55 protein-coding genes and 6 tRNA genes (2 of these 61 running past the window's edge) are annotated in these 57671 nt (G+C 33.4%); 41 read left to right on the top strand and 20 right to left on the bottom strand.

From position 1 onward, the window contains the following. Nucleotides 1-150, bottom strand: the 5' portion of a protein-coding gene (locus HGK31_RS08255) for a glycosyltransferase (RefSeq protein WP_191859300.1). It extends 579 nt beyond the left edge of the window; only the first 150 of its 729 coding nucleotides appear in the window; its start codon is at nucleotides 148-150; the stop codon falls past the left edge of the window. A 190-nt stretch (nucleotides 151-340) separates the two neighbouring features. Here HGK31_RS08255 and HGK31_RS08250 point away from each other — a divergent pair, with 190 nt between their 5' ends. The 4 genes from HGK31_RS08250 to HGK31_RS08235 all read left to right on the top strand — a co-directional run bounded on the left by HGK31_RS08250 (nucleotide 341) and on the right by HGK31_RS08235 (nucleotide 9388). Beyond that, on the top strand, nucleotides 341-3364 hold the full coding sequence (locus HGK31_RS08250) for a tetratricopeptide repeat protein (protein WP_191859299.1): 3024 nt from the start codon (nucleotides 341-343) through the stop codon (nucleotides 3362-3364). A gap of 57 nt (nucleotides 3365-3421) precedes the next feature. Continuing rightward, entirely contained in the window at nucleotides 3422-5146 is a 1725-nt protein-coding gene (locus HGK31_RS08245; RefSeq protein ID WP_191859298.1) for a porin family protein, read from the top strand. 161 nt (nucleotides 5147-5307) lie between these two features. Then, entirely contained in the window at nucleotides 5308-7587 is a 2280-nt protein-coding gene (locus HGK31_RS08240; RefSeq protein WP_191859297.1) for a T9SS type A sorting domain-containing protein, read from the top strand. Between the two features lie 160 nt (nucleotides 7588-7747). Next, a complete protein-coding gene (locus HGK31_RS08235; RefSeq protein WP_191859296.1) occupies nucleotides 7748-9388 on the top strand; it encodes an amidohydrolase in 1641 nt (546 codons plus the stop codon). On the opposite strand, the gene HGK31_RS08230 is transcribed toward HGK31_RS08235, so the two are convergent. Then, nucleotides 9385-10083 carry a class I SAM-dependent methyltransferase gene (locus HGK31_RS08230; protein WP_191859295.1) on the bottom strand — a complete coding sequence of 233 codons (699 nt, stop codon included), beginning with the start codon at nucleotides 10081-10083 and terminating at the stop codon, nucleotides 9385-9387. The two genes, HGK31_RS08235 and HGK31_RS08230, sit on opposite strands and share 4 nt — an antisense overlap. Before the next feature lie 65 nt (nucleotides 10084-10148). Between HGK31_RS08230 and HGK31_RS08225 the strand changes: the two genes are divergently transcribed. From HGK31_RS08225 to HGK31_RS08210, 4 genes are all read left to right on the top strand, one after another. Further along, on the top strand, nucleotides 10149-10643 hold the full coding sequence (locus HGK31_RS08225) for a YkgJ family cysteine cluster protein (protein ID WP_191859294.1): 495 nt from the start codon (nucleotides 10149-10151) through the stop codon (nucleotides 10641-10643). Nucleotides 10644-10678: 35 nt separating this feature from the next. Further along, a complete protein-coding gene (locus tag HGK31_RS08220; protein WP_191859293.1) occupies nucleotides 10679-11512 on the top strand; it encodes a sterol desaturase family protein in 834 nt (277 codons plus the stop codon). A gap of 60 nt (nucleotides 11513-11572) precedes the next feature. Beyond that, nucleotides 11573-12787 carry a hypothetical protein gene (locus HGK31_RS08215; RefSeq protein ID WP_191859292.1) on the top strand — a complete coding sequence of 405 codons (1215 nt, stop codon included), beginning with the start codon at nucleotides 11573-11575 and terminating at the stop codon, nucleotides 12785-12787. Nucleotides 12788-12930: 143 nt separating this feature from the next. Continuing rightward, on the top strand, nucleotides 12931-13335 hold the full coding sequence (locus HGK31_RS08210) for a hypothetical protein (RefSeq protein WP_191859291.1): 405 nt from the start codon (nucleotides 12931-12933) through the stop codon (nucleotides 13333-13335). A gap of 2 nt (nucleotides 13336-13337) precedes the next feature. Here HGK31_RS08210 and HGK31_RS08205 read toward each other — a convergent pair whose 3' ends face one another. Continuing rightward, nucleotides 13338-14615 (bottom strand): exo-beta-N-acetylmuramidase NamZ family protein, encoded by a 1278-nt coding sequence (locus tag HGK31_RS08205; RefSeq protein ID WP_191859290.1) that lies wholly within the window; start codon nucleotides 14613-14615, stop codon nucleotides 13338-13340. Here HGK31_RS08205 and HGK31_RS08200 point away from each other — a divergent pair, their 5' ends adjacent. Both HGK31_RS08200 and HGK31_RS08195 read left to right on the top strand, forming a co-directional pair. Further along, nucleotides 14616-15848, top strand: coding sequence for an ABC transporter permease (locus HGK31_RS08200; protein ID WP_191859289.1), 1233 nt, complete (start codon nucleotides 14616-14618; stop codon nucleotides 15846-15848). 104 nt (nucleotides 15849-15952) lie between these two features. Beyond that, nucleotides 15953-16933 (top strand): PLP-dependent cysteine synthase family protein, encoded by a 981-nt coding sequence (locus HGK31_RS08195; protein ID WP_191859288.1) that lies wholly within the window; start codon nucleotides 15953-15955, stop codon nucleotides 16931-16933. Nucleotides 16934-17092: 159 nt separating this feature from the next. Here the strand turns inward: HGK31_RS08195 and HGK31_RS08190 are convergent, their stop codons facing one another. From HGK31_RS08190 to HGK31_RS08180, 3 genes are all read right to left on the bottom strand, one after another. Beyond that, nucleotides 17093-17638: a hypothetical protein gene (locus HGK31_RS08190; protein ID WP_191859287.1), complete on the bottom strand. Its 546-nt coding sequence runs from the start codon at nucleotides 17636-17638 to the stop codon at nucleotides 17093-17095. A 101-nt stretch (nucleotides 17639-17739) separates the two neighbouring features. Continuing rightward, the gene (locus tag HGK31_RS08185; protein WP_191859286.1) at nucleotides 17740-18171 is read right to left on the bottom strand and encodes an N-acetyltransferase; all 432 of its coding nucleotides are present in this window, start codon (nucleotides 18169-18171) and stop codon (nucleotides 17740-17742) included. Then, the gene (locus HGK31_RS08180) at nucleotides 18171-18656 is read right to left on the bottom strand and encodes a CIA30 family protein (RefSeq protein WP_191859285.1); all 486 of its coding nucleotides are present in this window, start codon (nucleotides 18654-18656) and stop codon (nucleotides 18171-18173) included. The genes HGK31_RS08185 and HGK31_RS08180 overlap by 1 nt, the downstream gene beginning before the upstream one ends. 144 nt (nucleotides 18657-18800) lie before the next feature. On the opposite strand from HGK31_RS08180, the gene HGK31_RS08175 reads away from it, so the two are divergent. The 25 genes from HGK31_RS08175 to HGK31_RS08055 all read left to right on the top strand — a co-directional run bounded on the left by HGK31_RS08175 (nucleotide 18801) and on the right by HGK31_RS08055 (nucleotide 41977). Beyond that, nucleotides 18801-20072, top strand: coding sequence for a DUF2851 family protein (locus tag HGK31_RS08175; protein WP_191859284.1), 1272 nt, complete (start codon nucleotides 18801-18803; stop codon nucleotides 20070-20072). Between the two features lie 16 nt (nucleotides 20073-20088). Beyond that, a complete protein-coding gene (locus tag HGK31_RS08170) occupies nucleotides 20089-20316 on the top strand; it encodes a PspC domain-containing protein (protein WP_104734448.1) in 228 nt (75 codons plus the stop codon). A 3-nt stretch (nucleotides 20317-20319) separates the two neighbouring features. Beyond that, a complete protein-coding gene (locus tag HGK31_RS08165) occupies nucleotides 20320-21342 on the top strand; it encodes a potassium channel family protein (protein WP_191859283.1) in 1023 nt (340 codons plus the stop codon). A gap of 98 nt (nucleotides 21343-21440) precedes the next feature. Then, nucleotides 21441-23111, top strand: a complete 1671-nt coding sequence (locus tag HGK31_RS08160; protein WP_191859282.1) for an alanine/glycine:cation symporter family protein — start codon at nucleotides 21441-21443, stop codon at nucleotides 23109-23111. Between the two features lie 14 nt (nucleotides 23112-23125). Next, nucleotides 23126-24004 carry a ComEA family DNA-binding protein gene (locus tag HGK31_RS08155; RefSeq protein ID WP_191859281.1) on the top strand — a complete coding sequence of 293 codons (879 nt, stop codon included), beginning with the start codon at nucleotides 23126-23128 and terminating at the stop codon, nucleotides 24002-24004. Between the two features lie 19 nt (nucleotides 24005-24023). Then, complete coding sequence (locus HGK31_RS08150) at nucleotides 24024-25190, top strand: acyl-CoA dehydrogenase family protein (RefSeq protein ID WP_104734444.1); 1167 nt, start codon at nucleotides 24024-24026, stop codon at nucleotides 25188-25190. A 12-nt stretch (nucleotides 25191-25202) separates the two neighbouring features. Beyond that, complete coding sequence (locus HGK31_RS08145) at nucleotides 25203-26627, top strand: carboxypeptidase-like regulatory domain-containing protein (RefSeq protein WP_191859280.1); 1425 nt, start codon at nucleotides 25203-25205, stop codon at nucleotides 26625-26627. Between the two features lie 84 nt (nucleotides 26628-26711). Further along, on the top strand, nucleotides 26712-26906 hold the full coding sequence (gene rpsU / locus HGK31_RS08140; protein ID WP_104734442.1) for a 30S ribosomal protein S21: 195 nt from the start codon (nucleotides 26712-26714) through the stop codon (nucleotides 26904-26906). Nucleotides 26907-27025: 119 nt separating this feature from the next. Continuing rightward, nucleotides 27026-27916, top strand: a complete 891-nt coding sequence (locus HGK31_RS08135; RefSeq protein WP_191859279.1) for a tyrosine-type recombinase/integrase — start codon at nucleotides 27026-27028, stop codon at nucleotides 27914-27916. A gap of 37 nt (nucleotides 27917-27953) precedes the next feature. After that, nucleotides 27954-28256, top strand: a complete 303-nt coding sequence (gene hpf, locus HGK31_RS08130; protein WP_104734440.1) for a ribosome hibernation-promoting factor, HPF/YfiA family — start codon at nucleotides 27954-27956, stop codon at nucleotides 28254-28256. A 101-nt stretch (nucleotides 28257-28357) separates the two neighbouring features. After that, nucleotides 28358-28431, top strand: a tRNA-Thr gene (locus tag HGK31_RS08125). Nucleotides 28432-28465: 34 nt separating this feature from the next. Further along, nucleotides 28466-28548, top strand: a tRNA-Tyr gene (locus tag HGK31_RS08120). Between the two features lie 121 nt (nucleotides 28549-28669). Beyond that, nucleotides 28670-28742 (top strand) — tRNA-Gly (locus HGK31_RS08115). A 55-nt stretch (nucleotides 28743-28797) separates the two neighbouring features. Further along, a tRNA-Thr gene (locus HGK31_RS08110) sits at nucleotides 28798-28869 on the top strand. Nucleotides 28870-28927: 58 nt separating this feature from the next. Then, nucleotides 28928-30115 (top strand): elongation factor Tu, encoded by a 1188-nt coding sequence (tuf, locus tag HGK31_RS08105; RefSeq protein WP_104734439.1) that lies wholly within the window; start codon nucleotides 28928-28930, stop codon nucleotides 30113-30115. A gap of 61 nt (nucleotides 30116-30176) precedes the next feature. Continuing rightward, nucleotides 30177-30249: transfer RNA gene (locus HGK31_RS08100), tRNA-Trp, on the top strand. Nucleotides 30250-30368: 119 nt separating this feature from the next. Further along, nucleotides 30369-30566, top strand: a complete 198-nt coding sequence (secE, locus tag HGK31_RS08095) for a preprotein translocase subunit SecE (protein WP_104734438.1) — start codon at nucleotides 30369-30371, stop codon at nucleotides 30564-30566. Nucleotides 30567-30577: 11 nt separating this feature from the next. Further along, nucleotides 30578-31132 carry a transcription termination/antitermination protein NusG gene (nusG, locus tag HGK31_RS08090; RefSeq protein ID WP_104734437.1) on the top strand — a complete coding sequence of 185 codons (555 nt, stop codon included), beginning with the start codon at nucleotides 30578-30580 and terminating at the stop codon, nucleotides 31130-31132. Between the two features lie 72 nt (nucleotides 31133-31204). Then, entirely contained in the window at nucleotides 31205-31645 is a 441-nt protein-coding gene (gene rplK, locus HGK31_RS08085) for a 50S ribosomal protein L11 (protein ID WP_103051391.1), read from the top strand. 17 nt (nucleotides 31646-31662) lie between these two features. Continuing rightward, complete coding sequence (gene rplA, locus HGK31_RS08080) at nucleotides 31663-32352, top strand: 50S ribosomal protein L1 (protein ID WP_104734436.1); 690 nt, start codon at nucleotides 31663-31665, stop codon at nucleotides 32350-32352. 19 nt (nucleotides 32353-32371) lie between these two features. Further along, entirely contained in the window at nucleotides 32372-32893 is a 522-nt protein-coding gene (rplJ, locus tag HGK31_RS08075; RefSeq protein WP_104734435.1) for a 50S ribosomal protein L10, read from the top strand. Nucleotides 32894-32959: 66 nt separating this feature from the next. Further along, nucleotides 32960-33337: a 50S ribosomal protein L7/L12 gene (gene rplL, locus HGK31_RS08070; RefSeq protein WP_104734434.1), complete on the top strand. Its 378-nt coding sequence runs from the start codon at nucleotides 32960-32962 to the stop codon at nucleotides 33335-33337. A 127-nt stretch (nucleotides 33338-33464) separates the two neighbouring features. Beyond that, the gene (rpoB, locus tag HGK31_RS08065) at nucleotides 33465-37277 is read left to right on the top strand and encodes a DNA-directed RNA polymerase subunit beta (protein ID WP_104734433.1); all 3813 of its coding nucleotides are present in this window, start codon (nucleotides 33465-33467) and stop codon (nucleotides 37275-37277) included. A 29-nt stretch (nucleotides 37278-37306) separates the two neighbouring features. Continuing rightward, nucleotides 37307-41608 (top strand): DNA-directed RNA polymerase subunit beta', encoded by a 4302-nt coding sequence (gene rpoC / locus HGK31_RS08060; RefSeq protein ID WP_104734432.1) that lies wholly within the window; start codon nucleotides 37307-37309, stop codon nucleotides 41606-41608. Nucleotides 41609-41659: 51 nt separating this feature from the next. After that, nucleotides 41660-41977 carry a DUF3467 domain-containing protein gene (locus tag HGK31_RS08055; protein ID WP_104734431.1) on the top strand — a complete coding sequence of 106 codons (318 nt, stop codon included), beginning with the start codon at nucleotides 41660-41662 and terminating at the stop codon, nucleotides 41975-41977. A 297-nt stretch (nucleotides 41978-42274) separates the two neighbouring features. On the opposite strand, the gene HGK31_RS08050 is transcribed toward HGK31_RS08055, so the two are convergent. Further along, the gene (locus HGK31_RS08050; protein WP_104734430.1) at nucleotides 42275-42505 is read right to left on the bottom strand and encodes a (4Fe-4S)-binding protein; all 231 of its coding nucleotides are present in this window, start codon (nucleotides 42503-42505) and stop codon (nucleotides 42275-42277) included. A gap of 140 nt (nucleotides 42506-42645) precedes the next feature. Further along, a complete protein-coding gene (locus HGK31_RS08045) occupies nucleotides 42646-44235 on the bottom strand; it encodes a peptide chain release factor 3 (protein WP_191859278.1) in 1590 nt (529 codons plus the stop codon). Nucleotides 44236-44355: 120 nt separating this feature from the next. On the opposite strand from HGK31_RS08045, the gene idi reads away from it, so the two are divergent. The 5 genes from idi (at nucleotide 44356) to HGK31_RS08020 (ending at nucleotide 46687) form a co-directional block, all read left to right on the top strand. Continuing rightward, a complete protein-coding gene (idi, locus tag HGK31_RS08040) occupies nucleotides 44356-44895 on the top strand; it encodes an isopentenyl-diphosphate Delta-isomerase (RefSeq protein ID WP_104734428.1) in 540 nt (179 codons plus the stop codon). After that, nucleotides 44879-45289: a 6-pyruvoyl trahydropterin synthase family protein gene (locus HGK31_RS08035; RefSeq protein ID WP_191859277.1), complete on the top strand. Its 411-nt coding sequence runs from the start codon at nucleotides 44879-44881 to the stop codon at nucleotides 45287-45289. Before idi ends, HGK31_RS08035 begins: the two co-directional genes overlap by 17 nt. Further along, the gene (locus tag HGK31_RS08030; RefSeq protein WP_191859276.1) at nucleotides 45289-46260 is read left to right on the top strand and encodes a type I phosphomannose isomerase catalytic subunit; all 972 of its coding nucleotides are present in this window, start codon (nucleotides 45289-45291) and stop codon (nucleotides 46258-46260) included. Before HGK31_RS08035 ends, HGK31_RS08030 begins: the two co-directional genes overlap by 1 nt. 27 nt (nucleotides 46261-46287) lie before the next feature. Next, nucleotides 46288-46557: a hypothetical protein gene (locus tag HGK31_RS08025; RefSeq protein WP_104734425.1), complete on the top strand. Its 270-nt coding sequence runs from the start codon at nucleotides 46288-46290 to the stop codon at nucleotides 46555-46557. Nucleotides 46558-46613: 56 nt separating this feature from the next. Then, a tRNA-Thr gene (locus HGK31_RS08020) sits at nucleotides 46614-46687 on the top strand. Between the two features lie 389 nt (nucleotides 46688-47076). Here HGK31_RS08020 and HGK31_RS08015 read toward each other — a convergent pair. The 9 genes from HGK31_RS08015 to HGK31_RS07975 form a co-directional block, all read right to left on the bottom strand. After that, the gene (locus HGK31_RS08015; RefSeq protein WP_191859275.1) at nucleotides 47077-47778 is read right to left on the bottom strand and encodes a DUF4369 domain-containing protein; all 702 of its coding nucleotides are present in this window, start codon (nucleotides 47776-47778) and stop codon (nucleotides 47077-47079) included. A gap of 51 nt (nucleotides 47779-47829) precedes the next feature. After that, the gene (locus tag HGK31_RS08010) at nucleotides 47830-49140 is read right to left on the bottom strand and encodes a DUF819 family protein (protein ID WP_191859274.1); all 1311 of its coding nucleotides are present in this window, start codon (nucleotides 49138-49140) and stop codon (nucleotides 47830-47832) included. Nucleotides 49141-49195: 55 nt separating this feature from the next. Further along, nucleotides 49196-49381 (bottom strand): Arc family DNA-binding protein, encoded by a 186-nt coding sequence (locus HGK31_RS08005; RefSeq protein ID WP_191859273.1) that lies wholly within the window; start codon nucleotides 49379-49381, stop codon nucleotides 49196-49198. Between the two features lie 4 nt (nucleotides 49382-49385). Continuing rightward, nucleotides 49386-49895 (bottom strand): DUF1648 domain-containing protein, encoded by a 510-nt coding sequence (locus tag HGK31_RS08000; protein ID WP_191859272.1) that lies wholly within the window; start codon nucleotides 49893-49895, stop codon nucleotides 49386-49388. A 2-nt stretch (nucleotides 49896-49897) separates the two neighbouring features. Continuing rightward, nucleotides 49898-50056, bottom strand: a complete 159-nt coding sequence (locus HGK31_RS07995; protein WP_103051374.1) for a DUF4177 domain-containing protein — start codon at nucleotides 50054-50056, stop codon at nucleotides 49898-49900. Nucleotides 50057-50062: 6 nt separating this feature from the next. After that, nucleotides 50063-50248, bottom strand: coding sequence for a hypothetical protein (locus HGK31_RS07990; RefSeq protein ID WP_191859271.1), 186 nt, complete (start codon nucleotides 50246-50248; stop codon nucleotides 50063-50065). A gap of 1 nt (nucleotide 50249) precedes the next feature. After that, nucleotides 50250-51110: an SPFH domain-containing protein gene (locus HGK31_RS07985; RefSeq protein WP_104734420.1), complete on the bottom strand. Its 861-nt coding sequence runs from the start codon at nucleotides 51108-51110 to the stop codon at nucleotides 50250-50252. 234 nt (nucleotides 51111-51344) lie between these two features. Further along, nucleotides 51345-52271, bottom strand: coding sequence for an alpha/beta hydrolase (locus HGK31_RS07980; RefSeq protein WP_191859270.1), 927 nt, complete (start codon nucleotides 52269-52271; stop codon nucleotides 51345-51347). A gap of 363 nt (nucleotides 52272-52634) precedes the next feature. Continuing rightward, nucleotides 52635-53234 (bottom strand): alpha-ketoglutarate-dependent dioxygenase AlkB family protein, encoded by a 600-nt coding sequence (locus HGK31_RS07975; protein ID WP_191859269.1) that lies wholly within the window; start codon nucleotides 53232-53234, stop codon nucleotides 52635-52637. Between the two features lie 33 nt (nucleotides 53235-53267). On the opposite strand from HGK31_RS07975, the gene HGK31_RS07970 reads away from it, so the two are divergent. After that, nucleotides 53268-53942: a M15 family metallopeptidase gene (locus HGK31_RS07970; protein WP_191859268.1), complete on the top strand. Its 675-nt coding sequence runs from the start codon at nucleotides 53268-53270 to the stop codon at nucleotides 53940-53942. Nucleotides 53943-53960: 18 nt separating this feature from the next. Here the strand turns inward: HGK31_RS07970 and HGK31_RS07965 are convergent, their stop codons facing one another. The 3 genes from HGK31_RS07965 to htpG all read right to left on the bottom strand — a co-directional run. Further along, the gene (locus tag HGK31_RS07965; protein ID WP_191859267.1) at nucleotides 53961-54593 is read right to left on the bottom strand and encodes an outer membrane beta-barrel protein; all 633 of its coding nucleotides are present in this window, start codon (nucleotides 54591-54593) and stop codon (nucleotides 53961-53963) included. Nucleotides 54594-54743: 150 nt separating this feature from the next. Continuing rightward, on the bottom strand, nucleotides 54744-56402 hold the full coding sequence (locus tag HGK31_RS07960; protein ID WP_191859266.1) for a serine hydrolase: 1659 nt from the start codon (nucleotides 56400-56402) through the stop codon (nucleotides 54744-54746). A gap of 137 nt (nucleotides 56403-56539) precedes the next feature. Further along, on the bottom strand, nucleotides 56540-57671 hold the 3' portion of the coding sequence (gene htpG / locus HGK31_RS07955) for a molecular chaperone HtpG (RefSeq protein WP_191859265.1). Its footprint extends 779 nt past the window's final position; the window shows 1132 of its 1911 coding nt (coding positions 780-1911); the start codon falls outside the window, past its right edge — the gene reads right to left on this strand; the stop codon is at nucleotides 56540-56542.

Genomic DNA, 57671 nt, shown 5'->3' with positions numbered 1-57671 from the left:
TAAAATAGATTTAGTATTGTCAGAGCTTCCATCATTAATAAAGTAGAAACTCATATCAGCATTATGATTATTAAATGCTTCAAATTTAGCAATGTCAATTCTATTAGCTTCATTAAAACATGGAACAATAATTGCGCAAGAAGTATTCATATAAGCGGATCTGAAAGCTAACAGTTACTGTTTGTAAATGTATTGTTTTCTTTAAAATTACGGCAAGTTAGTTTGAGTAATTTTATATGAAGCTCCGATTTTTATAACTCTGTTTATAATTATAAGTTAATTCCAACGTTATGAAATATATATTGATTTATCTTTGATTTTGAATTAAAAGCAAGCATTCATGTTAAGAAGAATAGCCTTATTTTTTATAGTGGTTTTTGGAATATTTCAAATATCTGTGGCCCAGCAAACCGAAGCTTACACCAATGATTTGGTGGATTACCAAAAAGCACTTTCACTTTATAATAACAATCAGTATTTAGCCGCCCAAACACTTTTTAGAAATATAAAAAAAGATGCTGAAACGGATGCTTTAAAATCAGATTGTGATTATTTTATAGCCAATTGTGCAGTTAGACTCAATCAGCAAAATGCAGACAAATTGATCGAGGATTTTGTTGAAAATTATCCAACTAGCACCAAGCGTAATACGGCCTTTTTGGATGTAGCAGACTATTATTTCGTAAACGGAAAATATGCACACGCCAAAAAATGGTATGACAAAGTGGATGAAAATTCACTGGCTCGTAGTGAACGAGATAAATTCAGTTTTAACAATGGTTATGTAGCATTTACAACAGGTGATTATAAAACAGCCAAAAAGCATTTGTCCCGATTGGAAACTTCACAAAAGTATGGTTCTCAAGCAAAATATTATATGGGTTTTATGGCTTATCAAGACGATGATTACAATCAAGCCAATGAATACTTTGATCAGGTAAGCGATCAGGAGAAATACAAGGAAAAACTATCATACTATCAAGCCGATTTAAATTTCAAACTTGGAAAGTTTGAAGAAGCCATAAAGCTAGCTAAAGAACGCTTGCCAGATAGTGATCGGAATGAAGTGTCTGAACTCAATAAAATAATTGGAGAAAGTTATTTTAACCTTGAAAAATATGCTGAAGCCATTCCGTACCTTCAAGAATTCAAAGGCAGACGTGGTAAATGGAATAATACTGATTACTATCAATTGGGTTATGCTTATTACAAACAAGGTAATTATGAGGATGCTATTTCAGAATTCAATAAAATAATAGATGGCGATAATGGTGTAGCACAAAATGCCTACTACCATTTAGGTGAAAGCTATGTGAATCTCGATAAAAAACAAGAAGCACTCAATGCTTTTCGGAATGCATCCCAAATGGATTTCGATTTAAAAATTCAAGAAGATGCCTGGCTCAATTATGCTAAAATTAGTTATGAAATAGGAAATCCATATCAATCCGTTCCGCAAGTGCTGACAGATTATTTAGATAAATATCCAGATACAGCATACAAAGAAGAAATTGAAACGTTATTAATTGACTCTTATATCACATCTAAAAATTATAAAGAGGCTTTAGTTTTACTGGAAGGAAAGCGCAACTTTGAAAGCAAGGTAGCATTCCAAAAAGTAGCTTTTTATAGAGGATTGGAATTGTATAACGAAGGTAATTATCAAGAAGCAAGTAAATTGTTCGAGAAATCAATTAAAGAACCTAGAGACGATAATTATACGGCTCGAGCTACATTCTGGAAAGCTGAAACTGATTATAATTTAACCAATTATGAAGATGCCTTAATTGGATTTAAACAATTCAAGCAACAAGTAAGTTCTAGCGGAACACCTGAATATACCAACCTTGAGTACAATTTAGCCTATACGTATTTTAAGCAGAAAAATTATGATAAAGCAAGTGAGCATTTTAATTCATTTATTTCTAGTGTAAAAGATGATGATATTCGTCTTAATGATGCTTATTTAAGAATGGGAGATGCCCATTTTGTGTCAACTGAATATAATGAGGCCATTCAGGCTTACGACCAAGCCGTCAAGCTGAACAAGATAGATGCTGATTATGCCTATTTTCAAAAAACATTAAGCCAAGGCTATGCTGGAAATTCCAATCAAAAAATTTCAGGTTTGGAAACATTTATTGACAGATTTCCAAAATCTACTTTACGTGATGATGCTATATATGAGTTGGGAAACTCATATGTAAAAAAAGGCGAATCAGATAAAGCGATTAGGATGTATGATAAACTGAATTCAGAATATCGCATGAGTATTCTGGCACCAAAGGCCCAATTACGTCAAGGTTTGATTCATTATAATGCTAGAGAAAATGAACGTGCATTGACCAAGTTTAAGGCTGTTGCAACCAATTATCCAGGAACACCAGAAGCCAATCAGGCTGTTTCAACTGCACGTTTGATTTATATTGATTTAGGGCGTGTAAACGAATATGCGTCTTGGGTAAAGACCTTAGATTATGTAGAGGTAACAGATGCCGATTTGGATAATACAACTTTTGAATCTGCCGAGAAAAAATATATTGAAAATAAAACCGATGATGCCATACGTCAGTTTAATGGCTATTTAAATGACTTTCCTAGAGGTCTTCATGCCTTACAAGCACATTTTTATTTAGCACAATTGTATTTCAAAAAAGACTTGAAATCTAATGCGGCACCACATTATAAAGCAGTTGTTAATGCCTCTCAAAATGAATTTACCGAAGAAGCATTATCGCGACTTTCACAAATTTATTTAGAAAACAAAAATTGGAATGAAGCGATTCCTGTTCTAAAACGTCTAGAAAATGAAGCAAGTTTCCCGCAGAATGTCATTTTTGCACAATCAAATTTAATGAAAGCTAATTATCAATTAGAAAAATATAATGAAGCTATTTCTTATGCCGAAAAAGTATTGACTAATGTCAGTATAGATAATAAAATAAAGAGTGATGCACACGTCATTATTGCAAGATCATCTATAAAACAAGGCAATGAAACACGTGCCAAGACTGCTTACACAGAAGTTGAAAAAACAGCAACAGGTGAAACTGCTGCTGAAGCCTTGTATTACAATGCCTATTTCAAACACAAAGCAGGAAGTTTTGAAGCGTCCAATACAACGGTTCAGCAACTGGCAAAGGATTATTCAGGGTATAAATATTATAGTGCCAAAGGATTAATTGTTATGGCTAAAAATTATTATGCTTTAGGAGATGCCTTTCAAGCAACCTATATTTTGGAAAGCGTCATTGAAAATTTTCCTGATTTTGATGATGTTGTTGAAGAGGCACAAACGGAACTCAATAAACTAAAAACAGAGCAAGCCAAAACGAACGCATCAGTTCAAAGTGAGGAAGACTAAAATCTGAAGTTTAGAATTGTAAATAATCAAAAAATACATCAAACAAAAAACAAATCTATGCGCAAGCAAGTTTATCAAATCTTAATAATAACAATCGTTTTTTCTATTGGATCTACTTGGGCCCAAGAACGACCAAACGATACGCTTGATACGAATGTTATTAATGTGGTAAAACCATACGAACCATCTATTTCTGATGCGTTTAAGGTAAAAGAAGAACCGTCATTAGATGATGAGGTGACCACAACAAAAAAAGACATTCAGTATAATATTTTTTCATTCCCTGTTGCATCAACGTTCACACCAGCAAAAGGTAAAGCCGCAGTGGTTGACAAAGAAAAACCACCAAAAGTATATGATAACTATGCATCATTAGGGTTTGGTAATTACGTTAATATTTTAGGTGAATTATACTTGAATCATGCTATATCAAGAACAGAGAGTGTTGGAGGTTATATTAGCCACCATTCATCTCAAGGTGGCATTGATGGTGTATTTCTGGATGACAGTTTTTATGATACAAAATTGAATGTGAACTATGCTCAAAACTTACGAGATATGGCTTGGAATGTTGAGTTAGGTGGTTTGCACCAAAGTTATAATTGGTATGGTGTTCCAAAATCTATTTTTGAAAAATCAGATGTCGATAGATTACCAGTTTTACATGAATTTTATGGTGCACATGTGTCAGGTGATATTTCTTTTGAAGACTCTTATATTACATCTGGATCGGTGTTTTTTAGACGTTTTGGAGACGATAGAGGTTCTGGAGAAAATAGGTTTAAAGCAAAAGCAGCAGGCAATATTCCCATTTCAGATTTTGAAATTACAACCGAGTTAAAAATAGACTATTTAGGCGGTTCGTTTGATAGAAGTTATTATGTTGAAGACGAATTGAAATACGGAAATTTTAATGTTGGCTTATTGCCAACCTACCGATTGACACAAGATGATTTAACATTGGATTTGGGTGTGTCTTTTTATTATTTAAACGATACCGAAATGGGTGAAAATAAATTCTATATATATCCCAACTTATCGGCATCGTATAGAGTGGTAGATGAGATTCTTATAGCCTATGGAGGCATTCAAGGTGGTTTGCTTCAGAATAGTTATTATGATTTTGCTCAAGAAAACCCATTTGTATCACCAACACTTTTTATTGCTCCAACTGATCAGCAATACAATGCATTTATTGGACTTAAAGGTAAATTGTCCAATAGTATGGGCTATAATATAAAAGGTGCTTATGTAGCTGAAAACAATAAAGCCTTGTTTTTGAATAACGATGTTATTGCTATGGGTGAAAGTTATACCTATGGTAATTCATTTGGTGTGGTATATGATGATGTATCAACCTTTTCAATTGGTGGCGAATTAAGTGTTGACGTCAGTAGAAATTTCACCCTAGGAATTCAAGGCGAGTACTTTATTTATGATGTTAGTGACCAGCGTGAAGCTTGGAATTTACCTGACATTAAGGCGTCGTTGTTTATGGATTATCAAATCAATGAAAAATGGTTTGCTGGAGCCAATTTGTTCTACGTAGGCGAACGAAAAGATTATATATTTTATCCAAACCTTATTCAACCTTTTGAAGGTACAGTTACCTTAGATAGTTATTTTGATCTAAACGCACATGTTGGATATCATATTACTGACCGATTATCAGCCTATTTAAAAGGCAATAATTTAGCCAACCAAGATTATCAACGCTGGCAAAATTTCAACGTTCAAGGCATTCAATTGTTAGGTGGCGTAACTTATAAATTTGATTTTTAACTAATTCCTGCGAAGGCAGGAATCTCTTTGTCACGTCGAGAACGGTCTTTGAGGCAACTCGAAATGAAGTCGAGACCTCTTAAATACAAAAAACACTCATTCTTTGAGTGTTTTTTTGTTGCCATAAATATTAGTAATTTGCATTCCTAACGCTATTAATCATGAAGTATAATTACTTATTCCTAATTGCACTAATTTCGTTTACCTTTTCTCAAGCGCAAATTGTTAATATTCCAGATGCTAATTTTAAAAACGCCTTGGTGAATACCAACTGTGTAGATACAGATGGTGATTACACAGGAGATATAGACGCAGATACCAATAACGATGGAGAAATACAAGTTTCGGAAGCAGAAGCCGTATTGAGTTTAGATGTTTTAAACAGAAATATTGACTCACTAGAAGGTATTTCCTCTTTTGTAAATTTAGAAATGTTGAATTGTACGGCTAATTATCTGACAAATTTGGATGTTAGTGATTTAACCAATCTTACTGATTTGTTGTGCGGATCCAACTTATTAACCAATCTGAATATTACTGGTTTAACTAATATCGAATTTTTGAATTGTTCCAGAAATAGACTAACAACTTTAAATGTAACTGCGCTGACAAACCTTGATAGATTATTTTGTGATAATAACGATTTATCTACATTGAACTTAAGTGGATTAACAAATCTAACAGAATTAAATTGCTCTGTTAATTATTTGACAGCATTAGACTTAAGTAGTTTGGTTAATCTTGTTGATTTAGACTGTAGCAACGGTTTTGACTTTTTTTTTAATTCATTAGATTTAAGTGGGTTAGTAAGTCTCGAGAATTTAGACTGTACTGATCTTTATTTAGAATCATTAGATGTTAATGAGTCGCCAAATCTAACAGATTTAGATTGCTCTAATAATGAATTAACGAGTTTGTTCATGAAAAATGGCAGTCACATAGAGTATTTAGATATTTATAATAATCCAGATTTAGAATATATCTGTACTGATGATTTTGAAATTGACTATGTAAAGAATAGAGCTGAATTGTTTGGTTTAACGGACTGTGAAGTAAATTCCTATTGTTTCTTTGAGCCAGGAGGAAATTTTTATGTTATTGATGGACAAACCCATTTAGATTTTGCAATGGACGGCTGTGATGTGAGTGATGATGTTTATCCCAATCTAAAACTTAATGTAAATGATGGTGTTATAAATAGATATTTCATTCCTGGTAACGATGGAAGTCATTCTTTTCCTGTTTTGGAGGGAGAACACACTGTTACTCCTGTTTTAGAGAATCTAGATTATTTTACGGTTACACCAGAAAGTATGACTGTGAATTTTCCAACTGAAGCAAGTCCGTATAATCAAGATTTTTGTATTACACCAAATGGAGTATATAATGATTTGGAAGTTTTTATTATTCCATTAGAGCAGGCGAGACCTGGTTTTGATACAGATTACAAAGTGCTTTATAAAAATAAAGGGAATACAACGCTTTCAGGAACTGTGCTTTTTGATTATGACGAAAATAGGGATGCCATGACTTTTGTGTCTGCAACACCAGAAGCAGACAATGTTGCCGGTAACATAGTGACATGGAATTATAGTAATCTGCAACCTTTTGAGTCTCGGGAAGTGTTAGTTACTTTAAATATGAATACACCAACCGATACACCACCATTAAACGGAGGAGATGATATAGGTTATGTAGCTGATATTTACCCAAAAGACATAGACGAAACAGCTCATGATAATAATTTCCAAATAAAATTAACAGTAGTCAACTCATTTGATCCAAACGATAAAACCTGCTTGCAAGGTGAGACCATAACACCAGAAGAAGTGGGCGACTATGTGCACTATCTCATCCGCTTTGAAAACACAGGGACTGCTAGTGCAGTTAATATTGTTGTTAGGGATGAAATAGATACGGCAAAATACGATGTATCAACTTTACTACCATTGAATAGTAGCCATGACTTTATAACAGAAATAAAGGACGATAATATTGTTGAATTTATTTTTGAGGATATAAACCTACCGTTTGATGATGCCAACAATGATGGTTATGTACTGTTCAAAATAAAAACATTGGAAACTTTGGAATTAGGTGACACATTTTCAAACGACGCCGAAATCTATTTTGATTACAATGCGCCAATAATCACTAATGATGAATTAACAACCGTTGCCGAAAACCTGTCTGTTGAAGAGACTGAATTACAAAACTTAATAACCGTATATCCAAATCCAGCAGCAGATGTCATTATTTTGGAAAGTAAAACTAATTTGGAATCTATTATAGTTTATGATGTACATGGTAGGCAGGTACTTACGCAGTTGACATCAACAAACCAATTACGATTAAATGTAAGCAATCTTGTAAAGGGTATTTATTTTTTAAACTTAAAAACGGTTGATGGTGAACAAACTACAAAGTTTATAAAAAAGTAAATTCTTAATAATTTTGATGAGAGATAGAGTTTTTTAAACCTGATTCTGAATCTCATTTTAATATCAAGAAAAGATAATATATGGCTTTTAAAAAGAGATTGGACTATATTTAAACTCAATCAAAATAATTAATTTAGGGCAAATTTTATAATAACTAGTTATGAAAAAACTCATACTGTCTTTAATCTTTTTAAGTATTCTCTCCTGTGGAAAAGAAAAGCCACACGTTGATGCCATTGTCCTTAACGGAAACATTTACACGATTTTGGATGATTTTGACAAAGCTGAAGCCTTTGCCGTTAAGAATGGGAAATTCTTTGATATAGCATCTTCAAAAGTTCTTCAAGAAAAATATTCTGCAGACACTATAATAGACGCCAATGGCAAGACTATTTTGCCAGGTTTAATTGATGCTCATGCACATTTTTTAACACTAGGACAACTACAAAAGCAAGTAAATCTTATTGGTACCACTAGTTTTGATGATATGATAAAGCGTGTTTTAGATTTCCAAAAAGAACATAACATGCCCTTTATAAAGGGTAGAGGATGGGATCAAAATGATTGGGAAGATAAAAACATGCCTGATAAAACCATTTTAGATAAATTATTTCCTAATACACCTGTTGCTTTAACGCGTATTGACGGTCATGCCTCATTTTGTAATCAAGCAGCTCTAGATTTAGGGAATGTAACTGTAAACAGTTCTATTGAAGGAGGTGAAGTAGAAGTAAAAAATGATAAGCTAACAGGTATTCTTCTGGATAATGCCGAACAATTGGTCATGAACAATTGGCCTGCTTTTGAAAAGGAACAATTGATTGAGGCGCTTTTAGCTGCCCAAAAAATCTGTTTTGAAAACGGATTGACTAGTATTTCAGATGCTGGTCCAGATATATTTACCTCACCATGGATTGAAACCATAGAGTTGATAGACAGCCTCCAAAAATCTGGCGATTTAAAAATAAGACTTTATATGATGGTTCCTGGAATTGAAACTAATTTAGATTATTATTTAAACAAAGGAATTACAAAAACCGATAAGTTGAATGTACGATCATTTAAATTTTATGCCGATGGTGCGTTGGGTTCTCGAGGTGCTCTTTTAAGAGAACCTTATTCTGATAAACATAACACATATGGGTTACCAGTTATGTCATTGGAGCATATTGAAAATTCAGCCAAACGGATAGCGGATTCTGAATTTCAAATGAACACACATGCCATTGGTGATTCTGCTAATCATCAAGTTTTAGTGACTTATAAAAATGTCTTACAAGGAAATGTTGATAGACGCTGGCGAATAGAACACGCTCAAGTGGTGTCACCTGAAGATTTTAAATATTTCGATAATATCTTGCCGTCAGTGCAACCAACTCATGCTACCAGTGATATGTATTGGGCACAAGATCGAGTAGGGGAAGAACGTATTAAAGGAGCATATGCTTATAAAAAACTTTTAGAGCAATACGGGAAAGTAGCTCTGGGAACCGACTTTCCTGTGGAACAGGTCAGCCCGTTTTTAACATTTTATGCTGCTGTTGCTAGGCAAGATTTAAAACAGTTTCCAGAAGGTGGTTTTCAAACAGAAAATGGTTTGTCAAGAGCTGAAGCATTAAAGGGTATGACAATTTGGGCTGCTTATTCAAATTTTGAAGAGGATGAAAAAGGAAGTATTGAAGTTGGAAAGTTTGCTGATTTTATTATCATCGATCAAGATATTATGACCGTAGAAATTGAGAAGGTTCCTAAAGTTAAAGTTTTGCAAACTTATGTAAGTGGACAACCGCAACTGGATTAGTACAGTTTGGCTAAATAATCAAAATGTTCTCCATCCATAATTTTTTCGCATTTCAGACCCACACTTGTACAAGCTAAATGCAAAGTGTCAAAATCCAAATAGAGCCACTTCATGGGTATTTCGTCTTCGTCTTTATAACTCAAGTAATAATCCAATTCGCCATAATATGCTGCGTTGGTGTCAATCCATAAACCACCATCATCATCTTGATACATATATTGAATATCTGAAGAATCAATTAAAATTTGACCACCCTTTTTTAAGAGTGATTTTAAATATGTTAGGTATTTGCCAACTTGTTCAATTTCTTGAAAAATTCCAGTGCCATTCATCAAAAGTAAAATGGTGTCAAATTGTTCTGTTTCATCTAGTATATTAAGAAGTTCAACTTGTTTAACACCACGCTTTTTAGCAACTTCAATAGCACCTTTTGAAATGTCAATGGCTTTTACCTCTATACCTTTTTCTTGAAGATATAAACTGTGGGAGCCCGATCCACATCCTACATCAAGCGTTTTTCCATGACATAATTGTAATGCCTTTCGTTCAAGTTTTGGCATGTTTTTAAAACTTCGGAATAAATAGGGTAAGGGTAATTCATCTTCATCAGAAATGTTGGTTGATGTCATGATGTTTTCGGTATAATTACCGTTGTAATAATCTAATAATGCTTTCCCTAATAAATCTCGTTCCATGAAATTTGTTATGCTGAAGTTGATTCAGCATCTATTATTTAAAATTGTTATGCTATTTTTACACCATGCAAGACATTATTGACAATCTTCCAAAGCTGGCCAAAGATAAGCATAACGAAAACAAAGCCTTCTTTAAAAAGCTAAAAAAGAAACCGCCTAAACAATTGGATTATATCATGCAAGACCTGCATGATGAAGAATTTGAACGAACTGATTGTTTACAATGTGCCAATTGCTGTAAAACTACAGGACCTTTGTTTATCGAGAAAGATATACAGCGAATAGCTAAACATTTCAAAATGAAACCGCAGCAGTTTATTGAAACTTACTTACGTATTGATGAAGAAAATGATTATGTCTTACAGTCTGTACCTTGTACATTCTTGGGAGCTGATAATTATTGCAGTATTTACGACGTAAGGCCTAAAGCTTGTAAAGAATTCCCGCATACAGATAGAAAAAAGTTTCAACAAATTTCTAATCTCACTATGAAAAACATTGCTATTTGTCCTGCTGCATATAATATTGTTGAGGAAATGAAAAAGTACATAAAGCTATAAGCAGAACATTTTTTATATTTAAAGAAAAATAGAAATTGGAAACCTTAATCAATTATTTTGAAAATATTCCTTCACTGCATCGTAGTTTAATTCTTGTTGGAGGTATAACTTTTTTTTGGCTTTTAGAAGGCTCATTGCCTCTATTCAAATTCAAGTATAAAAAATGGCAACATGCATTGCCTAATTTGTTTTTCACGTTTACAACTGTTATTATCAATTTCGGATTAGCTTTTTTGCTCTTAAAAACATCTGATTGGGTGGCTGAAAATAATTTTGGAATTATCAATTGGTTGCCTGAAATGCCACTTTGGTTATATGTGTTATTAGGCGTTTTGTTATTAGATTTTTTTGGTGCTTATTTGGCTCACTATGTTGAGCATAAAGTAAAGCCTTTATGGATGGTGCATTTGGTTCATCATACCGATCATAATGTTGATACAACAACAGCCAACAGACATCATCCAATAGAAAGTGTAATTCGTTTCGCCTTTACCTTACTTGGAGTGTTTTTAGTTGGAACACCTATAGCAATTATCATGTTATATCAGTCTTTATCATTAGTTGCTACGCAATTTACTCATGCTAATATTAAAATGTCCAAGCGAGTTGATAAATGGTTGAGTTATATTATTGTTTCTCCAGATATGCACAAGGTGCACCACCACTATGTTTTGCCTTACACAGATTCTAATTATGGTAATATTTTTTCTATTTGGGACAGATTATTTGGCACCTATATGGAGCTAGATCGTGAGAAAATTGTTTATGGTGTAGATGTATTTCCTGATGAAATAGCCAATGGAAAAATAGGTGAGTTACTCAAACAACCTTTTCAAAAATATCAAAAACCAACGATTTACGATTCTTGATTTTTTTCTTTCATTTTTTATTCTATTTTTGACCTTATAACTAACAATAACCAAATTTTCATGAAACCAATAATTATCCTATTAGCTTTATTATGTTCAATGACCATTGTCGGTCAATCAAATTTTATCGATGGTCGTATTATCCTTAAAAATAACAATATAATTGAGGGGCAAATAAATTATCAAGAGTGGCGAAATACACCAGAGTCTATTAAATTTAAAAATGGTGAAAATATTACCTCATATACGCCAAGTGATTTATTAGGATTTGAGGTTGAAGAAGCAAAGTATGTCAGTCAGAATGTAAAACTAGATGTGACAGAACAAGTATTGAGAAAAATGCATTACAATGATGAGCCGCGATTTGAAAACAAGGCGATTTTTTTACATCTATTGTATGAAGGAAAAAGTAATCTGTATCATTATTATGATAGTAGATCACATTATTTCGTATTTAAGGACGGTGAATATATTGAGTTAATCAATAGGATATCACTTACAGAAAATAATGAAGACGTTCAAAATAATAAAAAGTACATTGGACAGCTATCTTATCTTTTTAGTGATTGTAATTCAGTGAATCCAAAAAGTAATCTTCAATATAAAGAAAATGATTTGGTGAAAATATTTAGAGATTATGATAATTGCTTTAGAGATGAAGACAATCAAGTTGAGGAGGTGTCAACAGGAAAAAAGCATAAATTATATGTAAAAGGTGCATTCTATTTTTCAAATTTTAAACTGGAATCTCCTGTTAGACTTTTAAATCAAATAGATGGAGGTAGTTTTACAATGCCAACTTTAGGAATTGCTTATGATATTGCTATCTCTAAAAACAGAAACAAGTGGTCACTACACAATGAATTGGTTTATTATAAAATTAATGAAGAGTTTGAAACTAATGAGGAATCAATTACATATGATGATGTAGCGTTTAATTTAGATTATAGTATAATCAACCTAAATACCCTAGTTAAACACCGATTTAAAACTAAAAATGATAATGTTTTACCGTTTGTATTGCTAGGTATTGGTTATAATTTTAATATTCAAAACAATAATAATTTATCTTATACAATAAGTTCTTCAGGGAACCGTAGAAGTGAAGAAATTGGTTCAATCGGCTACTTTTCTTTGTCCGCAGGATTAGGTGTAGATTATAAAAAGTTCATTTTTGAATTACGTTACACAGTCACTGATAAGATTATTTCCAATGATTACACAAAAAATAATATATCCAATTTTGGTTTTGTTCTAGGATATCATATTTTCTAAATTTTGTGTAGTATTTATTGAATTAAATATAAGTTTATCCTATTTTTTTGCTGTTTATAGATTTCTTGGTGAAATAACCTCCTGATTTACATATGTTTATCATTCGGGATTCATTAAAATATGTTGTTTAAACATATTAGCTAATGATAGATAAATATAATTGTATTTCAATCTGGACAATTTTAATTGTCGGTATTGCTGGCAATTTTGCTATGGCACAATCTAGTCATATTGGATTGATTGAGAAAAACGCCAATTTGAGTGCTTCCAACATAAATCATGATTTAAATAAAACAAAGGATACCCTATTGTTACAAAGTGATAAACTTATTACTAACGTGTATTCAATAAATACTGAATACAAACGTGAAGTTGATGTTTATCTTAATAAAAATGAGTTTAGTTTACCATTAACTGAATTATCTCAAGGGAAGCATGTATTAGTTGTTAGTCAATCTTCTAAAAAAATCGTATTCGTATTGCACATCTACGATTCTAAAAATTTAACTTCAATAGAACGTTCTAAATTGACTTACTCAGATGATTAGAATTATTCATAAAGTAAATATTTTTTACGTGTCTTTTTAAAAGTCTCTAAATCTTCTTGCCAAGTTTGTCTTATTTCTTTTTCCGTTAAACCAGCTTCAATTTGTTGTTGGAGTTTGGCTGTTCCTGCATGTTTTGTAAATCCATCCGTTAAAAAAAACAACGATTTATCAGTTGAATTTTGGTAAGCTTTAATAATCCATTTCAAGGTCATACCATCAATTTTAACGTCACTTAAATCTTCACCATAGCAGACTTTGTTTTTATGTTTTGGATTCTTTGCTCCAAAATTTGGTTCTGGAGTATAAGTGAAGGTCATAGTTTTAGGATTCAGAAAAGGTGCGCCATATCTTTGAAATTGAAACTCCGTACCACGACCAGCATTTATGTTGGTGCCTTCAAATAAACCAAGGCTAGGATACAGTTTAATAGATTGATCGTTCGGTAAATTAGGCGAAGGTCTAAGGGGTAGGCTATAAGGCGTTTGGTGTGTGTAGTTTTTAATTGGAATTATAGTGATATTACTTTGTAAACCATTTTTTAACCATTTTTCACCATTTATCATTGTTGCATACTCGCCAATAGTCAAACCATGCACTAACGGAATAGGATGCATGCCAAGAAAACTTTTGTTTTCAGTTTCTAGAGTTGGACCATCAACATAATGTCCATTTGGATTAGGTCTATCAAATATTAGAAGTGTTTTATTTTCTTCCGCACAAGCTTCCATAACATAATGTAGAGATGATATGTAAGTGTAGAAACGAACACCTACATCTTGAATATCAAAAATCACAACATCTAAATCTGCTAACTGTTTTTGGGTAGGTTTTTTGTTTTTTCCATGTAATGAAACAATAGGCAAACCTGTTTTTGTATCTATACCATCACTAACTAATTCGCCAGCATCAGCGGTACCGCGAAAACCATGCTCTGGAGAGAATACTTTTTTAACGTTTATGTTTAATTTTAATAGTGAATCAACTAGATGTATATAATTATCATTTTTAAAGATTACTGAAGTTTGATTGGCAACAATTCCAACGCGCTTACCGTTTAATAGAGGTAAATAATCTTCGGTTTGATTGGCGCCAACAATTATAGTTTCGTCATTGTGAGCTTGGCTGAAGGCAGACAGGGAGTCAAGAGACGAAGTATTCTTTGTATTGTTATGCTTAACTTGGGTTTCTCCTTCTGTTTGCGAAAAGTTTCCACAGGAAATCAATACTAAAACAAATAAAAAAACGGTATTTTTGACCTTATTAAAATCTAATTGCAACATTTGAATTTCGAATATTTTACTGCTAAACGCATAATTGATAGTAAAACGTATAAAAGTAGCGTTTCGGCACCAATAATAAAAATTGGTATTGCAGCAATTGCTATTGGAATGGTCGTGATGATGATTGCCATAGCTACAGGTATAGGGTTGCAACAAAAAATTCGTGACAAGGTAGTCGCTTTTAATGGGCATATATTGATTTCAAATTTTGGAAATAATAATTCCCAAGAAAGTGACGGTTCAATTTCTCTCAATCAGGATTTTTACCCTCAATTTAATTCGGTAGAAGGTGTCAATCATATTCAAGGTGTTGCAACTAAATTTGGTGTTATTAGAACTGAAATCGATTTTGAAGCTGTTATAGTAAAGGGTGTCGGACCAGATTTTAAATGGGATTATTTTCAAGAGTTTTTAATAGAAGGCGAACTTCCTAAATACACACAGGCGTACAGTGAGGATGTTCTGGTTTCACAATATATTGCCAATAGATTGAATCTTAAATTGGGAGATACTATTCAAACCTATTTTTTGAGTGAAGACTATAAAAACACACGTATTGTTCCATATAAAATAAAAGGTGTTTATAATTCTGGATTTCAAGATTTGGATAAAACCTATATTATTTCAAACATCAGGCATATACAACGTTTGAATAAATGGGAACCAGATCAAGTTGGACATTTTGAGGTTTTTGTAAATGATTATAATGAATTGCAAAATATACAGAATGCCGTATATGAAAACACACCCTCTAAAATGAATACCGTTACCGTAGAACAGAAATACGAATCTGTTTTTGAGTGGATAAACATATTTGATAAAAACATTTATGGCATTATTGGCATCATGATTTTGGTTGCTGGTATCAATATGATCACAGCATTATTGGTGTTAATCTTAGAAAGGACTCAAATGATTGGTATTTTAAAAGCTTTAGGAAGCAGTAATTTAAGTATCCGTAAAATATTTCTTTATAATGCATCCTACCTAATCGTTTTGGGGCTTTTTTGGGGAAATATCATTGGGTTAGGAATTCTACTAGCACAAAAATATTTCAAATTATTTCCATTAAACCCTGACGTTTATTACGTGAGTGAAGCACCTGTTTATTTAAGTATTGGGTATATCGTGGCATTAAATATAGGCACCTTTGTTATGTGTATGATAATGCTGTTATTACCCTCTTACATTATTACCAAGATATCGCCAGTTAAAGCTATGCGTTTTGAATAAGCAACACAGTCATGCTGAACTTCTTTCAGCATCTCATTAAATTAATTACTTTTGTGCAAAATTTATATTAACAACAAAAAGATTCTCGCTTTTGCGAGCCTAGAATGAAATACGCAAAAAATATTTTGGAGACTATTGGTAATACACCTTTAGTAAAAATCAATAAACTTACAGAAGAGTTGCCATGTTTGGTTTTATCTAAATATGAAACATTCAATCCTGGAAATTCGGTTAAAGATCGTATGGCCTTAAAAATGATTGAAGATGCTGAAGCAGATGGTCGTTTGAAACCAGGCGGAACTATTATTGAAGGCACTTCAGGAAATACGGGAATGGGTTTGGCTTTGGCAGCGATAGTAAAAGGCTACAAATGTATTTTTGTAATTTCAGATAAGCAGTCTAAAGAAAAAATGGACATTCTTCGTGCTGTTGGAGCAGAAGTTATTGTATGTCCAACTGATGTTGAGCCAGATGACCCTAGAAGTTATTATTCGGTTTCAAAGCGTTTGGGAGAAGAAACACCAAATTCTTGGTATGTGAATCAGTATGATAATCCCAGCAATGCTAAAGCGCATTATGAGAGCACAGGTCCAGAGATTTGGGAGCAAACAGATGGTAAAGTCACGCATTTTGTGGTTGGTGTAGGAACTGGAGGTACCATTTCTGGAGTGGGTAAATATTTAAAAGAACAAAACCCAAATGTAAAAGTTTGGGGAATTGATACCTATGGAAGCGTCTTTAAAAAATATCACGAAACAGGCATTTTTGATGAAAAAGAAATTTATCCTTACGTAACCGAAGGTATTGGCGAAGACATTTTACCGGAAAATGTAGATTTCTCAATAATAGATGGTTTTACTAAAGTAACCGATAAAGACGCTGCGGTTTATACACAATTACTAGCCAAAGAAGAAGGTATGTTTTTAGGAAATTCTGCTGGAGCAGCTATTAAAGGACTCTTACAGTTAAAAGAACACTTTACTAAAGATGACGTGGTTGTGGTCTTGTTTCACGATCATGGCAGTCGTTATGTTGGTAAAATGTTTAATAACGACTGGATGAAGAAAATGGGTTATATCGACTAGGTTTTTTGAAGTTTCGTTAACGTTTTGTATAAGAATAGTTGCATGTTTGTTAGCGAGGATTTTTCGAAGGAAAATCAGAAGTTGGCAAATACGTAACGTCCTTTATTTAAGCACAAAATAGTAATTATTTTTATACGTTGTTAGCAAACGTATTCTTTGTCAAAAGCTAAATTCTAAAACTACAATCCGTTTATGGAAATAGTCATTGAAATCGGGTTTAAAACTTAATACTCCATTAACAAGTAATTCCCTTTGCATCATTCCAGCACCTTCTTGTTTATCGAAATATTCATCAATCAATGAGTCAGAATCTTTTATGGAGTAAAGTGCTTGCATATATCTACCAATCATATTTCTTTGTATAACTTTCCTTGAATCGAAACTTGAGTCATATTTATAAACTTCTTTCCATAATTCACTTTGGCTAAATTCTGAATATTCTTTATCTGATAGAAATTTAAATTTTTCCAAATCAGTTGTTGGTTTCGAAACGAATTCAGTCATATATTTTCGATAAGCTTTTTCAGTTGTTAAATCAGGATAGACTTTTTTTAAATTCTTTTCAAAGTCAGCTACAAGTAAATTCAGAGTTTTTGTTTCCTTTTGACCTAATATTTTTTCAAATTCCAAAATTCGTTTATCCGTCTGGTTTTGAGAACAATTGAAAGTCAAAATCAAAATAAGAATTAATTGGAATTTTTGCATGTCGGTTTTATGTTTGCCAACTTATTGATATGATATCGTTTTAATATTTCGACAGGCTCAATACAGGTTTTTTATATCTAGAGCTAACGAAGTTCGTTTATTTATTTGAGATTGTCAAGTTTTAAACGCAAGACATCTTGGTTACTGTCTTTATGAAAATAATGGTTCATTTGCTCAAAACCATATTTATCATAAAAAGCCCTTCCAATAGTGTTTTTATCAAATACTTCTACCTCCAAACGCTTATGCATAGGTTTTATAAAGTTTACAAGTTGAGTGCCTATGCCGTTGCCATGATGATTTGGTAAAACAAATAAGCCGCCAATCTCATTATCCATCATACTAATGAAACCAAGAATATTATTGTTCTCTTCGTAAACCCAAGTTTCAGAGCCTGGAATGTACATATCACGCATAGCTGTTTTAACCTGTTCAACAAAATTATCTTCCAAAAAAGGATGCGCTAATGTTGATGATTGATACCATATTTCAAGAATGGGTTCAAGGTCGCTAGGTATGTGTTTTCTTATCATTATTTGATTAGTTCTATCTTGTCAATTTGCAATTTAAAGGATTGAGCTTTTTTATTACCTATTAAAAAACCAATTTCTTCAATTGTTTCACCTTTAAAATTGGGTAAATCTAAATCTCTACCACGAAATACCGGAGCCATTGCTCTAAAAGGAATATCAACAGTGCCCCAATTATTATCTGACTGAAAATACGCAGCATAAGAATAATAATCACTACGGTTACTTTTTATTCGTAATTGATAGGTGCTGCCATCACCTCGAATATGCAAGCGAATTTTAGAATAATCACTTACGTTTATAGTGTTGCAATTATGCCGTACTGATGAAAATCCACCATTGTTTTCCAATGAGACTTCGCCTTCAAAAATACCATAGCCATCTTCATCAATATAGAAATTGCCGTCAGAGCGTCCACCCATAACAACATCATCAACAACTAGCCAATCATTGGCTTTACTATCTGTATTGAAATCGTATAAAGTCATAGTATTTTGAAAAATTAAGAGCAAGCTGGTATAGATTATATGCGTGTTCATTTTGTTTTTATGTAAAAATACAAAATGAGACTGTGTATTATCCTAAACTAAACATAAACATTTATTGCAAATTTTAGTAACTTGTTTTTAAGTATGAAAGAAGGCTTTTTACACTATATCTGGAAGCAAAAAAAGTATCAATCGGTTAATTTAAAAACGGTTGATGGCAGTGACGTTTTTGTAAAATCATCTGGAACTCATAACCATTTAGCTGGTCCTGATTTTTTTAATGCACAAATAACTATTGGCAATCAATTATGGGCAGGCAATGTTGAAATTCACTTAAAATCCAGTGATTGGTATGTACACAATCATGAAACAGACTCAAATTACGATAATGTTATCTTACATGTAGTTTGGGAGCATGATGCGGATATTTTCAGAAACGATAATTCGGTAATACCAGCACTTGAACTTAAAAATTACATAAATCAATCTGTATTGGATAATTATCAAAAATTGTTTTCTAAATCCAACAAATGGATTAACTGTGAAAATGATTTTCCTGATGTGGATGATTTTGTTTTGAAACTTTGGTTAGAACGCCTGTACATAGAGCGGTTGGAACAAAAATCAGAAGTAATTCAAGACTTGCTTAATAAATCTAAAAATAATTGGGAAGCTGTTCTGTTTGGAATGCTCGCAAAAAACTTTGGACTGAACATTAATGGCGAGGCATTTTTGAGTATGAGTCAGTCATTCGATTTTTCAATTGTTAGAAAATTGCAATCCAATCAGCAAGAATTGGAAGCTTTGTTTTTAGGTCAAATGGGACTAATGAATGCAGACCATCAAGACAGATACTTTATTGATTTAAAAGACCAATATCACTATATCAAACATAAATTCAAATTAGATGACAATTCAGTTTTACCTGCTCAATTTTATAAATTACGACCACCAAACTTCCCAACTATTCGATTAGCGCAACTAGCAGCCTTGTATTACAAGCAACATAACCTGTTTTCAGAATTGATATCAAAAAAAGATTTAACCGATTTATATCAGATGTTTGAAATTTCAGTTTCAGATTATTGGCAAACACATTATAATTTTGGAACTGTATCTAGTTCATCAAAAAAAGCACTTACCAAGGCTTTTATTAATCTACTTCTTATAAACACTATAATTCCGATCAAATTTGCTTATTCTAAAAGTAGAGGTAATGAAAACACACAAGATATATTTGAATTGATTCGCCTTTTGCCAGCTGAAAAAAATAGTATCATTGAAAAATTTCAAGACTTAAAAAAAGAGCCCTTTTCGGCTTATGAAACGCAAGCCTACATTCAACTCAAAAAACAATATTGTGATAAAAATAAATGCTTGCAATGTGCTATTGGAAATGCACTTTTAAGCGAATAAATTATTACATTGCAGCATGAATGTTTTCTATAACACCTTATTGTATTTTCAAAAACATGGATACTACGTGTGTCAACGAATTGCAGATAGATTGGGAATTCGAGCCAAGGTTGTGAGAACCTCATTTATGTATTTAACGTTTGTAACTTTGGGTTTTGGTTTTGCTTTGTATTTATTCATTGCTTTTTGGATGCGAATAAAAGATTTGTTGTACACAAAACGATCATCAGTTTTTGATTTATAATTTATGAGCAATAAAATACTAGGTCTATTTAGGTCAAAAATATACACTGCCATTTTCTTATTAGTTTTCTTACTGCTAATTGGAGTAGTTGGTTTTAAAGTGTTGTCTGGTTATACTTGGATTAATGCGTTGTATATGACGGTTATAACCATTACCACTGTAGGATTTGGTGAGGTTAGGCCTCTAGATGAACCGTCAAAAATATTTACTATTTTTTTAATCCTTACCAGTGTAGTAATTGTTGGTTATGCCCTAAAAGTGATTACAGAATATATTTTAAGTCAGAATAATATTGATGAATTAAAACAGAAGAAAATGCAAAAAAAGATTGATAGCCTTTCAAATCACATTATTATCTGTGGTTATGGAAGAAACGGTAAACAGGCTGCTACAAAGCTTATTGCTTACAAAAAACCTTTTGTTGTAATTGAACGAAACAAGGACATCATTGATAAATATCAAAGTGAAATGGTGCCATTTGTGCATGGAAATGCTAATGAAGATGAAATATTGCTTCAAGCAGGAATAGATCGTGCGAGCACTTTAATTTCTGCATTACCTAATGATGCAGATAATTTGTTTGTTGTGCTTTCAGCTAGACAAATTAACAATGAAATGACCATAATCAGTCGAGCTTCACAAGAGACCTCATATAAAAAATTAAAACTAGCTGGAGCTAACAACGTTATTCTACCTGACAAAATTGGAGGCGACCACATGGCGTCACTAGTTGTGGTACCTGATTTAATTGAATTTATTGATAACTTATCTATAGTTGGAAAATCCAACATTAATATTGAAGAAATACCTGTGAATAAATTGTATGACGTATCTCAAACCAGAACCATCAAAGATTTAGATTTACGAAAAAAAACAGGTTGTAATGTTATAGGTTATAAAAATGGAGATGGCGAATATATTGTTAACCCTGAAGCCGAACAACAACTCATGCCAAATTCAAAAATTATAGTTTTGGGAAGACCTGAACAAATCCAAAAATTAAATTCAGAGTATAATATAAATTAAAGCTTCTTTTGTTTTAACAACAGATGTTTTAAAAACTCATTTTTTTTTAGCATCTTGCTGACTTTATTACTTAAACTAAACTAACGAAATATATTATTATGAGAAAATACTTATTTTCTTTACTAGCAGTATTGCTACCAATAATTGGGTTTGCTCAAGACAAAGGAATTGATGAAAAAGTAAATGATGCTTTCATGCCAATTGCAACGTGGTGGGAAGGTTTTATTTTAACTTCTGTTCCTATTGCGGGACTTGATGTGCCTATAGTTGTAATTCTATTGGTTATTGGAGCAACATTTTTTACATTATATTTTAAAGTACCAAGTATTACAAAGTTCCCAACTGCTATTAATACAGTTAGAGGAAAGTATGTTGATATTGAAAAACATGGTGTTGATAAATTATACGATAATGATGAGGCGTTAGCAGAAGAAGATATTCTGGATACTATTCGTGATGAAAGTGCTCATGGTGAAGTATCGCATTTTCAGGCTTTAGCAACTGCGGTTTCTGGAACTGTTGGTTTGGGTAACATTGCAGGTGTTGCTGTCGCAATTGCTATGGGTGGTCCCGGAGCTACGTTTTGGATGATAATCTGTGGTCTTCTTGGGATGTCCACCAAATTTGTAGAATGTACATTAGGTGTTAAGTACAGAGATGTTGGTGATGATGGAACAATTTATGGTGGTCCAATGTATTATTTATCTAAAGGGCTTAAAGCGACTGGAAAAGCTGGACTAGGTAAAGTTCTTGCGGTGTTGTTTGCTATTTTATGTGTTGGTGCATCGTTTGGTGGAGGAAATGCTTTTCAATCTAATCAGGCGACTGTGCAAATTTCATCTCTAATGGGTCTAGAAGGTGGAGCTTCAGGAACAATTATTGGTGTTATTATGGCGGTACTTGTTGGAATTGTTATTATTGGTGGTATTAAACGTATTGCTAAAATTACTGAAAAAGTAGTGCCTTTTATGGCTGGTATATACATCTTGGCAGCATTAGTAATTATTTTTGCAAACTATCAATATATTGATGATGCATTTGGTTTGATAATTGAAGGAGCTTTCACGCCAATGGCTGGGCTAGGTGGCTTTATGGGAGTACTTATTGTAGGTTTCCAACGTGCAGCATTTTCCAATGAGGCAGGTGCAGGTTCTGCAGCTATTGCTCATTCAGCTGTGCGTACAAAATACCCAGCTTCTGAAGGTGTGGTAGCACTTTTAGAGCCATTTATTGATACAGTTGTAATTTGTACAATGACTGCATTGGTAATTATCTTTTTTAATATTGATGGAGCTAACATGCAAAGTGTATTTACTTATGGAGCCGTTGAAGGTAGTAATGTCATGATTAATGCAACTGGAGAACAAATAGGCGGTGTTGATTTAACATCTATAGCTTTCGATTCTGTGATACCAGGATTCTCTTATGTATTAACAATAGCGATTGTATTATTTGCATTCTCAACAATGATTTCATGGTCTTATTACGGTCTACAATCGTGGAAGTATTTATTTGGAAGAGGAAAAACTGCAGATATGGTTTATAAAATATTATTCCTATTATTTGTAGTTATTGGTGCGGCAGCAACATTAGATGCTGTGATTAAATTCTCTGATGCTATGATACTAGCACTCGTATTTCCAAATATGATTGGACTATTATTGCTATTCCCGAAAGTGCGTGAAGAAATGAAGCGTTATTTAGATGCCATAGCTATTAAAAAAGAAGCACTAGAAGAAGGTCATGAAGATATTACAAAGCACATGTAGAAAATACCTTTAAAATGAAACATATAAAATCCCATTTTACGTTTACTAAAAAACAACGAAATGGGATTTTTTTATTGCTTTTCTTGATTCTTATTGTGCAATGTGCATTTTATTTTATTGATTTTTCGAAAGATAAGCCTCTTGAAAACAATTCCGAATTAATAGCTTTTCAAAGAGAAGTTGATTCCTTAAAGCAAGTAAAGTTAGCATCCTCTAAACCCAAAATATATCCTTTTAACCCTAATTTCATTACAGATTACAAAGGTTACACCCTTGGAATGAGTAATGAAGAAATTGATAGATTATTAGAATTTAGAGCACGTGACAAATGGGTGAATTCAGCTGCCGAGTTTCAGCAAGTCACTCAAGTGTCAGATTCATTGCTTAAATCCTTATCACCTTATTTTAAATTTCCTGAATGGGTGATAAACCCTAAACCTAAAACCTATCAAAAAACAGATTTTAATAATAGTCCAAAGACTTACGAAGAAAAAATTGACTTAAACAAAGCTACTGCAAGTCAATTACAAAGTGTTTACGGTATAGGTGAAAAGTTGTCTGAAAATATTGTAAAATACAGAAACCGACAGGAAGGTGGTTTTGCTTCTGACGTAGAATTATCTGAAGTATATGGGCTGAAACCAGATGTTATTGAGAATATCACCAGAAAGTTTACAGTAAAAACACCAAGAACCATTCAAAAAGTTAATTTGAATACGGCTTCAAAGGATCAATTGGTTACTATCAAGTATATAGATTACGAAATAGCTTATAACATAATTGAAGAACGCATACTTCGAGATGGCTTCAAATCGTTAGACGAATTAACAAAAGTTAAAGACTTCCCAGTTCACAAAATTGAGATAATTAAGTTATATTTGACTCTCAATTAATTGCTAAAAAATAGAAGGTATGAATAGCATGTATTTCACTGAAGAACATAACATGTTTAGGCAGAGTTTAAAAGATTTCTTGCAAAAGGAAGTGGTTCCACATATTGAAAAATGGGAGAAAGATGGAAACGTAGAACGCTTTATTTGGAAGAAGTTTGGTGAGATGGGATTTTTTGGGGTGAATTATCCAGAAGTCTATGGTGGTTTAAATTTAGACTTATTTTATACAGTTATCTTCCTTGAAGAATTGCAAAAAATAAATTCGGGTGGTTTTGCGGCCAATATGTGGGCTCATGCTTATTTAGCAATGACACATCTGAATGCTGAAGGAAGTGACGCTATTAAACAAAAATATTTAACGGCAAGTGTTTCCGGAGATATGATAGGTTGTCTTTGTGTTACAGAGCCTTTTGGTGGTAGTGATGTTGCTGGAATGCGAAGTACAGCAGTTAAGCAAGGTGATAACTACGTAATTAATGGCTCAAAAACATTTATAACCAATGGTGTTTACAGTGACTATTTAGTGGTAGCTGCTAAAACTAATCCGGAGTTAGGAAACAAAGGAATCAGCATGTTTATTATTGATCGTGATACACCTGGTATAACATCAACAAAATTAGATAAGTTGGGATGGCGAGCAAGCGATACAGCTGAAATTGCTTTTGATAATGTGACCATTCCTGCAGAAAATTTAATGGGAGAGGAGAATAAAGGATTCCCTTACATTATGCAGCATTTTGCATTTGAGCGTTTAATTATGGGTGTCAATGCACATGCAAGAGCAGAATATGCTTTGGATTATGCTAAACAATATATGAGTGAGCGTCAGGCTTTTGGTAAAACCATAAACAACTTCCAAGCTTTGCGGCATGCCTTTGCAGACGCTTACAGTTACATGGAAATCTGTAAGGAGTTTAATTATTCTGTAACCCATAGAATGGACAAAGGAGAATATGTAGTGAAAGAAGCTACGATTTCTAAATTGCAATCCACCAAGATGGCTGATGAGGTTATTTACCAATGTCTTCAATTTTTGGGAGGTTATGGTTATATGGAAGAGTATCCTATGGCTAGGCTTTTACGTGATAGTCGTTTAGGCCCTATAGGTGGAGGAACTTCCGAAATACTACGTGAGATTATTGCGAAAATGACTTTAGATGGTAAAGATTATAAGCCTGCTACCTAAAAAATAACAAAAATGAAATTGACTAAATGCTTATTTAGTATAACCCTAACAATTTATACGTCAGGTGTTTTTTCTCAAACCGAATTAATGAATACCGTTCTTGATGGCGAAACATTTCAGCCATTAGAAAGCGCCAGTGTTTATATTCAAAATACCACCATAGGGACCATAACCAATACTGATGGTAAATTTGTGTTGGTTGTACCTAATAAGCATCTAAAGGATACATTAGTTATTTCATCTATTGGTTTTAAAAGTTATAAAATTCCCGTTGGTGAATTTGATAGTTCTTTCGATGTGTATTTAGATCCAGATGTTGCATCGTTGGATGAGGTGTTACTTGTTGCTGAAACTCGGCCCAAAACGGGAAATGATATCATGCTGCGTGCTTTAGAGGAGTTACCTGTAAACCTACCTGATTCTTCCTATTTGCAAAAAGGGTTTTTACGACATAAAGAACGTAATAAAAAAGAATTTAAGTGGCTTATTGAAAGTGCGATTACATTTTATGATCCTGGTTATGATACCATTCCAGGTGAGAAGATGAGAATAAATGTAGATCAAGTACGTAAGAGTTATGATTTGAGAGATGTAGATAGTTTACTGACTTATACATCTTACCTAAAAAATAAGGCCAAGAACGTTAAGCTAAGATCTAGAAATTTAATTCGAGACACTATAGAAACGGCATCGCTTATAAAAGCAATCAAGTGGAATGATAATCGTATAAATGGTTTGGAAACCTTGTTTGGAGGAAAGTTGAACATGGTAAGAAATTCATCTAATCCAAAGGCCTTATTTGATATTGAGGATATTTTAAGCAAACATCAATTTAAATTGGATACCGTTTTGGTAGAAAACGACAGGAAGATTTATAAAATAGAAATCTCTGAAAGTTTTGAACATGTAAACCTAGAAACCAAGGGCGTTTTTAATGATGGCTTCCAGCCAAAAGGATGGATTTATATTTATTGGGATACATACGCTATTAAAAAAATTGAATATGAATTACATGCAGCTTCTCAAGCGCAACGAAGTCGTAGTAAGACACTTTTTGACACCTATTTGAATCATAAATTGGTGATTTCATACAAAGAGTATCAAGATAAAATGTATTTAAATTATATTTATTACGAAACACCAAAATTGGTAAATGTTGGTGTTGCTGAAGATGATCCAAGAACAGAAATTGATGAATCAGCAGTAAACAAGGACGAACGTTTTTATTACACAGTTCAAGAAATCTTATTTACTGAAATCATTACTGATCAAGAAACTGTTGATGAAGCTTTATCTAAACCCTGGGATGCTGATATGTTTTCGCCTAAACCTTATGATAAAGCTTTCTGGGAAAATTACAATACATTATTGGAGAGTGAAGAAGAAGAAAAACTCATTCAGGACCTAACCAAAAGATATTCCTTATTCAAAGAGTAATTTTTTTATTTTTTTAATTGCAAAATTTAAATTTGTTATTATTTTTGCAGCCTGAAAATTCTAAAAGAGAGGAGGTTAAGGACTATGTTAATTATACCAATTAAAGACGGAGAAAATATAGATAGAGCATTAAAGCGTTACAAACGTAAGTTTGATAGAACGGGAACAAAACGTGCTTTACAAACGCGTAAGCAGTTTACAAAACCTTCCGTAGCTCGCAGAGCTCAAATCCAAAAAGCGCAGTATATTCAGCGTTTAAGAGACCACGAAGATATTTAATTGTTGAAGTATTTATAATCAATCCTGTTATTTAGAAATAACAGGATTTTTTTTTGAAATAAAACCAAAACTCATCAAAAGGTTGTAATTTTATGAAAACAACAAAGTAACTTTTATAAATGCCAATACAATCTTTTTTAGATTATTTGCTGTTAGAAAAAAACTATTCAAAGCTCACTCTTAAGGCTTATGAAAGAGATTTAGCTGAATTCTCAAGTTTTATTAAGGAAGAATATCAGTCTGATAACATATTGTCAATAAACTATTCCCAAATAAGGAGTTGGATAGTATCACTTGTTGAAAAAGGCATTAGCAATAGAACTATTAACAGAAAAATATCATCGCTCAATTCATATTATAAATTTTTATTGAAAGTAGGTGATGTTAGTTTAAATCCCCTAGCCAAGCATAAAGCCTTAAAAACAAGTAAAAAGGTTCAGATTCCCTTTTCTGAAAAAGAAGTTACTGCAGTTTTAGATAACTGGCACTTCGATGATAGTTTTGAGGGGGTTCGCGATAAGCTAATAATTGAGTTGTTTTACTCTACAGGAATAAGGCGCATAGAATTAGTGCAGTTAAAAATTGCTGATATTGATTTTTCAACAAAAATATTAAAAGTTTTAGGGAAGCGCAATAAAGAACGATTTATTCCGTTACTTCAATCTGTGATTGAAACTCTAAAATCTTATTTAAATAATAGAGATAAGTTGGAGATTATAAAAGATTCTGAACATTTATTTTTAACAAAAAAAGGCGTTAAAATTTATGAAACGCTTGTTTACCGAATAATAAATGAGTATTTTAGTTTAGCATCTTCAAAAGTAAAAAAGAGTCCTCATATTTTAAGACATTCATTTGCGACTCATTTACTCAATCAAGGTGCCGATTTAAATGCAGTTAAAGAGCTGCTAGGTCATTCAAGTTTGGCTGCGACACAAGTTTACACCCATAATAGTATATCAGAACTTAAAAAAGTTTACTTAAAATCGCATCCACGAAGTGACAAATGAAAGAGTAAATCTATTGTTTAATAAAAATTAGTAGAGTATGAAAGTAAACACGCAATCAGTCAATTTTAATGCAGACAAAAAGTTGATAGACTTTATTCAGCGAAGAATGGATAAGTTAGATTTGTTTTATGATAAGGTCATCCAATCAGATGTTTTTTTAAAAGTTGAGAATACCAGTGATAAAGCCAATAAGATTTTTGAAGCAAGGTTAAGTGTTCCAGGCGATAGTTTTGTTGTAAAGAAGCAATGTAAAACATTTGAAGAAGGAACTGATAGTGCTGTGGCATCGTTAGAAAGACAATTAAAAAAGCGTAAAGAAAAATTACGAGCATATTTATGATAAAATTTTTCGAAAAATGTTTTGAATAAGAAAATAAATATTTACATTTGCAGTCCGTTAGAAATAGCGGGCTTTTTTTTAGCTAAAAAAGTAAGTGAAAAGCCGATGTAGCTCAGCTGGCTAGAGCAGCTGATTTGTAATCAGCAGGTCGTGGGTTCGAGTCCCTCCATCGGCTCAAAGTTCTTTAAAAGACTGGATTAAATTTTATTGGGGAGATACTCAAGCGGCCAACGAGGACAGACTGTAAATCTGTTGTTTTTTAACTTCGCAGGTTCGAATCCTGCTCTCCCCACAAAAATTGTTATAGTAGTTGTCAAAAGCTTGATTTTGTAAGACTGCAATAAGAATTTTTAGTGAAGGGTCACCTTCACGGATCACTAAGTAAAACGAGGTAATCCTAAAAACATGAAATCGCGGGAGTAGCTCAGTTGGTAGAGCGTCAGCCTTCCAAGCTGAATGTCGCCGGTTCGAACCCGGTCTCCCGCTCAAAAAAATCCTGCCACGGCAGGTCTTGTTTGAAGAACAAGTTAAAAACCTTTACGCCGGTGTAGCTCAGGGGTAGAGCGTTTCCTTGGTAAGGAAGAGGTCACGAGTTCAAATCTCGTCATTGGCTCTTTTTCAAGATAGAATTAAATTGAACACTAATATAAATAAGATTAAATAAATTAAACATGGCAAAGGCAACTTTCGATCGTTCAAAACCACACTTAAATATTGGTACTATTGGACACGTAGATCACGGTAAAACAACTTTAACTGCTGCTATTACTAAAGTATTAGCTGATGCAGGTTTTTCAGAAGCAAGATCATTCGATCAAATTGATAACGCTCCAGAAGAGAAGGAAAGAGGTATTACAATTAATACATCTCACGTAGAATATCAAACAGCAAATCGTCACTATGCTCACGTTGACTGTCCAGGTCACGCGGATTACGTAAAGAACATGGTAACTGGTGCTGCTCAAATGGATGGCGCTATTTTAGTTGTTGCTGCAACAGATGGTCCTATGCCACAAACTCGTGAGCACATCTTATTAGGTCGTCAGGTAGGTATTCCAAGAATCGTTGTTTTCTTAAACAAGGTGGATATGGTTGATGATGAGGAATTATTAGAATTAGTAGACATGGAAGTTAGAGATTTATTAAACTTCTATGAGTACGATGGAGATAATGGACCAGTAGTATCTGGTTCTGCTTTAGGTGCACTTAATGGTGAGCAAAAGTGGGTTGATACAGTATTAGAATTAATGGAAGCTTGTGATACTTGGATTGAAGAGCCAGTTCGTGATATGGATAAGCCTTTTTTAATGCCAATAGAAGATGTATTCTCAATTACTGGTCGTGGAACTGTTGCTACAGGTCGTATAGAAACTGGTGTTGCTAATACAGGTGACCCAGTTGAAATTATCGGTATGGGTGCAGAGAAGTTAACTTCTACTATTACTGGTATTGAAATGTTCCGTCAAATTCTTGATAGAGGTGAAGCTGGAGATAACGCAGGTATCTTATTAAGAGGTATTGAGAAAACTCAAATCTCTAGAGGTATGGTAATCACTAAACCTGGTTCTGTAACACCTCACGCTAAATTTAAAGCAGAGGTTTATATCTTGAAAAAAGAAGAAGGTGGTCGTCACACACCATTCCATAATAACTACCGTCCACAGTTCTACGTTCGTACAACTGACGTAACTGGAAACATTGCGCTTCCTGATGGAGTTGAAATGGTAATGCCAGGTGACAACTTAACTATTACTGTTGAGTTAATCCAACCAATTGCAATGAACGTAGGTTTACGTTTCGCTATCCGTGAAGGAGGTAGAACAGTTGGTGCTGGTCAGGTAACTGAAATTTTAGACTAATAAAATTCAATAAATAGTAAGTTAAGGTATTCCGTTTTTCGGAATACCTTGACTTGTATTTACGGGTTTAGCTCAGTTGGTAGAGCACTGGTCTCCAAAACCAGGTGTCGGGAGTTCGAGCCTCTCAACCCGTGCTAATAGAGTAAACGAGGCGAGTAGCCTGACCCAAGGGAAGTCTCTCAACTCGTGGAAGTAAAACAAAACAGTGAGTAATCAATAGTTTGATGCTCTAAAATTGTAAATAAAACATATAATGGCTGGAATTGTAAACTATATAAAAGAATCGTTCGGAGAGTTAAAAAATAATGTGTCTTGGCCAACTTGGGCAGAAGCACAAAGTTTAACAGTGCTTGTAGCAGTGTTTTCAATTATATTCTCGTTAGCAATTTGGGGAGTAGATACAGTGTTCAGCAAAGCCATAGGATTTTACTTTAAATGGATTAACGGTTAAAATAAAATTGTATGTCTGAAGGAAACGAAAAAAAATGGTATGTAGTTAGAGCTGTAAGCGGTCAAGAAAACAAGATCAAAACTTACATTGAAAACGAAATTGCCCGTTTAGGATTTGGAGATTATGTTGATGAGGTGTTGGTGCCTACAGAAAAGGTTATTCAAATTAGAAATGGTAAGAAAATAAATAAAGAGAAAGTTTATTTTCCTGGCTACATCATGATAAAAGCAAATTTAACTGGAGAGATCCCTCACATTATAAAATCGGTAACTAATGTTATAGGTTTTTTAGGAGAAACAAAAGGAGGAGACCCGGTGCCATTAAGACAGTCTGAAGTAAACAGAATGTTAGGTAAAGTAGATGAGTTATCATTAGAGGCAGATTCTAATGTGGCTATTCCATTTACAAAAGGGGAAACTGTTAAAGTTATTGATGGTCCTTTTAATGGTTTTGATGGTACTATTGAAAAGATAAATGAAGAAAAGCGTAAACTTGAAGTAATGGTAAAGATTTTTGGAAGAAAAACACCATTAGAGTTAAGTTATATGCAAGTTGAAAAAGTATAATAATTGTTACAAGATAAAAATACAATCTTACGCTTCCAATCATAAGTATTGTATGAAACTAAATTATTAAAAATGGCAAAAGAATTAAGTAAAGTAGTTAAACTACAAGTTAGGGGAGGTGCAGCGAATCCGTCGCCACCGGTTGGACCCGCTTTAGGTGCCGCTGGAGTTAATATCATGGAGTTCTGTAAGCAGTTTAATGCGAGAACCCAAGATAAACCAGGTAAAGTTTTACCTGTTGTGATTTCTGTTTATAAAGACAAATCATTTGACTTTGTAATCAAAACTCCTCCTGCAGCAGTACAATTATTAGAAGCGGCCAAGGTGAAGAAGGGTTCAGGTGAACCTCACATTAAAAAAGTAGCTAAAGTTTCTTGGGATCAGATTAGAACCATAGCTGAAGATAAAATGCAAGATTTAAATGCATTTACAGTAGAGTCTGCCATGACAATGGTAGCTGGTACTGCAAGATCTATGGGTATAACTGTAAAAGGAGGCCAAGCCCCTAATTAATCTAAAAAATTTTTAAAATGGCAAGATTAACAAGAAAACAAAAGGAGGCTTTAGCAAAAATAGAAAAAGGGAGACTTTATTCTGTTGAAGAAGCTTCTTCATTAGTTAAAGAAATTACCAATACAAAATTTGATGCATCTGTAGATTTAGCTGTACGTTTAGGTGTAGATCCACGAAAGGCAAATCAAATGGTGAGAGGAGTTGTAACACTTCCTCATGGTACTGGTAAAGACGTGAAAGTTTTAGCATTAGTAACTCCAGATAAAGAAGCAGAAGCTAAAGAAGCTGGAGCAGATTATGTTGGTTTAGACGAGTACCTTGATAAAATTAAAGGTGGTTGGACAGACGTTGATGTAATTATAACTATGCCAAGTGTTATGGGTAAATTAGGTCCTTTAGGACGTGTGTTAGGTCCTCGTGGCTTAATGCCAAACCCTAAAACAGGTACAGTAACTATGGATGTTGCTAAAGCTGTAAGCGATGTGAAAGCTGGTAAAATTGACTTTAAAGTTGATAAAACAGGTATTGTACATGCTTCAATAGGTAAAGCATCTTTTAGTGCTGATAAAATTGCGGGTAACGCAAATGAATTATTACAAACATTAATGAAACTTAAGCCAACTGCAGCTAAAGGAACTTATGTAAAGAGCATTTATATGTCTAGTACTATGAGTCCAAGTTTAGCCGTTGATCCAAAAATTGGTTAAGTAGTTTAAAACTTTTATTATGACAAGAGAAGAAAAATCACAAGTAATTGAAGACTTAACTGCACAATTGGCCAATAGTTCAAATATCTATTTAGCAGATATTTCAGGATTAAATGCTGGTACGACTTCAGATTTACGTCGTGCTTGTTTTAAGGCTAACATTAAATTAGCAGTTGTTAAAAATACCTTGCTTGAAAAAGCAATGGAAGCATCAGATAAAGATTTTGGAGACCTTCCTTCAACATTAAAAGGAAATACTTCAGTCATGTATGCTGAAACTGGTAATGCGCCAGCCAAAGTAATTAAAAACTTCCGTAAAAAATCAGATAAGCCTCTTTTAAAAGGTGCTTTTATTGAGGAAGCTATTTATATTGGTGACGAACAATTGGACGCTTTAGTTGATATCAAATCTAAAGAAGAAGTTATTGGCGATATTATTGGCTTATTACAATCACCAGCTAAAAGTGTTATTTCAGCACTTCAATCTAGTGGTGGTAAGCTTGCAGGTATTATTAAAACATTATCCGAAAAAGAAGGATAATCCAAAAAAGTACGCACTTTTTACACAATTATATTAAAATTAAAAATTTATTAAAACGATAGAAAAATGGCAGATTTAAAAGATTTCGCAGAACAATTAGTTAACTTATCAGTAAAAGAAGTTAATGAGTTAGCTACTATTTTAAAAGATGAGTATGGTATCGAACCAGCTGCTGCTGCAGTTGCTGTTGCTGCTGGCCCTGGTGCTGGTGGTGGTGAAGCTGCTGAAGAAAAATCAGAATTCGATGTTATCCTTAAAGCCGCTGGTGGTTCTAAATTAGCAGTTGTAAAATTAGTTAAGGAATTAACTGGTTTAGGATTAAAAGAAGCTAAAGAATTAGTTGATAGTGCACCTAGCGCAATTAAAGAAGGTGTTTCTAAAGATGAAGCTGAAGGCTTAAAAACTTCTTTAGAAGAAGCAGGAGCAGAGGTTGAGCTTAAGTAAGCTTAACACCTCAAACACATAACGGTTTAGGCCTGAAGTTAATCGCTTTTGGGCCTAGACCATTTTGCGTATATAACCGTGACATACTACGCAGTCACATTTTTTTTAATCAAAATTCCGTCCATTGATGTTAGCAAAACAAGCTGAAAGATTAAATTTCTCATCTATAGTCAATAGAACAGAATATCCAGATTTTATGGATATTCAGATTAAATCCTTTCAGGATTTTTTCCAGCTAGAAACTAAATCTGAAGAACGAGGAGATGAAGGGTTATACAACACCTTCATGGAAAACTTCCCAATAACAGACACACGTAATCAATTTGTTTTAGAATTTTTAGATTACTTTATTGACCCACCACGTTATACCATTGAAGAATGCATAGAGCGTGGACTTACATATAGCGTTCCGCTAAAGGCTAGGTTGAAATTGTACTGTACAGACCCTGAACATGAGGATTTCGAGACCATTGTTCAAGATGTGTATTTAGGCACAATTCCTTACATGACGCCTAGTGGTACCTTTGTAATAAATGGTGCTGAACGTGTTGTTGTATCACAATTACACCGTTCACCTGGTGTTTTCTTTGGTCAATCATTTCACGCTAATGGAACAAAACTATATTCCGCTAGAGTAATTCCTTTTAAAGGATCTTGGATTGAATTCGCTACAGACATTAATAGTGTTATGTATGCCTATATTGATCGTAAGAAAAAGTTACCTGTAACTACCTTATTCAGAGCTATTGGTTTTGAGCGCGATAAAGATATTTTAGAAATATTTGATTTAGCTGAAGAAATAAAAGTATCTAAAGCTGGATTGAAAAAAGTATTAGGACGTAAACTTGCTGCACGTGTACTTAACACATGGCATGAGGATTTTGTTGATGAAGATACTGGTGAAGTAGTATCTATTGAACGTAACGAAATTGTTTTAGATCGTGATACGGTTCTAGATAAAGATAATATTGAAGAAATCCTTGAAACTAGTGTAAAAACAATTCTTTTACACAAAGAAAGTGCACAACAAGGTGACTACGCAATAATTCACAACACATTACAAAAAGATCCAACAAACTCTGAAAAAGAGGCTGTTGAACACATATACCGTCAATTACGTAATGCCGAGCCGCCAGATGAGGAAACTGCTCGTGGTATTATTGACAAATTATTCTTTTCAGACCAACGTTACTCTTTAGGTGAAGTAGGTCGTTATAGAATGAACAAAAAATTAGGTCTTGATATTGGAATGGATAAGCAAGTGCTTACTAAAGAAGATATCATAACTATTATAAAATACTTAATCGAACTGATCAACTCAAAAGCAGAGATTGATGATATTGATCACCTGTCTAACCGTCGTGTACGTACTGTAGGTGAGCAATTGTCTCAACAGTTTGGAGTTGGTTTAGCACGTATGGCACGTACAATTCGTGAACGTATGAATGTTCGTGACAACGAAGTATTTACGCCAATTGATTTGATTAATGCCAAGACCTTATCGTCAGTTATTAATTCATTTTTTGGTACAAACCAGTTATCTCAATTTATGGATCAAACTAATCCATTAGCTGAGATTACTCACAAACGTCGTTTATCAGCTTTAGGACCAGGTGGTCTTTCAAGAGAAAGAGCAGGTTTCGAGGTTCGTGACGTTCACTATACACATTATGGTCGTTTGTGTCCTATTGAAACACCTGAAGGACCAAACATTGGTTTAATTTCTTCATTATCAGTTTACGCTAAAGTAAACTCAATGGGATTCATTGAAACGCCTTATAGAAAAGTTGAAAATGGTGTTGTTGATATTAAAGGCGATCCAATTTACTTAAGTGCTGAAGAAGAAGAAGAGCAATTAATTGCTCAAGCTACGGTTGAAGTTGATGAAAAAGGTAAAATTGTTCATGATAAGGTAATTGCAAGAATGGAAGGTGACTTCCCAGTAATTGAACCAAGTCAAGTACACTATACTGATGTTGCGCCAAACCAAATTGCTTCTATTTCTGCATCCTTAATTCCATTTTTGGAACATGATGATGCAAACCGTGCATTAATGGGATCTAACATGATGCGTCAGGCTGTACCGTTATTACGTCCGCAAGCTCCAATTGTTGGTACCGGATTAGAAAGACAAGTTGCATCTGATTCTCGTGTTTTAATAAATGCAGAAGGTAGTGGTGTTGTAGAATATGTTGATGCTAACGAAATTGTAATCAAATACGATAGAACTGAAGATGAAGCTAAAGTTAGCTTTGATAGCGATACAAAATCCTATCCTTTAGTTAAGTTTAGAAAAACAAATCAGGGTACATCCATTAACTTAAAGCCAATTGTTAAGAAAGGTGATAAAGTAACTAAAGGGCAAGTACTTTGTGAAGGTTATGCTACACAAAATGGTGAATTAGCTTTAGGTAGAAATATGAAAGTAGCCTTTATGCCTTGGAAAGGGTATAACTTTGAGGATGCTATTGTAATTTCTGAAAAAGTTGTTCGCGAAGATATATTTACATCTATTCATATTGATGAGTATTCTTTAGAAGTACGTGATACAAAGTTAGGTAACGAAGAGTTGACTAATGATATTCCAAACGTATCTGAGGAGGCTACAAAAGATTTAGATGAACATGGTATGATTCGCGTTGGAGCTGAAGTTAAGCCTGGTGATATTCTTATTGGTAAGATTACACCTAAAGGTGAATCAGATCCTACTCCTGAAGAGAAATTATTACGTGCTATTTTTGGTGATAAAGCGGGTGATGTTAAAGATGCATCATTGAAAGCATCCCCTTCATTAAATGGTGTTGTAATTGATAAAAAATTATTTGCTCGTGCAGTAAAAGATAAACGCAAGCGTGCTCAAGATAAAGAGGATATTGCCCAATTAGAAGCATTATATAACAAGAAGTTTGATGACTTACAAAGTATTTTAGTTGAAAAACTATTTGCTATTGTAGGTGGAAAAACAGCTCAAGGTGTATTTAATGATTTAGGCGAAGAAGTTTTACCAAAAGGTAAAAAATACACACTTAAAATGTTAAATGCTGTTGATGATTATGTTCACTTAACTAGTGGTCAATGGACAACTGATGATGCTACTAATAAACTTGTTGCCGATTTAATTCACAATTACAAGATTAAAGAAAACGACTTACAAGGTTCTTTACGTCGTGAGAAGTTTACAATCTCTGTAGGTGATGAGTTGCCAGCAGGAATTATCAAATTAGCTAAAGTTTATATTGCTAAAAAGCGTAAACTTAAAGTTGGTGATAAAATGGCAGGTCGTCACGGTAACAAAGGTATTGTTGCTCGTATTGTTCGTCAAGAAGATATGCCTTTCCTTGAAGATGGAACACCTGTTGATATTGTATTAAATCCACTTGGTGTACCGTCACGTATGAATATTGGTCAGATTTATGAAACTGTTCTTGGTTGGGCAGGTCAAAAATTAGATCGTACTTATGCAACGCCAATTTTTGATGGTGCTACCTTGGATCAAATTAACGAATTTACAGATGAAGCTGGAATTCCAAGATTTGGACACACATATCTTTATGATGGTGGTACTGGTGACCGCTTTGACCAACCAGCAACAGTAGGTGTAATCTACATGCTGAAATTAGGTCATATGGTTGACGATAAGATGCACGCACGTTCTATTGGACCTTACTCATTAATTACGCAACAGCCATTAGGTGGTAAAGCACAATTTGGTGGTCAGCGTTTTGGTGAAATGGAGGTTTGGGCTCTTGAAGCTTATGGAGCGTCTGCAACATTAAGAGAAATATTGACAGTTAAATCTGATGATGTAATTGGTCGTGCTAAAACATACGAAAGTATTGTTAAGGGTGAACCAATGCCAGAACCTGGATTACCAGAATCATTCAACGTACTTATGCACGAATTGAAAGGTTTAGGTTTAGATATCAGATTAGAGGAGTAGTTAATTAAAAATCATTTCAACCATATATTATGGCAAGAAAACAAGATAAGAATACAGTACAGAGATTCAATAAAATCTCAATTGGTTTAGCATCACCAGAATCTATTTTAGCAGAATCTCGTGGTGAAGTATTAAAACCAGAAACTATCAATTATCGAACTCATAAACCAGAACGTGATGGTTTGTTTTGTGAGCGTATTTTTGGTCCTGTAAAGGATTACGAATGTGCTTGTGGAAAATACAAACGTATACGATACAAAGGTATTGTATGTGACCGTTGTGGTGTTGAAGTAACAGAAAAGAAAGTACGTCGTGATCGAGTAGGACACATTAATTTAGTAGTTCCTGTGGCTCACATTTGGTACTTCCGTTCGTTACCAAATAAAATAGGTTATTTACTTGGGTTACCATCTAAAAAATTAGATATGATTATTTACTACGAACGTTACGTAGTAATTCAACCAGGAATAGCTAAAAATGCTGAAGGGGAACCAGTTCAAAAAATGGATTTCCTTACAGAAGAAGAATACTTAAACATTTTAGAAACACTTCCTCAAGAGAATCAATATTTGGACGATACAGATCCAAATAAATTCTTGGCTAAAATGGGAGCAGAATGTTTGATCGAATTGTTATCGCGTATAAATTTAGATGAATTATCATTTGAATTGCGTCACAAAGCAAATACCGAAACATCTAAACAACGTAAGACAGAAGCGTTAAAGCGTTTACAAGTTGTTGAAGCGTTGCGTGAATCTAACGAGAATCGTGAGAATCGTGCTGAATGGATGATAATGAAAGTTATTCCAATCATTCCACCAGAATTACGTCCGTTAGTGCCATTAGATGGTGGTCGTTTTGCGACTTCAGATTTAAATGATTTATACCGTCGTGTTATTATTCGTAACAATCGTCTTAAGAGACTTGTTGAAATAAAAGCTCCAGAGGTAATTTTACGTAATGAAAAACGTATGCTACAGGAATCTGTAGATTCGTTATTCGATAATACACGTAAGTCTTCTGCGGTAAAAACAGATTCTAATAGACCTTTGAAATCATTATCTGATTCATTAAAAGGTAAGCAAGGTCGTTTCCGTCAAAACTTACTAGGTAAGCGTGTTGATTATTCTGCACGTTCGGTAATTGTTGTTGGACCAGAATTAAAATTATTTGAATGTGGATTGCCAAAAAATATGGCAGCAGAATTATACAAGCCTTTCGTAATTAGAAAATTAATTGAAAGAGGTATTGTTAAGACTGTAAAATCTGCAAAGAAAATTATAGATAAAAGAGAGCCAGTGGTTTGGGATATCTTGGAAAATGTTCTTAAAGGACATCCAGTATTACTAAACCGTGCGCCTACTCTTCACAGATTGGGTATTCAAGCTTTTCAACCAAAATTAATTGAAGGAAAAGCTATCCAATTACACCCATTAGTTACTACGGCATTCAACGCCGATTTTGATGGTGACCAAATGGCAGTGCATTTACCTTTAGGTCCAGAAGCTATTTTAGAAGCACAATTATTAATGTTAGCTTCTCATAATATCTTAAATCCAGCTAATGGTTCGCCAGTAGCAGTACCTTCTCAAGATATGGTACTTGGATTATACTACATGACTAAAGAGCGTAAATCTACTGATGAAGTAAAAATCAAAGGTGAAGGTTTAACCTTTTATTCTCCAGAAGAAGTTGTTATTGCTTACAATGAAAAGCGTGTTGATTTAAATGCAGCTATCAAAGTAAGAACTTGGGACTTTAATGAAGAAGGTAAGTTAACACTTCAAATTATAGAAACAACTGTAGGTCGTGTGCTATTTAATGAAAAAGTACCACAACAAGCAGGATTCATTAATCAGGTATTAACTAAAAAATCACTACGTAACATTATTGGTGATATTTTAAAAGTTACCAGTGTACCTGAAACTGCGGCATTCCTTGATGAAATTAAAACACAAGGATACAATTTCGCATTCCAAGGTGGATTATCATTTAGTTTAGGTGATATTATTATACCACCAGAGAAGCATGATATGATTGATAAAGCCAATGGATTAGTTGATGGTATTACTGCTAACTATAACATGGGACTTATTACTAATAACGAACGATATAATCAAGTTATTGATATTTGGACTTCAACAAATGCAGAATTGACAGAGTTGTCTATGAAGCGTATTCGCGAAGATCAACAAGGATTTAACTCGGTATATATGATGCTTGATTCTGGAGCTCGTGGATCTAAAGAACAGATTCGTCAGCTTACAGGTATGCGTGGATTAATGGCTAAACCTAAAAAATCGACTGCTGGTGGTGGAGAGATTATTGAAAACCCAATTCTTTCTAACTTTAAGGAAGGTCTTTCAATTTTAGAATACTTTATCTCTACTCACGGTGCTCGTAAAGGTCTTGCCGATACGGCTCTTAAAACAGCCGATGCTGGTTACTTAACGCGTCGTTTAGTTGATGTTTCTCAAGATGTTATTGTAAACAGTGAAGATTGTGGAACATTACGAGGTGTTGAAGTTACACCACTTAAGAAAAATGACGAAATTGTAGAAACACTTGGTGATCGTATTGTTGGTCGTATTTCACTTAACGATGTTTACAATCCTCAATCTGATGAATTGTTAGTCGCTAGTGGTGATATGATTGATGAAGTAGTTGCTAAATCAATTGAAAATTCGCCAATTGAATCTGTTGAAGTACGTTCGCCATTAAGTTGTGAAGCTAAAAAAGGTATCTGTGCAAAATGTTACGGACGTAATTTAGCCACTGGAAAAATGGTACAACGTGGTGAAGCAGTTGGTGTGGTTGCAGCTCAATCTATTGGAGAGCCTGGTACACAGCTTACCTTACGTACATTCCACGTAGGTGGTATTGCTGGAAACATTTCAGAAGAAAATAAATTAGCTGTTAAGTTTGACGGTATTGCTGAAATTGATGAATTGAAAACTGTAAAAGGTGAAGATTCTGAAGGAAAAACAGCAAATATTGTTATTTCTCGTACATCTGAATTAAAATTAATAGATAAGAAAACAGGAATTACGTTAAGTACTAATAACATTCCTTATGGTTCAACAATATTCATTAAGAATGGTGATGAACTTAAGAAAGGTGATGTTGTTTGTCAATGGGATCCGTATAATGGCGTGATTATTTCTGAATTTGCAGGTAAAGTTCGTTATGAAAATATTGAGCAAGGTGTTACCTACCAAGTTGAGATAGATGAGCAAACAGGTTTCCAAGAAAAAGTGATTTCTGAATCTAGAAATAAGAAGTTAATTCCAACATTGCATATTGATGATGCTAAAGGAAATGTAATACGTTCTTACAACTTACCAGTGGGAGCTCACCTTATGATTGATGATGGTGAGAAAATTAAAGTCGGTAAGATTTTAGTTAAAATACCTCGTAAATCTGCGAAATCTGGTGATATTACAGGTGGTTTACCTCGTGTAACAGAATTATTTGAAGCACGTAACCCATCTAATCCAGCAGTAGTAAGTGATATTGATGGTGTTGTTTCATTTGGTAAAATTAAGAGAGGTAATCGTGAGATTATTGTTGAATCCAAATTAGGAGATATCAAGAAATATTTGGTTAAATTATCTAATCAAATTCTTGTTCAAGAGAATGATTTTGTAAAAGCAGGTATGCCGTTGTCGGATGGTTCTGTAACACCAAATGATATCTTGAATATCAAAGGACCATCAGCTGTACAGCAATATTTGGTAAATGAAGTACAAGAGGTATATCGTTTACAAGGTGTGAAAATTAATGATAAGCACTTCGAGGTTGTTGTAAGACAGATGATGCGTAAAGTTAGAATCATGGATTCTGGTGATACGACATTCCTTGAAAACCAATTGGTTCATAAAGCTGATTTTATTGAAGAAAATGATGAAATCTTTGGAATGAAGGTTGTTGAAGATGCTGGCGATTCTGTCAACATCAAAGCTGGTCAAATAATTTCACCACGAGATTTACGTGATGAGAATTCATTATTACGTCGTGAGGATAAGAAGTTGGTTGAAGCACGTGATGCACAACCTGCTACAGCAACACCTATACTTCAAGGTATTACAAGAGCATCGCTTCAAACTAAGTCATTTATTTCGGCTGCATCATTCCAAGAAACTACTAAAGTTCTTAACGAAGCTGCAGTAAATGGAAAGGTTGATACTCTAGAAGGACTGAAAGAGAATGTTATTGTAGGACATAGAATACCAGCTGGTACTGGTATGAGAGCTTACGAAAACATCATAGTAGGATCCAAAGAAGAGTTTGACGAGATGATGCAAGCTAAACAAGAAGTTAATTATAACTAATACTAAAAATAGCGTGAAGAAATTCACGCTATTTTTTTATAACATATTATTATGAGTGAAAATAAAAATCAAAAAAAGCAAGGTCAGATAAATATTGAGATTGATGAAAAAGTTGCTGAAGGAACTTATTCTAATTTAGCAATTATTAACCATTCGGTTTCTGAATTTGTAGTGGATTTTGTTAGTATTATGCCTGGTACACCTAAAAGTAAGGTTAAATCTCGTATTATTTTAACACCGCAACATGCTAAACGCTTGTTAAAGGCTTTAGGTGAAAATGTAACGCGATTTGAAAATGCACATGGTGAAATCAAAGATTACGAGCAACCACCAATTCCTTTGAATTTCGGACCCACTGGTCAGGCCTAAATTAAATTTGAGAAAGGTTGCTCGACATGTTTCCATGTAGCAACCACCAATTCCTTTGAATTTTGGACCCACTGGTCAGGCCTAAATTTAATTGGTTGAAGTTGCTCGACATGTTTACATGTAGCAACCACCAATTCCTTTGAATTTTAGACCCACTGGTCAGGCCTAAATTAAATTTGAGAAAGGTTGCTCGACATGTTTCCATGTAGCAACCACCAATTCCTTTGAATTTCGGACCCATTGGTCAAGCGTAATGCAGCATAAATTGCGATAAATAAAAAAGAGGCTTGTGCTTAATTAACAAGCCTCTTTTTTATTTATACAATATTGTAATGCACCAGATGGGCATTTTTTTACTTGTCTAATAATCTCATCACTTGAAGCACCATCTAGGTCTATCCAAGGAATTACAGAGTTTCTAAAGACATTTGAAAGTTCGCGAGCGCATCGTTCGGCATTGATGCAAGCACTTGGGTTGTAAGTTACAGTAATATCATTATTACTGAAAACATTGTCATTTGTTTCCATAAGTAGATCATTATTTGGGGTTATAATCTATTTTAAATGTATCTATCCAAGTTTTACCACACTTAAAATTATCGATTAAAAGTATGAAATATTCGGTAAAAAGCAAATATTTACACAAATATTAGATGAATGACATGCTTTTAATTGAATTCTGAAGTAAAATGAAAGGTAATACTGGGGTATTTCTGTTGAGTCATCTGTAATGAAAAAGCCGAATCTGCTAAAAACACCAATTGATTTTGCTTGTCTTTAGCCAAAAATCGTTGTTTTACTCTTAAAAACTCTTTAAATTCTTCACTCTTCTCATCTTCAGGATCTACCCAACATGCCTTATGCACATTTAGGTTTTCGTAAGTACATTTGGCACCATATTCATGCTCTAATCGGTATTGAATTACTTCATATTGCAATGCACCAACAGTTCCAATTACTTTTCGACCATTAAGTTCCAATGTAAATAATTGCGCTACACCTTCGTCCATTAATTGATCAATACCCTTAAAAAGTTGTTTTGATTTTAGAGGATCAGCATTGTTAATATACCTAAAATGTTCAGGCGAAAAACTCGGAACGCCCTTGTAATTAATGGTTTCACCTTCCGTTAAAGTGTCACCAATTTTAAAATTTCCGGTGTCATGTAATCCCACAATATCACCAGGATAAGATATATCTACAATTTCCTTTTTTTCTGCAAAGAAAGCATTGGGGCTTGAGAACTTAAGTTTCTTATTGTTTCTTACATGTAAATAGGGTTTATTACGTTCAAACTTACCTGAAACAATTTTGACGAATGCTAATCTATCACGATGATTAGGATCCATATTGGCATGTATTTTAAATACAAAGCCAGTGAATTTATTTTCATCTGGTTTTACCAGACGTTCTTCACTTTGCTTTGGCCTTGGTTTTGGAGCTATTTCAACAAAGCAATCCAATAATTCACGAACACCAAAATTGTTTAATGCAGAACCAAAAAACACAGGTTGTTGCTTGCCATTTAAATATTCTTCTTTATTGAAATCTGGATAAATACCTTCAACTAATTCAATCTCTTCGCGTAAAGTGTCTGCAGCTTTTTCTCCAACAAGCTTATTTAATTCAGGAGAACTTAAATCAGAAATTTCTATGGTTTCTTCAATATTTTTCCTACTATCACCACTGAATAAATTTACGTTCTTTTCCCAAAGGTTGTAAATACCTTTAAAATCGTAACCCATTCCAATAGGGAAACTCAATGGAACCACACTCAACCCTAATTTTTGTTCTACTTCATCTAATAAATCAAAAGCGTCTTTACCTTCACGATCTAGTTTATTAATAAACACAATCATTGGAATATTACGCATGCGGCACACTTCAACCAATTTCTCGGTTTGTTCCTCAACACCCTTGGCAACATCAATCACAACAATAACGCTATCTACAGCTGTAAGCGTTCTGAATGTATCTTCAGCAAAATCCTTGTGTCCAGGCGTATCAAGAATATTGATTTTAATGCCATCATATTCAAAAGCTAGAACAGAAGTCGCTACAGAGATACCTCTTTGGCGTTCAATTTCCATAAAGTCACTTGTGGCACCTTTTTTTATTTTATTACTTTTTACGGCACCAGCTTCTTGTATGGCTCCACCAAACAATAATAACTTTTCTGTTAAGGTGGTTTTACCAGCATCTGGATGCGATATAATACCAAAGGTTCTTCGTCTTTCTATTTCACTTTTAAAACTCATAATATGCTTTGAAATATGGGATGCAAAGATACTTTTTAAATTGTCATTTTTTAAAGCCTTAACACATTTTATAATTAAGAATGATATTATTAATGTATATCTTGGTATTTTTGTGATACTATGGAAGAAGAACTAGTCATTCTCGTTAATGAAAACGATGAACAAATTGGATTGATGCCCAAAATGGAAGCTCATGAAAAAGCACGTTTACATCGTGCCTTTTCGGTTTTTGTATTTAATGACAAAAATGAACTTATGCTTCAGCAACGCGCATTACACAAATACCATTCTCCAGGCTTGTGGACAAATACTTGCTGTAGCCATCAACGTGCAGGAGAAACCAATATTGAAGCTGGAAAGCGACGTTTACAAGAAGAAATGGGTTTTGTCACAGACTTAACAGAAACAACTTCATTTATCTATAAAGCCCCTTTTGATAATGGACTCACGGAACATGAATATGATCATATTTTAGTTGGAAGATATCATGACGCTCCTAATATTAATCCTGATGAAGTAGCCGACTGGAAATGGATGTCTTTAAACGCTGTGAAAGAAGATATCAAGCTGAACCCTGAAATTTATACGGCTTGGTTTAAAATAATATTTGATAAATTCTATAATTATATTAACATACCACAAAATGAAAGTAACGGTTAGTAGAAAGGCACATTTTAATGCGGCTCATAGACTTTATAGAAAAGAATGGGATTTTGAAAAAAATGATGCTGTTTTTGGTAAATGCAATAATCCTAATTATCATGGCCACAACTATGAGTTAATAGTTAGCGTTACTGGTGAAATTGATAAGGAAACTGGTTATGTAATTGATATGAAGGTGTTGAAAGATATTATAAAGAGTGAAGTTGAGGATGCTTTTGACCATAAAAACTTAAATGTTGAGGTGCCAGAATTTAAAGAGTTAAATCCAACAGCGGAAAACATTGTAGTTGTTATTTTTGATAAAATGAAAACAAAGCTACCTGCTAATTTAGATCTTGAAGTGACACTTTATGAAACACCAAGGAACTTTGTTAGTTATAACGGAAATTAATGAGTAGTAATCTGTATCCTTTAAAATTTCACCCTATTCTAAAAGAAAAAATTTGGGGTGGAAATAAATTGAAAAAACTATTAAACAAAGCTTCGAGTTTGCCAAATATTGGTGAAAGCTGGGAAATTAGTGATGTTAAAGGTGATACATCAGTTGTTAGCAATGGAAACCTTCAAGGAAAATCATTGCAGGATATTTTAAGAGTATTTAAGTCGGATTTAATTGGTAAGAAAAATTATAACCAATTTGGAGACAAATTTCCATTACTTATCAAGTTTATTGACGCCAAAGAAGATTTATCTATTCAGTTACATCCTAATGACGAATTAGCTTCTAAACGTCATAATTCTTTTGGTAAAACCGAAATGTGGTATGTTATGCAGGCAGATGAAGGATCAAACCTAATTGTTGGTTTTAATCAGGAAATGACAGCTGAAAAGTACCTCAAGCACCTTAATGATAAAACGCTCACAAAAATTTTAAATTTTGACAAAGTAAAAACGGGAGACACTTATTTTATTGAGGTTGGTCGTGTACATGCAATTGGATCTGGTGTTTTATTAGCTGAAATACAGCAAACTAGCGATATAACTTATCGTGTTTATGATTGGGATCGTGTTGATGCTAATGGCAATGAACGTGAATTACATAACGATTTAGCTATTGATGCGTTCGATTTTAATATGCCTGATAATTTTAGAATTTCATATGAGAGGGAACAAAACATTTCAAATGAAATGGTTAAATGTCCTTATTTTACAACTAATTATTTAAAAGTAACACGTCCCATAAAGAAGCAAAATATACATGATTCTTTCTTAATTTATATGTGTGTTGAAGGAGAAGCAAATATCATGACAAATAGTATGCATGAAACTATTAAATTGGGAGAAACAATTCTATTGCCAGCAGCTATTAAAGACTTCGAAATTAGTTCTAAAAATGCCATACTATTAGAAGTTTATGTGTAATTTTGTGGCAAAATAAATTATAAAATTATGGCAAATAAAAGAGACCTAAAAAAAGATATTAATTACGTATTAGGTGATATTATTGAAGCTGTTTATGTTTGGGAATATTCAAATACAGACAAAGACACAAAAAAAAGTGAAGCTATTATTGACGAGGCTATTGAGACTTTTGACACTTTAATTGAAAAAGTAAATGATAGAAAAGTTGAAGATAAAAAAGCACACTTTAAAGCAATTAATCAGGAGCTTGAATCTAAAGGTCGTGAGTTAATCGAAAAAATAAACAAGTTAGGTTAATTTTTAAAAAATAATTTGCAATTATAATTTACAAGATTATATTTGCGAACTGTTTTGCCGATGTAGCTCAGCTGGCTAGAGCAGCTGATTTGTAATCAGCAGGTCGTGGGTTCGAGTCCCTCCATCGGCTCAAAATGAAAGTTCAGTTTAACACTGGACTTTTTTGTTTACAAAGGGTTTTTGAAATTATGAAATAGGGCGAGAAGTTTATCCTGAGCGCAGTCGAAGGGAGTCCCTCCATCGGCTCAAAATGAAAGTTCAGTTTAACACTGGACTTTTTTTGTTTACAAAGGGTTTTGAAATTATGAAATAGGGCGAGAAGTTTATCCTGAGCGCAGTCGAAGGGAGTCCCTCCATCGGCTCAAAATGAAAGTTCAGTTTGATACTGGACTTTTTTGTTTACAAAGGGTTTTTGAAATTATGAAATAGGGCGAGAAGTTTATCCTGAACGCAGTCGAAGAGAGTCCCTCCATTGGCTCAATAATCATAAAAAAGCCTCTCAATTTTGAGAGGCTTTTTTTATTGTTCATTTTTTCTTTTATTAATAAAGGACTCGAGTTCCCTGCCGTATTTTGAGTTTTTAATTTTGGGAGTCAATGCATTATTAATAGTATCCAACCATTTAATTTGAGCGTCATAAATCTCCGTTAGAGCTAAATAAGGAGCCAATTCACTATCATTATTAGTAACTGCAAAATTGACCGTGTAGAGGTATTTACTTTTCAATAAATTTTCAAAAGCTTTTTGGTTTTCTTCAATTAGGGTAGAATCATTAACAGCTTTGGCGTCATATTCAGTTTTAATTAAATCTAAATTCTTGTCATTAAAGCGCTCCATCATTTTTAAATATTCTTCTAATTTTTCCTGTTGAGAGGAACCTTTAATCTCTGCATTGAAAGCAAAATCCTTTAGGGTAGTATGTATTTCAGTAGTGCCTTTATCTGCGAAGAAAACTATTTTTCGATCACTATCTTCGTTTGTTTTGTTCAGGTGTAAATAAAAAACCTCTGGTGATTCTAAATCGGAATGAAGTATAAATTCTTTTTGACCTGTAATGGTCATAGAGTCAACATTTATCAGTGTAGAATCTTCAACTTTTTGTAAATAAACAGTTCCTTTCTTAAGGTCTTTAATTGTTCCTTTAACAGTTAGGTCGTGTTGTTTCTCATTCGCACATGAAACAATTAATAAGGCAATTATAATTGGGATTAAATTTCTCATTTACATTATAAAAATTAAGAGGGCAAATATCTTATAAAAAATGATTAAATACTAGCTAACGGCTGCTAATTCCATAAGAATTGTACAGCCAATAGCTGCGATAGTCCCAATGGCATATCCAAAGACAGCTAATAACACACCAACAGTAGCTAATGATGGATGGAATGCAGATGCTACAATAGGAGCAGAGGCTGCACCTCCAACATTGGCTTGACTTCCTACGGCTAAAAAGAAATATGGTGCTTTTATAATTTTAGCGATAATGATTAATAATACAGCATGAATGGTCATCCAAATTAGGCCTACTGCAATGAGTCCAGGGTTATCGAAAATAGAACCTAAGTCTATTTTCATACCAATTGAAGCCACAAGTATATAAATAAAGACGCTTCCAAATTTACTTGCACCAGCACCTTCATAGTTTTTAGCTTTTGTAAATGATAATAAAATAGCAATAAGAGTTGCAATACTTATCATCCAAAAGAATTGAGAGCCTAGAAATGTAAATGTGTTTCGCGTTGTTGCAGATTCAATATTACTTATAACACCTTCAAAATATGGTGCAAGTAGATTTGCTCCTATATGTGCAAGACTTACTGTTCCAAAGGCAATAGCAACAATAATCATGATATCAGTTAACGATGGATTACGTTTAACGCTTTTGGCGAAGGAGGTTACTTTTTCTTTTAAGCTTTCAATAGCTGAATTATCTGCTCGTAGCCATTTATCAATAGCTTTGGAACGTCCAATTCCAATTAAAATAATAGCCATCCAAATATTGGCAACAACAATATCTACAAATACCATTTTACCGTATTCAGATTGATTATAGCCATAAATTTCTAGCATAGCAGTTTGGTTGGCTCCACCACCAATCCAGCTACCAGCTAAAGTGGATAAACCTCTCCAGACAGCATCAGGACCAACACCTCCAACAGTTTCTGGTGACACCATGGAAACTAATAAAATGGCTATTGGACCACCAATCACAATACCTAAAGTACCAGTAAGAAACATCACAAGTGCTTTCCAACCTAGATTAAAAACAGCTTTTAAGTCGATGCTCAATGTCATAAGAACCAATGCTGCAGGTAGTAAATACCGACTAGCTACATAATATAGATTTGTACTATGTTTAGCTACCTCACCCGACTCTGACGTAGTTTCCCATTCAGGAGCAATAAGTCCGGCAGTCGTTAATACTGCAGGTAGCATATAGGCCATAAATAGTCCAGGGACAATTTTGTAAAATTTAGGCCAAAACCCTGTCTTTATAGATTCAGTATAAAAAATAAAACCTAACGTTAACATTAGGAGTCCAAAAACAATAGTATCGTCTGTAAAAAGTGGTGCTTCTTGCATGTTAGTTTAATTAGAACCGCAAAATACCAAAATAAATGGGTTAAAAAAAGCGACCTTATTGGTCGCTGTCTTTATTGTTGTTCTTTTTGGTTTTGGGTTCACGTTTATTATCCTTTAAATATTGCATTAGCATCCACTCAATTTGCCCATTAGTACTCCTGAACTCATCAGAAGCCCATTTCTCGATGGCTTTGAGCATCTCTTCATTTATTCGTAATGCAAAGGCTTTCTTTTTTGACATGTTCTTAAGACTTGTTTATTTTTTTGTAGTATAAGTAAATACCAATAGGTAATAATATACTAAAACTAATAACAGAGGGAATAAACCAAGAGCTAAATTGCATGTCATGTTCTTTGGCATTTTGTACAATATAATAAATAATATAGGCAAACATAATAACTGTTAAGGTGTTTACGACGCGAACAATCCGCGTGCTAAATCGGTAATTTTTTAAAGCATTTTCTTCTGTAATATTAACCATGTAATTATGTGTATGCGGAAATTTATTAATCATAAACAAACTAACATACATTACTGTTGATATTATTGGTAAAAACCATAAATAATTTTTACTGCTATAACCATCTGCTTCACCTTTAGCGTTAAAATGTGATGCAATGGTTTCGGGTAATTCTTGATATTCTACAATTAAGTAAACCCACATTAGTATTATAAGGGTAATAGATATTAATTCTAATACCACATCAAAACTTTCTAATGGAACTTTTATTCGCGGTCTATCATTACTCATCATCACTATCTATTTTTATCACGTTCAAAAACAATCCTTGTTGTTTGTTCACCAATGTGAATCACTCTCCAACCAGAAATGGCATGTTCATTTAAGGTCATTTCTAATTTTTTATTGTTGTTAGATAATCCCATTTTCCAGTTTACCACTTTATATTCCTTCATATCTAATTAATTTTCTTGTTTTTTATCCTTTTTAAAGACGGTGAGAGCTATTACTATCCCTATTAATGTTCCAATCATTGATCCATATATTAGGCTTATAGCAACATCTCCCGCCACAGCTCCAATTGTAGTGCCTATACTAGTTCCTAACGCACTTCCTATTGCAATACTGTATATTTGATTCTTACTCATTTTAATGATTTAAAGTTCCAGCATTAACTATAGGTGAAGCATCTTTATCACCACAGAGTATCACCATCAGGTTACTCACCATAGCTGCTTTACGCTCTTCATCTAGGTCTACAATTTGTTTTTTGCCTAATTCTTCTAAAGCCATTTCGACCATGCTTACAGCTCCTTCTACAATTTTATGTCTTGCAGCTACGATTGCTGTTGCTTGTTGACGTTTCAGCATGGCATTTGCAATTTCTTGAGCATAAGCTAAATAACCTATTCGGGCTTCAAGCACTTCAATACCAGCAATAGAAAGACGCTCATCAATTTCTCTTTCTAGAGCATTACTTACTTCATTAACACTTGAGCGTAGTGTAATGTCTTCATCAAGACCTTCGTCAGCAAAGTTGTCATAAGGATACATACTCGCTAATTTTCTAACTGCTGCATCGGTTTGTACACGCACAAAATTTTCATAATTATCAACATCAAAAGCTGCTTTGTAAGTGTTTTGAACACGCCACACCAAAATAGTACTTATCATTACTGGGTTACCGAGTTTGTCATTAACTTTTAAACGTTCACTATCAAAATTACTAGCTCGTAAAGAGATTTTCTTTTTCGTGTAAAATGGATTTACCCAATAGAAACCATTTTTTTTAACAGTACCAACATATTTACCAAATAGTAGCAGTACTCGTGAACCATTTGGTTGAACCATAATAAATCCCGGAGCAATAAGAATTGCAGCAATAATAATAGGTAGATATTCAGGATTTCCTGTAGTAATGGCAAAAACAATGGTGCCAAAAAACAGTATTAAAAATACGAACAACATGATGTAGCCGTTTGCAGGTACTATGAGTTTCTCTTCTTTCATGATTATAAAATTTATTATGATATTAAAATGATATCACAAATATATCATTAAAATAATTATCCTGCAAATTGAGTTTGGCACGCTAATTGAATTATAAATAGTGTTATTGTAACTTAACTTTAATTAAAGTGTGGTTACCTTAATTAAAGACAATAACATTTCATATTTTTGGTTGGTTAGTAAGTAAAAGCATCCCTCTCGGGATGCTTTTCTTTTTTTATATGTAACAGGAATTTATTTCTTAATGAAACTAGAAAGAGCTTCAACAAGTTCTGAAGAAATTGATCTGAAAGATTCGTTATAAGATTTTGAGTTTTCTAAATCGTCGCCTTCAATAATGAAAAGTACATGATTCATATTCTCAATAATTTTTAATTCAGCATTTGTATTGGCTTCCTTTAGCTGATTTGCCTCTTCAACTGAAACCTGAAGATCTTTTGTGCCATTTACAATTAGAATAGGAATCTCGACTTCTGAAATAATTTCTTTGGGTTTATATTGCATCCAATTGGAAATAAAGGGTTGTGTATCAATATTAAAAACAGATGCTAAGGCAGGAGGGTAGTCGGTTGTAGTTTCCCCTTTTTTAAGGATTTCAAATGTTTTTTGTGCATCTTCAGTTAATCCTGGTGCCATTTTTTGAATTTGTTCAGTAATAACCTCGTCAATGGTTTGACCAGCACCAGCCAATGAAATGAAACCGTTTACCTTTTCAGATAAAGCCAGCATACCAACTAAACTACCTTGACTGTGTCCAATGATGTAAATGGATTTAAATTGAGCTTGATTATGAAAATAATCAACAACTGATGAAGCATCTGTAACAAAATCATCAAACATGATATTTTTATCTACATTACCTTTCCTTATTTGTTTAACTATACGTTTATCGTAACGAAAGGTTGCGATACCCTCTTTAGTTAAAGCTTGCGCTAACTTTTTTAGGTTATTACTTTTTAGGAAATTCTGATTACCATCTCTATCTGTTGGTCCAGATCCAGCAATAATGATTGCTAAATAATCTGAATTAGCATTTTCAGGTAATAGTAGGGACCCTTCAATGTGTTCATTGATCACAATGCTAGTTTCCATTGGATTATCTTCTTGAGAAAAACTAATAAAATGAAAAGTGAGTAAAAAAATTAAAAAGGAAGCTCTCATATTATTCAGATTATAAAAATCAAATTACATTTTACTAACGTAAAAATAGGTTTTTATTATGTAAATGAGTTTACGATAATTATCAAAATCACAAAATTAAATCGTGCATTTCATCGATAAAATACAATATTTCAACTACAAATGTTAAAAAAAGATGCATTTCATCGAAAATAAATGTATTTAAACGTTATTTTTAAAATATAATTTTACATTTGATATGTACTAAAAGACATACTTTTTAGTTCAATGGATTAATTAATTAATATTTGCATTATGTCGTTGATACTAGAGACCCTAAATCTAACAGCATAATAAAAATGCAAATTAAACTAAACCGAGGTTGAGGGACCTCGGTTTTTTTTTTTAATAGATATTCCTAAATGTTAAATTAATGCGCTCGCTAATTGGTTTTTGTGTTTTAGGTATTTGATGCAACCAATGATGTTGCATAGCACCTGACATAATTAATAAACTGCCATTTTTTAATAATAGTTTATGTCTTGCAGTTTTTATATTTCGATGTTTAAAATGAAACATTCTTTCCGCTCCCAAACTTAAGGAAGCTATAATGGGATTAGTTCCTAACTCTTTTTCATTGTCGGCATGCCAGCCATTACTATCTTGCCCGTGGCGATACAAGTTTAAGAGTACCGAATTAAATTCTGACTCTACGGTTATTTCTATTTTCTTCTTGATGCTAAATAATTCTGAAGACATTGGTTCAGGATGCATGTTGACATTTGAATAGGTATATGTTTTGTTTGTTTCAGCATATAAAGCTGTTAATCTAGGTTGTTTGTAGGTTTTTCCAAAAAGGGTTATATCATCATGATGCCAATTGGTTTTATGCTTCAAGTGTTCAAAAAGTTTATGAGCTTCATCGGTTTTTAGAAAATCAGTAACATATGTGATATGAGCATCAGGTAATTCAAGAACGGTTTTTTGACTTGAAAACAAATCCATAGGCGATTTTTTTTCTAAATTAGCAGTTAGCATATGAAAATCAAAGTAATTCTACTTCTTATTGTTTTTGGTACACTTGCATTAGTGAGACAAAATCACTTACCTGATAATTTTGTGTACGCCAAATCCATTATTCCTGATCTGGAAGTAGAATTACGCTACTATGGGAGCAATAATTTTGTGGGCGACACTATTGATGGATATCATGCTAACAGGCTTATAATTACTAAACCAACAGCCCAAGCTCTTAAATTAGTTCAAGCAGAACTACAGCAACAAAACTTATGCTTGTTGGTTTATGATGGTTATAGACCGCAAAGGGCTGTAAATCATTTTATACATTGGGCAAGGGATTTGAGCGATACTATCAATAAACAGCAATTTTATCCTGATGTTGTTAAAAGACATTTATTTAGAGATGGATATATAGCCTCACAATCAGGACATAGTCGAGGGAGTACATTGGATTTAACCATAATTGATGCTAATACATTAGAGCCTTTAGACATGGGAAGTCCTTATGATTTTTTTGGTGAAGAATCTTGGGTTGATTATGCTGAAATTTCAGAAAAGCAAAAACAAAACCGTCAACTATTGCAGACGGTTATGTTAAAACATGGTTTTAGAAACTATCCCAAAGAATGGTGGCATTTCACTTTACGAAATGAGCCATTTCCTGATACATATTTTGATTTCGAAATTAAATAGTTTAGGGTTTCTTATGAACTAAAAGCCTAAAATAAACATCAATCCAACAGTATTAAGATTTTTCATTTTTTGTTCATCAACAATAATCTGATTATTATTGGTTTCTAATTTTGAAAAGTCAGATTGACCTAAATAATTCAAACCTAGGCTAAATCTATCGCTCACTTCATATAAGAATCCTAAACCTAATTGAAATCCAAAATTCCAACCTTCATAGACATCTTCTACTTTTCCATTTACAAAAGTATATTCATCATTGATAATAGTTTGGGCGTAAGGGCCTAAATAAGCAAATACTTTAAAATTATCTCCTACATTTTTGTCAATACTTAATAATAGTGGAATTTTAATAAAGTTACGTTCGTGGTAAAATTGCCCAGCTGAATTAAATCCGTTACCACTTAACTGATTTAATCCAACACCAGTAGCAATACCATAGTTTTGGGAAAATTTGTAGTTAAGAACCAAATCTCCTGAATTACTATTTAGATTGTAATTTGCTTCATTGTCATTGTCAACAATACCATAACCAATACCTCCGTATGCAATGACACTAAACTTGGAATAACTGGTTTCTTCAGTTTCTTGAGCGAATAACGCGCTCGAAATAAACAATAGTAATAAAAACGAAATTGATTTTAAATGTTTCATAATTTTTCTTTTTGTTTAAAGATAATGATATTATAAACGAACATAACTTGCTCTTTATTTCAAATACCAATGATGCTATTGATTTTTTAAATACAAAAAAACCACTTCAGTCAGGAAGTGGGTTTTTAATTTCATGACACCTGGAGCAGACTATTCTATTTTTTTAGCAGGCATGTCACGACCACCTTGATGTAAAACTAAACTGGTAACAACACCTGAATCATCTTTATTAAAGTCAATACTTGCTGTTACTACTTTTAAAAAGAAGGTGTCTTCGTCTTCGGCAAAAATTTCAAATTGAGGTTGACCTGTTAATTGACCAAAAAGTTGTCCATTAGCTGTAGTTACTTCAATAATAAAACCGGGTTGTAATTCATATTTACCAACATATGTATCAAGTATTTCTTGAGAAACTGTAATGCTTGGTTTCTCAACAGGTGCTTTCTTATCTGTTATTCTTCCTATTATTTCTTTTCCACTTAATTGCATGGTTACTTGTTTTAATCCATTAGAGTCTTTTGAAAATTCGTAACTTGTATTATTAGCATCAAATATAAATTTGTTAGGTGACAACGGGTAAACCTCCATTTTCGTACTACCTTCTCGCTGACTGAATATTTTTCCATCTTCAACAGTAACATAGCGTAATACATTGCCCTCAAATTCGTATGTGCCAGTCCAAGCATTTAGCTGCTCGTTGGTTAAGGTAATTGCATCGTCTTTGGTTGGAATAGGTTTACCAATTGCTAAAGCACCAATTTGTGTTGCTAAACCAGTTACATTTTTGCAGTTACAATTACTTAATGCAGAAACAAATATTTTTTCTTCTGGAAAATAAATTCCCATAGTAGTATAGCCAAAAATACCACCTCCATGTTGTATGGTTCTTGAACCACTAATTTTTTCTTCACCTAAACCATAACCATAAGTAATGTGCTCGCCATTATTCAAGGTAGAACCATGAATGGCTTTTTCATAACTCTCTTTACTGATTAATTTATGGTTATTCAGTGCGTTTTGCCAAATTAATAAATCGTTCGTAGTAGACATGAGTGAACCTGCCGCATACGGTAAAGTCATGCTTAAATAATTTGAATTTTCAAACCCATTTGGACCTTTTTGATAACCATCAGCTCGATTAGGAATAATTTGATTGTTATTGCCATAATAGGAATTAGACATGCCTAGTTTTTCAAAAATGTTCTTTTCAATAAAATCTTCATATGTCATTTTTGAAACCACTTCAATGATATAGCCGAGTAGGATATAACCAGAATTATTATAACGAAATTCTTCACCTGGATCAAAATCCATAGGTTCGTTTTTAAAATGATCAATTAGTTCAGTAGGTGTCATATCTTGCGCTGCAAACTTTTGAAAACTTGGCATTCCTGTATAACTTTTAATTCCAGAGGTATGGTTTAATAAATTATGGATGGTAATTGTTTTTCCTTTAGTTGGATAATCTGGAATGTATTTTAACATGTCGTCAGATATATTAAGCTTTCCTTGTTCTTCTAACATTAAAATGGCAACTGCAGTAAATTGTTTGGTTATAGAACCTATTTCAAATACATTTTCTGTTGTCATTGGAACATTCAATTCTAAACTCGCTAAACCAAAAGCCTTTTGATAAATAGGTTTTCCGTCTTTCGCTATTAAAATGGATACACCAGGACCATCTTCTGGATACATTTCTGATGCCATTGCATCAATTTTTTGATCTAAACTTTGAGCTTGTAATGAAAAGGTGAGTAGGAATAATATAAGAAAGGAGATTCCGAAAAAGTGAGTTTTTGTGTTTTTCATAAGTTGGTTATATTGGTTTTTAGAAATGTACGATTTTATAATATGACGCCCAAATGACCAATTGGTTACAAAAAAACCACTTCGGTAAGGAAGTGGTTTTGAATATATGTAGGATGCTGAAAAATTCAGCGTTTCAACTACTTAATCATGTCATAGCTTCGTTTAATGAAGTTCGTTAACTCTTGACCTTTTAGTAAACCTTGACTCAATCGGGCTAAATCTAAACTTTGATTAATTAGACGCTCTTGTTTTTTCTTGGTTTTGGTATTTAATATCTCTCCAACCAAATCAGAGTTTGTATTGACCACCAAGTTGTACATTTCCGGCATATTACCCATGCCAAACATACCGCCTCCGCCAGTTTGTTGCATCTCTTTCATACGACGCATAAATTCTGGTTGCGTAATCATGAAAGGAGCTGCATCACTATCCATAGTTTCTAATTGCACCATAAACTTTTCTGAAGGAATGATTTCTTTTAATAATTCATCTAACGTCTTCTTTTCGTCATCAGACAATTTAGAAATTTTGGTATCGTCTTTCTTGATTAAGTTGTCAATATGATCTGCATCTACACGAGCAAATGAGATATTTTCCTTGTTACCTTCTAGTTTTTGCATCAAGTGAGAAACGATTGGCGAATCTAATAATAACACCTCGTAACCTTTACCTTTAGCGGCTTCAATGTAACTGTGTTGCGCATCTTTATCTGATGCGTATAAAATAACAAGTTTATCATCTTTATCGGTTTGCTTCGCTTTTATAGCATTGTATAACTCGTCGTAGGTAAAGTATTTACCATCTACTGTTGGATACAGAGCAAAAGCATCTGCCTTTTCGAAGAATTTTTCCTCTGATAGCATACCATATTCAATAACGATTTTAATATCATCCCATTTCTTTTCGAAATCTTCACGATTGTTATTAAAAAGTGACTTCAATTTATCGGCAACTTTACGTGTGATGTACGATGAAATTTTCTTTACTGCACCATCGGCTTGTAAATAGGAACGCGAAACGTTTAATGGAATATCTGGAGAATCGATTACACCACGCAACATCGTTAAGAATTCTGGTACAATACCTTCTACATTATCCGTTACAAAAACCTGATTTTGGTATAGCTGAATTTTATCCTTTTGAATGTTTAAATCATTCGTCATTTTCGGGAAATATAAAACCCCAGTTAAGTTGAACGGATAATCTACATTTAAGTGAATGTGGAATAAAGGCTCTTCGAATTGCATAGGGTACAATTCGCGATAAAAA

Origin of the sequence: Hanstruepera ponticola (genome assembly GCF_012931685.1) — a bacterium.
GTDB lineage: Bacteria > Bacteroidota > Bacteroidia > Flavobacteriales > Flavobacteriaceae > Hanstruepera > Hanstruepera ponticola.
This window is presented reverse-complemented; position numbering and strand designations above follow the sequence as displayed.

Excerpts from the sequence above, each read along its gene's own strand:
- HGK31_RS08250 (WP_191859299.1), top strand. The coding sequence starts at position 341 with ATGTTAAGAAGAATAGCCTTATTTTTTATAGTGGTTTTTGGAATATTT.
- HGK31_RS08245 (WP_191859298.1), top strand. The coding sequence starts at position 3,422 with ATGCGCAAGCAAGTTTATCAAATCTTAATAATAACAATCGTTTTTTCT.
- HGK31_RS08240 (WP_191859297.1), top strand. The coding sequence starts at position 5,308 with ATGAAGTATAATTACTTATTCCTAATTGCACTAATTTCGTTTACCTTT.
- HGK31_RS08235 (WP_191859296.1), top strand. The coding sequence starts at position 7,748 with ATGAAAAAACTCATACTGTCTTTAATCTTTTTAAGTATTCTCTCCTGT.
- HGK31_RS08230 (WP_191859295.1), bottom strand. The coding sequence starts at position 10,083 with ATGGAACGAGATTTATTAGGGAAAGCATTATTAGATTATTACAACGGT.
- HGK31_RS08225 (WP_191859294.1), top strand. The coding sequence starts at position 10,149 with ATGCAAGACATTATTGACAATCTTCCAAAGCTGGCCAAAGATAAGCAT.
- HGK31_RS08215 (WP_191859292.1), top strand. The coding sequence starts at position 11,573 with ATGAAACCAATAATTATCCTATTAGCTTTATTATGTTCAATGACCATT.
- HGK31_RS08210 (WP_191859291.1), top strand. The coding sequence starts at position 12,931 with ATGATAGATAAATATAATTGTATTTCAATCTGGACAATTTTAATTGTC.
- HGK31_RS08205 (WP_191859290.1), bottom strand. The coding sequence starts at position 14,615 with ATGTTGCAATTAGATTTTAATAAGGTCAAAAATACCGTTTTTTTATTT.
- HGK31_RS08195 (WP_191859288.1), top strand. The coding sequence starts at position 15,953 with ATGAAATACGCAAAAAATATTTTGGAGACTATTGGTAATACACCTTTA.
- HGK31_RS08190 (WP_191859287.1), bottom strand. The coding sequence starts at position 17,638 with ATGCAAAAATTCCAATTAATTCTTATTTTGATTTTGACTTTCAATTGT.
- HGK31_RS08185 (WP_191859286.1), bottom strand. The coding sequence starts at position 18,171 with ATGATAAGAAAACACATACCTAGCGACCTTGAACCCATTCTTGAAATA.
- HGK31_RS08180 (WP_191859285.1), bottom strand. The coding sequence starts at position 18,656 with ATGACTTTATACGATTTCAATACAGATAGTAAAGCCAATGATTGGCTA.
- HGK31_RS08175 (WP_191859284.1), top strand. The coding sequence starts at position 18,801 with ATGAAAGAAGGCTTTTTACACTATATCTGGAAGCAAAAAAAGTATCAA.
- HGK31_RS08170 (WP_104734448.1), top strand. The coding sequence starts at position 20,089 with ATGAATGTTTTCTATAACACCTTATTGTATTTTCAAAAACATGGATAC.
- HGK31_RS08165 (WP_191859283.1), top strand. The coding sequence starts at position 20,320 with ATGAGCAATAAAATACTAGGTCTATTTAGGTCAAAAATATACACTGCC.
- HGK31_RS08160 (WP_191859282.1), top strand. The coding sequence starts at position 21,441 with ATGAGAAAATACTTATTTTCTTTACTAGCAGTATTGCTACCAATAATT.
- HGK31_RS08155 (WP_191859281.1), top strand. The coding sequence starts at position 23,126 with ATGAAACATATAAAATCCCATTTTACGTTTACTAAAAAACAACGAAAT.
- HGK31_RS08150 (WP_104734444.1), top strand. The coding sequence starts at position 24,024 with ATGAATAGCATGTATTTCACTGAAGAACATAACATGTTTAGGCAGAGT.
- HGK31_RS08145 (WP_191859280.1), top strand. The coding sequence starts at position 25,203 with ATGAAATTGACTAAATGCTTATTTAGTATAACCCTAACAATTTATACG.
- rpsU (WP_104734442.1), top strand. The coding sequence starts at position 26,712 with ATGTTAATTATACCAATTAAAGACGGAGAAAATATAGATAGAGCATTA.
- HGK31_RS08135 (WP_191859279.1), top strand. The coding sequence starts at position 27,026 with ATGCCAATACAATCTTTTTTAGATTATTTGCTGTTAGAAAAAAACTAT.
- hpf (WP_104734440.1), top strand. The coding sequence starts at position 27,954 with ATGAAAGTAAACACGCAATCAGTCAATTTTAATGCAGACAAAAAGTTG.
- tuf (WP_104734439.1), top strand. The coding sequence starts at position 28,928 with ATGGCAAAGGCAACTTTCGATCGTTCAAAACCACACTTAAATATTGGT.
- secE (WP_104734438.1), top strand. The coding sequence starts at position 30,369 with ATGGCTGGAATTGTAAACTATATAAAAGAATCGTTCGGAGAGTTAAAA.
- nusG (WP_104734437.1), top strand. The coding sequence starts at position 30,578 with ATGTCTGAAGGAAACGAAAAAAAATGGTATGTAGTTAGAGCTGTAAGC.
- rplK (WP_103051391.1), top strand. The coding sequence starts at position 31,205 with ATGGCAAAAGAATTAAGTAAAGTAGTTAAACTACAAGTTAGGGGAGGT.
- rplA (WP_104734436.1), top strand. The coding sequence starts at position 31,663 with ATGGCAAGATTAACAAGAAAACAAAAGGAGGCTTTAGCAAAAATAGAA.
- rplJ (WP_104734435.1), top strand. The coding sequence starts at position 32,372 with ATGACAAGAGAAGAAAAATCACAAGTAATTGAAGACTTAACTGCACAA.
- rplL (WP_104734434.1), top strand. The coding sequence starts at position 32,960 with ATGGCAGATTTAAAAGATTTCGCAGAACAATTAGTTAACTTATCAGTA.
- rpoB (WP_104734433.1), top strand. The coding sequence starts at position 33,465 with ATGTTAGCAAAACAAGCTGAAAGATTAAATTTCTCATCTATAGTCAAT.
- rpoC (WP_104734432.1), top strand. The coding sequence starts at position 37,307 with ATGGCAAGAAAACAAGATAAGAATACAGTACAGAGATTCAATAAAATC.
- HGK31_RS08055 (WP_104734431.1), top strand. The coding sequence starts at position 41,660 with ATGAGTGAAAATAAAAATCAAAAAAAGCAAGGTCAGATAAATATTGAG.
- HGK31_RS08050 (WP_104734430.1), bottom strand. The coding sequence starts at position 42,505 with ATGGAAACAAATGACAATGTTTTCAGTAATAATGATATTACTGTAACT.
- HGK31_RS08045 (WP_191859278.1), bottom strand. The coding sequence starts at position 44,235 with ATGAGTTTTAAAAGTGAAATAGAAAGACGAAGAACCTTTGGTATTATA.
- idi (WP_104734428.1), top strand. The coding sequence starts at position 44,356 with ATGGAAGAAGAACTAGTCATTCTCGTTAATGAAAACGATGAACAAATT.
- HGK31_RS08035 (WP_191859277.1), top strand. The coding sequence starts at position 44,879 with ATGAAAGTAACGGTTAGTAGAAAGGCACATTTTAATGCGGCTCATAGA.
- HGK31_RS08030 (WP_191859276.1), top strand. The coding sequence starts at position 45,289 with ATGAGTAGTAATCTGTATCCTTTAAAATTTCACCCTATTCTAAAAGAA.
- HGK31_RS08025 (WP_104734425.1), top strand. The coding sequence starts at position 46,288 with ATGGCAAATAAAAGAGACCTAAAAAAAGATATTAATTACGTATTAGGT.
- HGK31_RS08015 (WP_191859275.1), bottom strand. The coding sequence starts at position 47,778 with ATGAGAAATTTAATCCCAATTATAATTGCCTTATTAATTGTTTCATGT.
- HGK31_RS08010 (WP_191859274.1), bottom strand. The coding sequence starts at position 49,140 with ATGCAAGAAGCACCACTTTTTACAGACGATACTATTGTTTTTGGACTC.
- HGK31_RS08005 (WP_191859273.1), bottom strand. The coding sequence starts at position 49,381 with ATGTCAAAAAAGAAAGCCTTTGCATTACGAATAAATGAAGAGATGCTC.
- HGK31_RS08000 (WP_191859272.1), bottom strand. The coding sequence starts at position 49,895 with ATGATGAGTAATGATAGACCGCGAATAAAAGTTCCATTAGAAAGTTTT.
- HGK31_RS07995 (WP_103051374.1), bottom strand. The coding sequence starts at position 50,056 with ATGAAGGAATATAAAGTGGTAAACTGGAAAATGGGATTATCTAACAAC.
- HGK31_RS07990 (WP_191859271.1), bottom strand. The coding sequence starts at position 50,248 with ATGAGTAAGAATCAAATATACAGTATTGCAATAGGAAGTGCGTTAGGA.
- HGK31_RS07985 (WP_104734420.1), bottom strand. The coding sequence starts at position 51,110 with ATGAAAGAAGAGAAACTCATAGTACCTGCAAACGGCTACATCATGTTG.
- HGK31_RS07980 (WP_191859270.1), bottom strand. The coding sequence starts at position 52,271 with ATGAGAGCTTCCTTTTTAATTTTTTTACTCACTTTTCATTTTATTAGT.
- HGK31_RS07975 (WP_191859269.1), bottom strand. The coding sequence starts at position 53,234 with ATGGATTTGTTTTCAAGTCAAAAAACCGTTCTTGAATTACCTGATGCT.
- HGK31_RS07970 (WP_191859268.1), top strand. The coding sequence starts at position 53,268 with ATGAAAATCAAAGTAATTCTACTTCTTATTGTTTTTGGTACACTTGCA.
- HGK31_RS07965 (WP_191859267.1), bottom strand. The coding sequence starts at position 54,593 with ATGAAACATTTAAAATCAATTTCGTTTTTATTACTATTGTTTATTTCG.
- HGK31_RS07960 (WP_191859266.1), bottom strand. The coding sequence starts at position 56,402 with ATGAAAAACACAAAAACTCACTTTTTCGGAATCTCCTTTCTTATATTA.